The organism is Jiangella alkaliphila (assembly GCF_900105925.1).
GTDB lineage: Bacteria > Actinomycetota > Actinomycetes > Jiangellales > Jiangellaceae > Jiangella > Jiangella alkaliphila.
This window is the reverse complement of record NZ_LT629791.1, coordinates 5,238,805-5,296,475: the sequence shown is the minus strand read 5'-3', so window position 1 is coordinate 5,296,475 and position 57,671 is coordinate 5,238,805. Positions and strand designations below refer to the sequence as shown.

General features: G+C 73.1%; 35 protein-coding genes (2 of these 35 only partly in view). 23 read left to right on the top strand and 12 right to left on the bottom strand.

Going from position 1 to position 57,671, the window contains the following annotated elements:
* The 5 genes from BLV05_RS24225 to BLV05_RS24205 all read right to left on the bottom strand — a co-directional run.
* Window positions 1-155: the start of an ABC transporter ATP-binding protein gene (locus BLV05_RS24225; protein WP_046772659.1), read on the bottom strand. It extends 829 nt beyond the left edge of the window; the window shows 155 of its 984 coding nt (coding positions 1-155); its start codon is at window positions 153-155; its stop codon lies off the left edge, out of view.
* Complete coding sequence (locus BLV05_RS24220) at window positions 145-1,134, bottom strand: branched-chain amino acid ABC transporter permease (RefSeq protein ID WP_046772660.1); 990 nt, start codon at window positions 1,132-1,134, stop codon at window positions 145-147. The genes BLV05_RS24225 and BLV05_RS24220 overlap by 11 nt, the downstream gene beginning before the upstream one ends.
* A 19-nt stretch (window positions 1,135-1,153) precedes the next feature.
* The gene (locus BLV05_RS24215) at window positions 1,154-2,518 is read right to left on the bottom strand and encodes a branched-chain amino acid ABC transporter permease (RefSeq protein ID WP_052763146.1); all 1,365 of its coding nucleotides are present in this window, start codon (window positions 2,516-2,518) and stop codon (window positions 1,154-1,156) included.
* A 179-nt stretch (window positions 2,519-2,697) separates the two neighbouring features.
* Window positions 2,698-3,471 (bottom strand): DUF554 domain-containing protein, encoded by a 774-nt coding sequence (locus BLV05_RS24210; RefSeq protein WP_046772661.1) that lies wholly within the window; start codon window positions 3,469-3,471, stop codon window positions 2,698-2,700.
* 6 nt (window positions 3,472-3,477) lie between these two features.
* Window positions 3,478-3,900 carry a PaaI family thioesterase gene (locus tag BLV05_RS24205; protein WP_046772662.1) on the bottom strand — a complete coding sequence of 141 codons (423 nt, stop codon included), beginning with the start codon at window positions 3,898-3,900 and terminating at the stop codon, window positions 3,478-3,480.
* 62 nt (window positions 3,901-3,962) lie between these two features.
* Here BLV05_RS24205 and polA point away from each other — a divergent pair, with 62 nt between their 5' ends.
* Both polA and BLV05_RS24195 read left to right on the top strand, forming a co-directional pair.
* Window positions 3,963-6,653, top strand: coding sequence for a DNA polymerase I (gene polA, locus BLV05_RS24200; RefSeq protein WP_046772663.1), 2,691 nt, complete (start codon window positions 3,963-3,965; stop codon window positions 6,651-6,653).
* A 204-nt stretch (window positions 6,654-6,857) separates the two neighbouring features.
* Window positions 6,858-8,507, top strand: a complete 1,650-nt coding sequence (locus BLV05_RS24195) for a lytic transglycosylase domain-containing protein (RefSeq protein ID WP_052763147.1) — start codon at window positions 6,858-6,860, stop codon at window positions 8,505-8,507.
* 43 nt (window positions 8,508-8,550) lie between these two features.
* Here the strand turns inward: BLV05_RS24195 and BLV05_RS24190 are convergent, their stop codons facing one another.
* Window positions 8,551-9,747, bottom strand: a complete 1,197-nt coding sequence (locus BLV05_RS24190; protein WP_046772664.1) for a lipopolysaccharide biosynthesis protein — start codon at window positions 9,745-9,747, stop codon at window positions 8,551-8,553.
* A 217-nt stretch (window positions 9,748-9,964) separates the two neighbouring features.
* Between BLV05_RS24190 and BLV05_RS24185 the strand changes: the two genes are divergently transcribed.
* The 8 genes from BLV05_RS24185 to BLV05_RS24155 all read left to right on the top strand — a co-directional run bounded on the left by BLV05_RS24185 (window position 9,965) and on the right by BLV05_RS24155 (window position 23,454).
* Window positions 9,965-10,585, top strand: a complete 621-nt coding sequence (locus tag BLV05_RS24185; protein WP_152691107.1) for a hypothetical protein — start codon at window positions 9,965-9,967, stop codon at window positions 10,583-10,585.
* Window positions 10,582-13,380, top strand: a complete 2,799-nt coding sequence (locus BLV05_RS24180; protein ID WP_046772665.1) for a YhgE/Pip domain-containing protein — start codon at window positions 10,582-10,584, stop codon at window positions 13,378-13,380. The genes BLV05_RS24185 and BLV05_RS24180 overlap by 4 nt, the downstream gene beginning before the upstream one ends.
* Window positions 13,381-13,602: 222 nt before the next feature.
* Window positions 13,603-14,775: a hypothetical protein gene (locus tag BLV05_RS24175; protein WP_157524296.1), complete on the top strand. Its 1,173-nt coding sequence runs from the start codon at window positions 13,603-13,605 to the stop codon at window positions 14,773-14,775.
* A gap of 78 nt (window positions 14,776-14,853) precedes the next feature.
* Window positions 14,854-16,644, top strand: a complete 1,791-nt coding sequence (locus tag BLV05_RS24170; RefSeq protein ID WP_152691109.1) for a hypothetical protein — start codon at window positions 14,854-14,856, stop codon at window positions 16,642-16,644.
* 31 nt (window positions 16,645-16,675) lie between these two features.
* Entirely contained in the window at window positions 16,676-16,819 is a 144-nt protein-coding gene (locus BLV05_RS35995; protein ID WP_157524295.1) for a hypothetical protein, read from the top strand.
* A gap of 176 nt (window positions 16,820-16,995) precedes the next feature.
* Entirely contained in the window at window positions 16,996-18,198 is a 1,203-nt protein-coding gene (locus BLV05_RS24165) for a glycosyltransferase family 4 protein (protein ID WP_046772683.1), read from the top strand.
* A 43-nt stretch (window positions 18,199-18,241) separates the two neighbouring features.
* Window positions 18,242-18,994 (top strand): class I SAM-dependent methyltransferase, encoded by a 753-nt coding sequence (locus BLV05_RS24160; RefSeq protein ID WP_169790520.1) that lies wholly within the window; start codon window positions 18,242-18,244, stop codon window positions 18,992-18,994.
* Window positions 18,991-23,454 (top strand): alpha-(1->3)-arabinofuranosyltransferase, encoded by a 4,464-nt coding sequence (locus tag BLV05_RS24155; RefSeq protein ID WP_052763151.1) that lies wholly within the window; start codon window positions 18,991-18,993, stop codon window positions 23,452-23,454. Before BLV05_RS24160 ends, BLV05_RS24155 begins: the two co-directional genes overlap by 4 nt.
* A gap of 57 nt (window positions 23,455-23,511) precedes the next feature.
* On the opposite strand, the gene BLV05_RS24150 is transcribed toward BLV05_RS24155, so the two are convergent.
* Complete coding sequence (locus BLV05_RS24150; protein ID WP_082155819.1) at window positions 23,512-24,576, bottom strand: type IV toxin-antitoxin system AbiEi family antitoxin domain-containing protein; 1,065 nt, start codon at window positions 24,574-24,576, stop codon at window positions 23,512-23,514.
* A gap of 245 nt (window positions 24,577-24,821) precedes the next feature.
* On the opposite strand from BLV05_RS24150, the gene BLV05_RS24145 reads away from it, so the two are divergent.
* From BLV05_RS24145 to BLV05_RS24125, 5 genes are all read left to right on the top strand, one after another.
* Window positions 24,822-27,098 (top strand): DUF3068 domain-containing protein, encoded by a 2,277-nt coding sequence (locus BLV05_RS24145; protein WP_046772666.1) that lies wholly within the window; start codon window positions 24,822-24,824, stop codon window positions 27,096-27,098.
* 383 nt (window positions 27,099-27,481) lie between these two features.
* Complete coding sequence (gene rpsA / locus BLV05_RS24140) at window positions 27,482-28,972, top strand: 30S ribosomal protein S1 (RefSeq protein ID WP_046772667.1); 1,491 nt, start codon at window positions 27,482-27,484, stop codon at window positions 28,970-28,972.
* A gap of 204 nt (window positions 28,973-29,176) precedes the next feature.
* Window positions 29,177-32,080 (top strand): ATP-binding protein, encoded by a 2,904-nt coding sequence (locus tag BLV05_RS24135; RefSeq protein WP_052763153.1) that lies wholly within the window; start codon window positions 29,177-29,179, stop codon window positions 32,078-32,080.
* 192 nt (window positions 32,081-32,272) lie between these two features.
* The gene (locus BLV05_RS24130; RefSeq protein WP_046772669.1) at window positions 32,273-37,519 is read left to right on the top strand and encodes a S8 family serine peptidase; all 5,247 of its coding nucleotides are present in this window, start codon (window positions 32,273-32,275) and stop codon (window positions 37,517-37,519) included.
* Between the two features lie 94 nt (window positions 37,520-37,613).
* The gene (locus tag BLV05_RS24125; protein WP_152691110.1) at window positions 37,614-38,354 is read left to right on the top strand and encodes a hypothetical protein; all 741 of its coding nucleotides are present in this window, start codon (window positions 37,614-37,616) and stop codon (window positions 38,352-38,354) included.
* Here BLV05_RS24125 and BLV05_RS24120 read toward each other — a convergent pair.
* Window positions 38,351-39,022: a GOLPH3/VPS74 family protein gene (locus BLV05_RS24120; RefSeq protein ID WP_046772671.1), complete on the bottom strand. Its 672-nt coding sequence runs from the start codon at window positions 39,020-39,022 to the stop codon at window positions 38,351-38,353. The genes BLV05_RS24125 and BLV05_RS24120 overlap by 4 nt on opposite strands.
* A 78-nt stretch (window positions 39,023-39,100) precedes the next feature.
* Between BLV05_RS24120 and BLV05_RS24115 the strand changes: the two genes are divergently transcribed.
* Window positions 39,101-39,688 carry a TetR family transcriptional regulator gene (locus tag BLV05_RS24115; protein WP_046772672.1) on the top strand — a complete coding sequence of 196 codons (588 nt, stop codon included), beginning with the start codon at window positions 39,101-39,103 and terminating at the stop codon, window positions 39,686-39,688.
* Between the two features lie 235 nt (window positions 39,689-39,923).
* Window positions 39,924-41,102 carry a dephospho-CoA kinase gene (gene coaE, locus BLV05_RS24110; protein ID WP_046772673.1) on the top strand — a complete coding sequence of 393 codons (1,179 nt, stop codon included), beginning with the start codon at window positions 39,924-39,926 and terminating at the stop codon, window positions 41,100-41,102.
* 99 nt (window positions 41,103-41,201) lie between these two features.
* On the opposite strand, the gene BLV05_RS24105 is transcribed toward coaE, so the two are convergent.
* Window positions 41,202-42,647: an AAA family ATPase gene (locus BLV05_RS24105; RefSeq protein WP_046772674.1), complete on the bottom strand. Its 1,446-nt coding sequence runs from the start codon at window positions 42,645-42,647 to the stop codon at window positions 41,202-41,204.
* 117 nt (window positions 42,648-42,764) lie between these two features.
* Here BLV05_RS24105 and uvrB point away from each other — a divergent pair, with 117 nt between their 5' ends.
* Window positions 42,765-44,876 (top strand): excinuclease ABC subunit UvrB, encoded by a 2,112-nt coding sequence (gene uvrB, locus BLV05_RS24100; protein ID WP_046772675.1) that lies wholly within the window; start codon window positions 42,765-42,767, stop codon window positions 44,874-44,876.
* A gap of 107 nt (window positions 44,877-44,983) precedes the next feature.
* On the opposite strand, the gene BLV05_RS24095 is transcribed toward uvrB, so the two are convergent.
* Window positions 44,984-48,766, bottom strand: coding sequence for a S8 family serine peptidase (locus tag BLV05_RS24095; RefSeq protein WP_046772676.1), 3,783 nt, complete (start codon window positions 48,764-48,766; stop codon window positions 44,984-44,986).
* Window positions 48,767-48,919: 153 nt separating this feature from the next.
* Between BLV05_RS24095 and BLV05_RS24090 the strand changes: the two genes are divergently transcribed.
* From BLV05_RS24090 to BLV05_RS24075, 4 genes are all read left to right on the top strand, one after another.
* Window positions 48,920-49,888 (top strand): helix-turn-helix domain-containing protein, encoded by a 969-nt coding sequence (locus BLV05_RS24090; protein WP_046772677.1) that lies wholly within the window; start codon window positions 48,920-48,922, stop codon window positions 49,886-49,888.
* Between the two features lie 237 nt (window positions 49,889-50,125).
* Window positions 50,126-51,226 carry a TerC family protein gene (locus BLV05_RS24085; protein ID WP_082155821.1) on the top strand — a complete coding sequence of 367 codons (1,101 nt, stop codon included), beginning with the start codon at window positions 50,126-50,128 and terminating at the stop codon, window positions 51,224-51,226.
* 270 nt (window positions 51,227-51,496) lie between these two features.
* Window positions 51,497-52,903 (top strand): IS1380 family transposase, encoded by a 1,407-nt coding sequence (locus BLV05_RS24080; RefSeq protein WP_172860593.1) that lies wholly within the window; start codon window positions 51,497-51,499, stop codon window positions 52,901-52,903.
* A gap of 806 nt (window positions 52,904-53,709) precedes the next feature.
* A complete protein-coding gene (locus tag BLV05_RS24075; protein WP_172860593.1) occupies window positions 53,710-55,116 on the top strand; it encodes an IS1380 family transposase in 1,407 nt (468 codons plus the stop codon).
* A 199-nt stretch (window positions 55,117-55,315) separates the two neighbouring features.
* Here BLV05_RS24075 and BLV05_RS24070 read toward each other — a convergent pair whose 3' ends face one another.
* Window positions 55,316-55,975: an MBL fold metallo-hydrolase gene (locus tag BLV05_RS24070; RefSeq protein ID WP_046772528.1), complete on the bottom strand. Its 660-nt coding sequence runs from the start codon at window positions 55,973-55,975 to the stop codon at window positions 55,316-55,318.
* Window positions 55,972-56,700, bottom strand: coding sequence for a maleylpyruvate isomerase family mycothiol-dependent enzyme (locus BLV05_RS24065; protein ID WP_046772540.1), 729 nt, complete (start codon window positions 56,698-56,700; stop codon window positions 55,972-55,974). Before BLV05_RS24065 ends, BLV05_RS24070 begins: the two co-directional genes overlap by 4 nt.
* 178 nt (window positions 56,701-56,878) lie before the next feature.
* Here BLV05_RS24065 and uvrA point away from each other — a divergent pair, with 178 nt between their 5' ends.
* Window positions 56,879-57,671 carry the beginning of an excinuclease ABC subunit UvrA gene (gene uvrA, locus BLV05_RS24060; RefSeq protein WP_046772527.1) on the top strand. 2,072 nt of this gene lie beyond the right edge of the window, so only the first 793 of its 2,865 coding nucleotides appear in the window; its start codon is at window positions 56,879-56,881; its stop codon lies off the right edge, out of view.

Sequence of the window (57,671 nt, the reverse complement as noted above, 5' to 3'; positions counted from 1 at the left end):
TCGACGGCGAGCAGGCCGCCGAAGTGCCGCTTGACGTCGTCGGCGACGAGGATGGGGTCGGGCTTCTTCGAGCCGGGCTCGCGCGGCACGTCGGCGAGGGCGGCGACCGCCGCCTCGCGCTTGGCCGTCAGGGGCGTCAGGTTGTCATCGGGCATCGAGCGCGATCTCCCTCCGGTCGCCGAGAATGCCTTGCGGGCGGAACACCAGCAGGAGCACCAGGACGATGCCGGTCAACATGAATCGTACGGCTCCCGTGTCGGTGGAATCCATGAGCCAGTCGGGGATGTACCCCTCGGTGATGGCGCCACGCAGGGCCAGGTCGATGAACTGGAAGGCGAACCAGACGATCGCGGCGCCCAGCACCGGGCCGAACACCGTCGCGGCGCCGCCGAGGATGAGGATGGCGTAGGCGAAGAAGGTGAAGTTGGTGGCATAGACGTCCGGCTGCATCGCGCCCTGGAACAGGGAGTAGACGATGCCGGCGAACGCCCCGATGACGCCGCCGAGGACCAGCGACTGCATCTTGTAGGCGTAGACGTTCTTGCCGAGGCTGCGCACGGCGTCCTCGTCCTCGCGGATGCCCTTGAGCACGCGCCCCCACGGGCTGCGCATGAGCAGCCAGACGACCAGCGTGCAGACGGCCACCAGCGCCCAGCCGACCACGAGCACCCAGAGCACCCGCTCGCGGAACTCGAACGGGCCGAGCTGGAACGGTTCGGTGAACGGGTTGAGATCGTAGAACGTGTTGCTGAACCCGGTGATGCCGTCGGAGCCGCCGAACACGTCGCGGCCCCACGCGGACCGGCCGACCAGGCGGACGATCTCGGACGCCGCGATGGTGACGATGGCGAGGTAGTCGGCCCGTAGCCGCAGCGTCGGGATGCCGAGCAGCAGCGCCAACACAACGGCTGCGCTGATGCTGACCAAGATGCCGAGCCAGAACGACCCGTCGTAGGTGGTGACGATGACGGCGACGCCGTAGCCGCCGACCGCGGCGAACGCCGCCTGGCCGAAGTTCAGCAGGCCCGTGTAGCCGAACTGCACGTTGATGCCGATGGCGGCGAGGGCGAAGACGATCGCCTGGACGCCGATGAGCTCGCGCAGCGAGAGCTCGAAGATGCTTCCCCAGTCCATGGTCGTTGCTCCTTCCGCCTCAGCCGACCCGCTCGCGGCGGCCGAGGATGCCCTGCGGCCGGACCAGGAGGATCAGGATGAGCACGACCAGCACACCGGCCGTCTTGAGTTCCGATGGGACCACGTACGCCGACATCTCGATGAAGAGGCCCACGACCAGTGCGCCGACCATGGCACCCCAGGCGGTGCCGAGCCCGCCGAGCACCGTCGCGGCGAACACCAGCAGCAGGATCCGCATGCCCATGAGGTAGTCGACTCCCTGGATCATGCCGAAGAAGACGCCGGAGAGGCCGGCCAGCGCGGTGCCGACGGTCCACACGACGGTGATGACGCGGTCGACGTTGATGCCGGAGGCGGCGGCCAGGGCCGGGTTGTCGGCGACCGCGCGGGTGGCCTTGCCCATGCGGGTGCGGGTCAGGGCCAGCGCCACGGCGGCCAGCAGCACCGCGCAGATGCCCATGATGATGAGGTCGCGCGGCGTGATGCTGACCGGCCCGATCTCGACGGGGTCCTGGTAGGTGTACTGGTCGTAGGTCTCGCGGCCGCCGCCGATGATGAACTGCGTCAGGTAGCGCAGGAACAGCGACACGCCGATCGAGATGATCATCAGCGCGATCAGCCCGGTGGGTTTCTTCCGCAGCGGTCTCCAGAAGCCGCGGTCCTGGCCCCAGCCGAACACGCCGCTGAGGACGGTCGCCAGCAGCGCCGCCATCAGCACCGGCATGCCGGCCTGGTTGAGCAGCAGCGCCGCGACCGCGCCGAAGACGATCAGCTCGCCGTGCGCGAAGTTGGTGAGGCCGGTGGTCCCGAAGACCAGCGACAGCCCCAGGCCGGCGAGACCGAGGATCAACCCGAACCGCAGGCCGCTGATGAACAGCTGCAGCAACTCGTTGTTGCCGCCGGTGGCGGTGACGTCCTCGCCGGCCTCCGCCTCGGCGTTGTCGCCGCCCGGCGCCTCACCCTCGTCCTCACCGCCCTCTGACGGCTCGGACTCCGACGGTGACGGCTGCTCGCCGCCGTCCTCGGGCGCGCCGACGCGGAACAGCACGACCTTGCGCTGCTGCGGGGCGACGTTGGTCTCGACGGTGTCGCGGGCGATGCCGGGCGCCGTCGAGGGGAGGGTGGCCGCGTCGAGGACGACCGTGTAGTCGCCCGGTCCGGGGACCGGCACCTCCCAGGTGCCGTCGGCCGCGGTCTGCACGACGCCGATCTCGTCGCCCTCGGCAGAGGTGACGGTGATGGTGACGCCGGCGACCGGCGCGTCCTGGAACTCGAGCGTGCCGTGGATCGTCTCGCCGCTGCCCTGGGCTACCGCCGGGCTGGCGAGCAGGACGGCGGCCAGGACAGCGAGCAGCGCTCCCAGACATCTGGTCAGCTTCTGCACGTGTGGTTAACCTCCCGCTCCCAGGACCGGCCGTACGTGTGGCAGGCACACGTCAGTTCGGTCGTCCGTACGTCAGACGTTCGTGCCGGAGCATAACTCGCTTCCTGGACGACTCCGCTGCTCCGGGGCGGCCGAGTCCGGACCGATACCACATGGTGACGTTCGTGCATTCCCGCACGTCAGGACCGAATGGCGGCGACAATACTGACAAGTAGCGGTGCCACGAGTAGAGCGGGCAGCAGGTCACCGACCGGAAGCGGCTTCATCCGCAGCAGCCGCAGCGCGACGCCGACGAGCAGCAGGCCGCCGGTCGCCGTGATGGCCGACACATACGCGTCGCCCAGCAGGCTCCCGGCGGCCACTCCGACCACCGTCAGCAGTCCCTGGATGACGGCGACGGCCAGCGCGGAGGCCATGACGCCCCACCCGAACGACGCCGCGAACGCGATGGCCGCGAAGCCGTCCATCGTCGCCTTGAGCGCCAGCTGGTCGTAGCCCAGGCCCATGCCGTCGGAGAGCGCGCCCAGGATCGTCAGCGGGCCGACGCAGAACAGCAGCGACGTGGTGAGGAAGCCCTCGACGAACCGCCGCCGGGCCTCGCCGCCGCCGGTGCCGTCCCCGTCGCCGTCACCGGCGCGCGACAGCCGCCGCTGCAGGCCGGCCCCGACGCCCTCCAGCCGGGCCTCGATCCGCAGCAGCGAGCCGGCGACGCCGCCGATCAGCAGCGCGCCCAGCACGATCAGGACCGTCGCGGACTCGCCCACCTCGGCCGCGTACCCGGCGTCCAGGACGGCGGCCGCGGAGAGCGCCGCGATGAGCAGCGTGACCAGCCCGAGCGCGTCGGTGACGACGTCGCGGGTGCGTTGCGGCAGCCGGTGCCCGACGAGCAGGCCGGCGGCCGAGCCGGCGACGACGGTGACGACGTTGAGGACGGTGCCGAACCCCGGGAACATCCGGCGTCAGGCGCCCGTCTCGGTCGGGATCAGGAAGCAGGTCAGCCGCGCGGTGCAGATGCGGCGGCCGTCGTCGTCGGAGATGACGACCTCGTAGCTGGCCGAGCTGCGGCCCAGGTGCGCCGGCGTGGCGACCGCGGTGACGTGGCCGGACCGGACGCCGCGGTGGTGGGTGGCGTTGAGGTCGACGCCGACGGCGTACTTGTCCGGCGCACCGTGCAGGTTGGCCGCGACCGAGCCCACGCTCTCGGCCAGCACGGCCGACGCGCCGCCGTGCAGCAGCCCGAACGGCTGGGTGTTGCCCTCGACCGGCATGCGGGCGACGACGCGCTCGGCGGTCGCCTCGACGTACTCGATGCCCATGCGCTCGTCCAGCGGGGCGGACGGGAATCCGGGCTGCCGGTTGTCTGCGGCGACGGAGTCGGTCATGGCCGGACGATATCTCTCCGGAGGGCTGCGACAATGTCGGAGGCGGCTACTACTGTTGCCGCGTGGTCGCTGCATCCGATTCTCCCCGCCTCCTGCTCCTCGACGGTCATTCGCTGGCTTACCGGGCGTTCTACGCGCTCAAGGACGCCAATCTCGTCACGACGACGGGCCAGCACACCGAGGGGGTGTACGGCTTCACGTCCATGCTCATCAACGTGCTGCGCGACGAGGCGCCCACGCACGTGGCGGTGGCCTTCGACGTCTCCCGCAAGACGTTCCGCAGCGAGGCCTTCCCGGAGTACAAGGCCAACCGCAGCAAGTCGCCCGAGGAGTTCAGCGGCCAGCTCGACCTCGTCAAGGAGGTGCTGACGGCACTGCGCATCCCGTACGTCGAGAAGGACAACTACGAGGCCGACGACGTCATCGCCACGCTGGCCACCATGGCCGAGAAGGACGGGCTCGACGTCTCCATCTGCACCGGCGACCGCGACGCCTTCCAGCTGGTCACCGACCGCGTGACGGTGCTCTACCCGCGTCGCGGCGTGTCCGACCTCTCCCGCATGACGCCCGACTCGGTGTTCGAGAAGTACGGCCTCACGCCGGCGCAGTACCCCGACTTCGCGGCGCTGCGCGGCGACCCGTCCGACAACCTCCCGAACATCCCGGGCGTGGGCGAGAAGACCGCCGTCAAGTGGGTGGTCGAGTTCGGCGACCTCGACCAGCTGGTGGCCCGGGCCGACGAGGTCAAGGGCAAGGCCGGCGACGCGCTGCGGGCCCACCTCGGCCAGGTCATGACCAACCGGCAGCTCACCGAGCTGGTCCGCGACGTCCCCATCGACGTCCGCATCGACGACCTCCTCCGGCAGACGTGGGACCGCGAAGAGGTGCACCAGCTCTTCGACACCCTGCAGTTCCGGGTGCTGCGCGACCGGCTGTACGAGTACCTCGAGCCCGACACCGCGCCCGAGGCCGACGAGGGCTTCGAGATCGACGCGGTCCACCTGCAGCCGGGCGAGGTTGCCGGCTGGCTGGCCGAGCACCTCGGCGACGGCCGCGCCGGGCTGTCGGTGCGCGGCCACTGGGCCCGCGGCACCGGCGAGGTCACCGAGCTGGCGGTCGCCACGCGCGACGGCGCCGGCGCCTGGTTCGAGCCGGCCGACCTCACGCCCGACGACGACGCGGCGGTCGCCGCCTGGCTGGCCGACCCCGCGCGCGGCAAGGTCATGCACGACGCCAAGGGCCCCATGCACGCGCTGGCCGCCCGCGGCTGGCCGCTGCGGGGGCTGGCCGCCGACACCGAGCTGACCGCGTTCCTCGCGCTGCCCGGCCAGCGTTCCTACAACCTCGCCGACCTCGTGCTGCGCTTCCTCAGTCGCGAGCTGCGCGCCGAGGACGCCGGCGGCGCCGTCCAGCTCTCCCTCGACGGCGGCGACGAGGAGCAGCTGGGCGCCGACGAGACCGTCCGCGCCCGCGCCGTCCTCGACCTCGCCGAGGCGCTCGAGGCCGAGCTCGACAAGAAGGGCGGCCACACGCTGCTCGAGCAGGTCGAGCTGCCGCTGGTCGGCGTGCTGGCCGGCATGGAACGCGCCGGCATCGCCGTCGACCTCGACCACCTGCACGCCCTGGAGTCCGAGTTCGCCGGCAACGTCGCCAAGGCCACCGACGACGCCTACGACGCCATCGGCCGCCGCGACGTCAACCTCGGCTCGCCGAAACAGCTGCAGGCCATCCTCTTCGACGACCTCGGCATGCCGAAGACCAAGCGGACGAAGACCGGCTACACCACCGACGCCGAGTCGCTGGCCGAGCTGTACGCGAAGACCGAGCACCCGTTCCTCGCCGCACTGCTGCGCCACCGCGACGCGTCCAAGCTGCGGGTCACCGTCGAGGGACTGCTCTCCTCGGTCTCCGACGACGGCCGCATCCACACCACGTTCGTGCAGACCATCGCGGCCACCGGGCGGCTGTCGTCCACCGACCCGAACCTGCAGAACATCCCCATCCGCACCGACGAGGGCCGGCGCATCCGCGAGGCGTTCGTCGTCGGGGCCGGGTGCGAGGCGCTCCTCAGCGCCGACTACAGCCAGATCGAGATGCGCATCATGGCGCACCTCTCCGACGACCAAGCGCTCATCGAGGCGTTCGCGTCGGGCATGGACTTCCACTCCGTCACCGCGTCGCGGGTGTTCGACGTCCCGGCCGACGAGGTCAGCCCGGCGCAGCGGGCGAAGATCAAGGCGATGAACTACGGCCTGGCCTACGGACTGTCGTCGTACGGGCTGTCGCGGCAGCTGAACATCCCGGGCGCCGAGGCACAGGGCCTCATGGACGAGTACTTCGAGACGTTCGGCGGCGTACGCGACTACCTCAGCGAGGTGGTCGAGCGGGCCCGCATGGTCGGCTGGACCGAGACCATGCTCGGCCGGCGGCGCTACCTGCCCGACCTCACCAGCGAGAACCGCCAGCGCCGCGAGATGGCCGAGCGCATGGCCCTCAACGCGCCCATCCAAGGGTCGGCGGCCGACATCGTCAAGGTGGCCATGCTCAAGGTCGACCAGGCGCTGGCGGCGGAGAAGCTGGAGTCGCGCATGCTGTTGCAGGTGCACGACGAGCTGGTGCTCGACGTCGCCGAGGGCGAGCGCGAGCAGGTCGACGAACTGGTCCGGCGCGAGATGGGCGCGGCCTACCCGCTGCGGGTTCCCCTCGACGTCTCGGTCGGTATCGGGCGCACCTGGCACGAAGCGGCCCACTGACTCCCTCCGTGTAAACCACACGTTGGTCATCTGTTTGCATTGTGGGGTAGACCGAACGGACGATCGCATGCGAGGCTCGTACGGACGTCGTGAGAACGGGAGTCCGCTTTGCGACCTGTGTTCCGAGCCGCTGGGGCCGTCGTTGCGACCTCGGGGGTTCTCTGCCTGGGTGGTGCGGCAGGACTTCCTGGACCGACCCAGCTCGTGTCCTCGTCCGAGTATCCCGACGACTCCGAGTCCGACGGCATCTTCCAGGGCCGCGGCGACGCGATCATCTCCAGCGATCCGACTGACGGTCAAGCCTCGGTCACGGTAGTCGCCGACAACGCGGCCGCGGTGGCTGCCGGGTTCATCGTCGGGGCTACCCCGTCACCGAGCGTCGTCACGCAGACGCTGGCCAGCGGCCTGGGCATCCCCGGGCTGGTGCTCGAGGCGTACCAGAACGCCGCGGCGCAGATGACGCTCGAGAACCCCGGCTGCGGCATCCGCTGGGAGATCCTCGCCGGCATCGGCAAGATCGAGTCCGGGCACGCGAACGGCGGCCAGGTCACCGCCGCCGGCGACGTCCAGCCGCGCATCGTCGGCCCCGCGCTGAACGGCAACGGCTTCGCGTCCATCGGCGACAGCGACGGCGGCCGCTGGGACGGCGACACCGTCTGGGACCGCGCCGTCGGCCCGATGCAGTTCATCCCGGGCACCTGGAAGACCTTCGGCGCCGACGGTAACGGCGACAGCATCGTCGACCCCCACAACGTCTTCGACGCCACGCTCGCGTCCGCGCAGTATCTGTGCGCCGGCGGCGGCAACCTCGCCAACGAGGCCGACCTGCGGGCCGCACTGTTCCGCTACAACCCGTCCACCACGTACGTCGACAACGTGATGGCGTGGATCCGGGCCTACGACAACGGCAGCGGCTACATCACCGAGACCCCTGGCCCCGGCCCGGCCGGTCCGCCGCTGCCCCCGCCGTCGAGCGACGCGCCCAACCCCGACGGCACCCCGACGCCCACTCCGCCCGGCACCACCCCGCCCGACCCGGAGCCCACGACCCCGCCCAACACTCCGCCCCCCGGTGGTGACGAGAACGGCGGCGGCGACGTCTCCGGCGGTGACGTCTCGGGCGGCGACGTCAGCGGTGGTGACGTGTCCGGTGGTGACGTCAGCGGTGGTGACGTGTCCGGTGGTGACGTCTCGGGCGGTGACGTCTCCGGTGGGGACGTGTCCGGCGGTGACGTCAGCGGTGGCGACGAGTCCGGCGGTGACGAGTCCGGCGGCGACGAGTCCGGCGGCGACGTCAGCGGTGGCGACACCGGCACCGACGTCGGCACGGACACCGGCACCGACACGGGCGCCGAGACCGGGACGGACACGGGCGCTGAGACGGGTGCCGAGACCGGCGCGGAGACCGGCACCGAGACGGGGACCGAGACCGGCACTGAGACGGGAACGGAGACCGGTACCGAGACGGGGACCGAGACCGGCACTGAAACGGGAACGGAGACCGGTACCGAGACGGGGACCGAGACCGGCACTGAAACTGGGACCGAGACGGGTGCGGAGACCGGCGCCGAGGCTGGGGCCGAGAACGGCGCTGACGGTGCGGAGCCCGGCACCGAGTCGCCCACCACGCCGCCCAACGAGGAGTGCCCGGACGACGGGACCGATACGACCTCCGAGGGCACCGACGTCACCAACCCGGACTGCGAGCCCGAGACCGAGCCGCCGACTATGACGGACTCGCCGGCGCCGACCGAGGAGTCGCCGTCGCCGACGGCGGCCGAGACGCCGAACACGGCCACGCCGACGCCCCGGACGACCAGCCGGCGTCGCTGGTTCGCCCGCGTTCTGCCTTGATCATGTCCCCTCGCGGTCGCTGAGGCGCCGCGAGGGAACATGATCAGCGCAGGCGGTTGCTGGTCCGTTCGCGGGCCAGGCCCCACAGCACGATGATCCCGGCGGCGACCAGCCCCGGCACCAGCACGCCGGCCAGCGTCGACGCCCACAGCTCGACGGCCAGGACGTAGCCGGCCAGGACGACCCACAGCACGCCGGTCGTCCACCGGTCGCGCTGCGCCAGGTGCGCGTACACCAGCAGGTGCGCCAGCGCGTACAGCGCGCCGAGTCCGGCGAACCCGGGCACCCACGACACGACGTCGTCGTAGGACGGGCCGGCGACGACGTCGACGGCGGGCCCGGCGACCAGCCAGCAGAGCACCGTCAGCGCCGCCCCGCAGCCGGCCACCGCCGCCAAGCCGAGCGTGACCGCGGCCCGCCGCCGCGCCGGGTCGGCGAGCGCCGGGAAGGCCAGCATCGGCACGAACTGCGGCAGCCAGAACGCGATCTTGGTGAAGATCGACCCGGCCGCGTACAGCCCGCTGGCCTCGGGGGACAGCACGTGCCGGGCGAGGATCACGTCGATGTTGGTGAGCACGACGAAGCCCAGCAGCATCGCGCCCGACGACAGCGTCGCCCGGACGGCGAACCCGCCGCGCGGCGACAGCAGCGACGACGGCCGCGCGACCAGCCAGGCCACGACGCCGGCGGCGACGAAGCCCAGCGCGATGCCGATCAGCGCGCTGGTCGCGGTCGGCTCCACCGCCATACCGATCAGCCCGCCGCCGACCCGCAGTGCCGCCTGGATCGTCACCAGCGCCGCCAGCAGCCCGAACCGCTCGCGGCCCTGGACGATCCCGAGCGACGGCGCCGTTGCGGCGAGCGCCGCGATCGCCACCGCGGCCGCGATGGCCGGCACCGCCGACGGCAGCTGCAGCACCGACTCGGCGACCGGGCTGAGCGCCGTCAGCCCCAGGCCGATGACCACCGCCAGGACCAGCCCGGACCGGACCGCCGGCGCGACCGGCCGCTCGGTGGCCGCCGCGCGCGCCGTCGTCGCCTGAACCGCCAGTGCGGCGACGTTGCCGACGATGATCAGCGCGAGCAGCGCGCTGAACGCCCCGAACTCGTGCGGCCCGAGCCGCCGCGCACCGGCCACCGTCAGCACGTATCCGAGGAGGTTCCCGACGCTGGTGCCGAGCGCGAGCAGCCCCGCTGAGCTGCGCCCGGCACCGAGCAGACGTCTGGCGAGCTGCGGCACGCGCCCTATCGTGCCAGCCCGCCGCTGCAGCCGGTCCCGGTTGCCGCGTTGTGCCTGCCGCCCTGGAGCCGGGCGGGTGCGCCGGCGTCCGGATCATCACGGTTGTGCTTGCATGACCAAGTTTCTTGCCGAAAGTACTGGCGCGTCTTGTTACTGACTGGTAAGAAGACTCCTCATTGACTGACGGCGGCCGCGGACGTCCGCCGGAGAGGAAGCGATGAGGGGCTATTTCCTGCCAGGACTGTTCCTGGCTGTGGCGACCGGCGTGTTGGTCTGGGGCGGCGAGTGGCTCGGCCTGGAACTGGAGCACGTCGCCCTGCTCGGTGCCGCGCTGGGTGGCGCGACCGGAGTGGTGCCGGACCGCGCGCCATGGGAGCGGGCCGCCGGCCTGCTGTCGGGTGCGCTGCTGGCGTGGCTCGGCTACGCGCTGCGGGCAGCCTGGTTGCCGGACACGTCGGCGGGCCGGGGCGTCGCCGCCATGATCGTCGTGCTCGCCTGCCTGCTCATCGCGTTCCTGACCTCCGGCCGGCTGCCGCTGTGGTCGTTCCTCATCGGGGCGGCCGCGGTGGTCGGCGCGTACGAGGTCGCCTACACCGCGGCGCCGCCGGAGTTCTTCCAGACCTCGCCGAGTGCCCTCACGACGGTGCTGCTGGCGGCCGCCTTCGGCTTCCTCGCCACCGTGTTCCTCGGCAACACCATCGAGGACGAGCGGGCCCGTGAGCGCGGCCGGTACGCCTCCGACGACGAGCCGGACGCCGTCCAGGCCGAGCCGGACGACAAGGGCGACAAGGCCGGCGACACCGCGCGCGGCCCGTTCTGGGAAGGAGCGCTGCGATGAGCCGCCGGATCGCCATGGCCGCCGCGGGCGCCGTCGCCCTCGCCCTCGTGGCCGCGCCCACCGCGGCCGCCGACGTCGACGTCACGAACACCGAGACCGTGCGGGTCGACCTGCATGCCGACGGCGAGGTGAACCAGGCCCGCGTCTACGACCAGCTCGACCTCACCGGCAGCGGCTCGGTCGACCTGCGCAACCCCGTCACCACCGAGGGCCTGCGCAACCTGGACGGCTTCGGCGGCACCGACACCGAGGACGGCGAGGCGGTGCTGGAGACCGACGTCGACGGCGAGCAGCGCCGGCGCACCGTCTCCGACTTCGCCGGTGACCTGCCGCTGTCGGTGTCGGTGGAGTACCGGCTCGACGGCGAGGTCGTCGACGCCGAGGACGTCGTGGGGGAGTCCGGCGAGCTGGAGGTGCGCTACCGGGTCGTCAACGAGACCGGTGAGCCGCGCGAGGTCGAGTACGACGACGGCACCGGCACCATCGTGACCGCCGAGGAGGAGGTCTACGTCCCGATGGTCGGGACCATGACCACCACGCTGCCGTCGGAGTTCACCAGCGTCGCCTCGGGCGAGGCCAACATGGCCGGCGACGGCCGCGGCGGCACCCGGCTCACGTACGCGCTGACGCTGTTCCCGCCGATCGGCTCGGCCGAGCAGGAGTTCGGCTACACCGCCGTCATCGAGGACGGCGTCATCCCACGGGCGACGCTGTCCGCCCTGCCGGTGTCGCCGCTGGACAGCCCCACGTACGCGACCGGCGTCGCCGGGTACGAGGGCGGCATCGAGTCCGGCGTCGCGCTCACTGAGGGCGCTCTGACCATCGACGAGAACCTGCTGCGGCTGCGCGACGGCGCGTCGGACCTGCTCGGCGGGCTGATCCAGCTGCGCGACGGCGCGCAGGAGCTGAGCACCGGGCTGTCCGGCCAGGCCGCACCGGGCGCCCGCGAGCTGGCCGACGGGCTCGGCGAGCAGCTGGCGCCGGGAGCGCAGGAGCTCCAGGCCGGCGCCGACGAGTTCTACCAGGGCGTCAACGGTGAGCTGGCGCCTGGCGCGGCCCAGCTGGCCGACGGCGCCGGCGTGCTGGCCGACGGGCTGGCGTCGCAGCTGGTGCCGGGTGCCGGCCAACTGGCCGACGGGGGCGAGGAGCTCGCCGCCGGCCTGCAGGGTCAGCTCGCGCCGGGCGCGTCGCAGCTGGCCGAGGGCGCGTCCGACGCCGCCGACGGCGCCGGGCAGCTGGCCGAGGGCCTGGAGACCGCGGGCGACCGCGCGCCGGAACTGATCGGCGGACTGGAGCAGGTCGGGTCCGGCCTGGACCGCGTTGACGCCGGCCTCACCCAGCTGTACGACGGCATCGGCGGGCTGCCCGAGCAGGCCCAGCCCCTGGCCGACGGCATCGACCGGCTGCGTGCCGGCATCGGCGACGTCGACGAGGACGGGACACTGCTCGGCGGCCTCCAGCAGATCCGCGTCGGCCTCGAGCGAGACGCCGTGACCGGGCTCCAAGTGATGGCCGACGGCGTCTACAACGAAGATCCCGCGCACCCCGGCGCCTACCAGCGCCTCGGCTGCGCCGTTGTCGTTCTCCAGGACATCGTCGATCGCCGGACCAGTGGATTCGGTCCGCCTTGTTATGACACCGAGCAGGCGTTGCTGCTGAACGGAGCACGACCCGTCCTCGGCTACTCCGTCGATCCGATCACGCACGACATTCTGAACACCCTGCGGGGTGAACTTGCGGACGGTCGCTCGGCGCTGGCGAACCCGGATGATCCGATGGACCAGGAGACGTTGTACGGCGGGCTGAACTCCTTGGAGCACGCGCTGACCAGCGGCGACGGCGTCCTCCGCGGCCTCCTGCGGCTGCAGTGCGGGCTCTCCAGCGGAGCGCTCGAAGCGTGTGCCGACGAGCCCGGCCTGCTGGAGGGCCTCAACCTGCTCGACGAAGGCGTCGGAGAGCTGGTCAGCGGCGTGGTCGGGTCGGTGCAGGGCGGCGTCGGCGAGCCTGATGACACCCCGGCCGACGAGACGCTGCGCGGCGGCGTCAACGGCCTCAGCGATGGCGTCGACCAGATCATCGACGGCGGCAACGCGCTGGTCTCCGGGCTGATGCAGCTCACCGACGGCGCGCACCAGCTGCACGACGGCAACCTGCGGATCTCCGACGGCGCCGGCACGCTGGCCGCGGGCGCCGAGGAGGCCGCCGACGGCGCGGGCCGGATCGCCGACGGCGCCGGTCAGCTCGAGGACGGCGCCCGCGACGCCGCCGACGGTGCCGGGCAGATCGAGGACGGTGCCGGCCAGCTGGCCGACGGCGCGGAGGCGGCGGCGGACGGCGCGGGGCAGATCTCCGACGGCGCCGGGCAACTGGCCGACGGCGCCGACGAGGCTGCCGTCGGGGCCGGCGTGCTGGCCACCGGCCTGGAGGACGCCGCCGACGGCTCCACCCAGATCTACGACGGCCTGCTCCAGGCCGCCCAGGGCGCACCCCAGCTCGTCGACGGCGCTCAGCGGCTGTCCACCGAGGGCGCGTCGGAACTGGCCAGCGCCGGGCAGGAGACCGCCGCCGACTTCGGCACCCGGTACGCCCTGCTCGAGGCCGGCGCCGACCGGGCCAAGAACGAGCCGCTGGTCAACGGCGCACCGGATGGCGCCATGCTGAAGACGGCGTTCACGTACGAGATCCCCGAAGTGAGCGGCGAGGGCGGCCGCAACGTCGCCCGCGGCGTGGTCGCGCTCGGCGTGTTCGCGGCCGCGGCCGCCGCGGCGTCGTTCCTGCGCAGCCGCCGCACCTGACCGGCTCAGAGCGGCCGCCAGCCCCCCGGCGGCCGCCCTGCCAGCCACCCCCGCCCCACCCCCGTCCGCCCACCCCGCCGTCCGCTCAGCCCCCGCCCCGGCAGAGGTTGATCATGGAGAACGTCGGGCCTACCGCGCCTGGGGACCCGACGTTCTCCATGATCAACGGGGCTGGCGGGGCGGAGTTGCCGCGTCCGCCGGCGGTCTGCTCTGATGGCGGCCATGGCGGACTCGGGGACCGGCACAGCGATCTGGGTGAGCGTCCGCACGAGCCGGGCCGTGCAGTGGTTCGTCTCGGCAGCCGTGACCGCCTCGTTCGGCTTCTCCGCATGGTTGCTGGCGGGCTTGGCGCTCGTGCCGGCGGCGCTGGCCGGCGCCGCCGTCCTGGTGCTGACGGGCTGGCTGATCGTGGCGCTGCCGAGGCAGTGGACCGGCCAGGGCGTCTCGGTGAGCGCCGACGGGCTCGTGCTGACGGCGCGCCGGCTGGCCTGGTTCCGGGACAGCGAGGCGGTCGTCGGCTGGGACGAGGTCCACGCCGTCCGCCGCGGCACCCGCACCGCCGGCCGAAGGCCCGGGGTCCCGCGCGGCCCCGCGGCGTTCTTCGACCGGCTGTCGAGCCTGGGCGACGAGGTGACGCTGGAGTTCCACCTCGTCGCGCCGCGCCCCCTCGATCTGCCGCACTGGGCGGTGGAGGAGGGCGCGCGGCTCGTGCTCACCGTGGCCGACGCGCCCCGGCAGGCCGTCGAGCGGGCGGTGCGCGTCGTCCGGGCCGACCTGCTCGACCCGCGGCCGACCTCGGCGCCGTCGACCCGTCAACCCAGCGCACCCGGCAGAACAGGCTGGGTGAGCCTGCGCGGCGCCGGGTTCCTGCCGCTGTGGCAGGGCACGCTCGGGCCGACGCTGTACGTCATCGGGCTGGTGTGCGCGGCCTTCCTCGGCTACGCCGGCGTCAGGGCGGCCGTCCACGGGCTCGGCGACGACGACCTCGCCGTGGTCGCCCTGCTGTTCCCGTTCGGGGCCGCCGCGGCCGGCTGGACGCTGCGCCGCCTCCCGCGCCTGCTCACCCGGCAGGGTGTCGCCGCGGACGACGCCGGCGTGGCGCTGGTCCAGGAGCCGCGGTGGTGGTTCGCCGGTGCGACGACCCAGCTGCCGTGGCCGGAGGTGCGGTCGGTATCCGAGGGCGTGCTGGTGACCGGGGACCACAAGAACCGCAGGTCGCATCGGGTCGTGGAGCTCCGCCTGCACCATGACCACGCCGGCCCGCTGCCGAGCTGGGTCGAGGTCAAGTCCCGCCGCCGGCAGACGACCGGACTGGTCATCGCGCCGGGCCGGCGCCGCCACGCCCGCGTCCTGGCCGTGCTGCGCGCCGCCGGACCGGAGTACTTCCCGGACTGACCGGCCGATTCGCCCCATGCGCGACGGCCGTGCCGGTTATGCTCCCCACAAGGTCGATCTTGCGGGGAGGAGCTGGTGTTGACCGCCCCGCAGGCCGCGGCCGGCGCCGACGCGCCGCCCGACAGCGGCGCCAAGCACCGCCGGGCGCACCGCGGCGACTGGATCCTGCTGACGTGGTGCGTCCTGCTCACCGTCGTCATGCTCGGGCCGCTGGCCGCGCCGGGCTACGTCCTGTCCTACGACATGGTGGCGGTGCCCGACCAGACGCTGCTGCCGTCGTCCGTCGGGCTGAGCAGCGCGGTGCCGCGGGCCGTCCCGCTGGACGCCGCCGTGGCGCTGGGCGACTCCGTACTCACCGGGCAGCTGCTGCAGAAGCTGGCGCTGGCCGGCATCGTGCTCGGCGGGGCGCTCGGAGCCGGGCTGGCGCTGCCGAAGGTCCGGACGGGGACGCGGCTGGTCGCGGCGTCGGTCTACAGCTGGAACGCGTACGTGTTCGAGCGGCTGGTCATCGGGCACTGGCCGACGCTGATCGCGTACGCCGCGCTGCCGTGGCTGCTGATCCTCGGCCGGCGGGTGCGCAGCGGCCGCTCGTCGGCGCTCGCGCCGGGGCTGCTGCTCGTCGGGGTGTCCGCACTGACGCCCACCGGCGGGCTGATCGCGGCGGCGCTGTTCGGCGCGCTGGTGCTCGCGCCCGGCGGCAAGCACACGACCCGCGTCCGCGTCATGGGCGGCGCCGCCGTCCTCGCGCTCCAGGCGCCCTGGGTCGTCCCGTCCGTCCTGAGGCCCGACCCGGCCGTCTCCGACCCGGCCGGCGTGGCCGCGTTCGCCGCCGCCCCCGACTCGCCGCTCGGCCTGCTCGGCAGCCTGCTCACGCTCGGCGGCATCTGGAACGACGGCGCCGTCCCGGACAGCCGGGCGCTGCCGTCGGCGCTGGTCCTGACGGTGATCGTGCTGGCGCTCGCGGTGTTCGGCGCGACGGAGCTGCGCCGCCACCTGGGCCGTGCGGAGCTGACGGTGACGTGCACGCTGGCCGCCACCGGGCTCCTCGTCGCCGTGAGCAGCGCGCTGCCGGGCGGCGACACCGTCCTGGAGTGGCTGGTGTCCGAGGTCCCGGGCGGCGGGCTGATCCGCGACGGGCAGAAGTTCCTCGCCTGGTACGCGCTGCTGGTCGCGCTCGCCGCTGCCGCCGGCGCAGGTCGGCTGGCCCGCGCCGCCGCCAACCGCACCGACGCCGCCGTCGCGGTCGCGATCGCGTTGGTCCCCGCCCTTCTCCCCATCGCCGCACTGCCCGACCTCGTGTGGGGCGCGGCCGGCCGGCTGGAGCCGTCCACTTACCCGGCGGCGTGGTCCGACGTCCGCGCAGCGATCGACGGCGACCACGGCGACGTGGTCGTCGTCCCGTACCAGCCGTTCCGCCGGTTCCCGTGGGCCGGCGACCGGACGGTGCTCGACCCGGCCCCGCGCTACCTCGGCGTCGAGGCGGTCGTCCCCGACGCGCTGCCGGTCGGCGGCGACACCGTCGTGCCGGGGGAGGACCGCCGGGCCGCGGAGGTCGGCACCGCCCTCGACGGCGACGATCCGGCGCGCGACCTCGCCGCCCTCGGCGTCGGCTGGGTCGCCGTCGAGCAGGACACCCCCGGCGACGTTCCGGACGGACTCCTCGAATCGCTCGAATCAGTCGAAATCAACGGAACTCTCGACCTTTATCGCGTTCCCGGCCCGATCGGCACATGGTCCCGTATTCCGCCCGCTCCGCCAGTCATCGTCGCCGATATCGTCTTTTCGGTCATTCTCATCGGCGCATCGGCTGATGTTGCCCGGAACGCCTTCTCGCGGCGGCGGAGGTCGTTACGCTCCGAGGTGTCGTGATTTCCGCACCGCTCGAGGAGTACCAGAGTTCATGGGCAATTTCGGAGGCGTTGTCGCCGCCATTGTGGGAGTGGTGCTCGCCGGTCTGACCGTCGTCACCGCCGTGAACGTGAGTCAGCCGAGCGACGCCGACGACGTCAGCCACGAAGAGCTGATCAACTACGACGACAACTGAACCACGTCGTCACCGTGCATACCCCTGTGACATTCGGTCGGATCATGCAACGACGACTCACTCCCTCTAGTCCGGCTCAGGCCTGGACCGAGGGCTCAGGGGGACCTCCGGCCCCCCATCACCCGTCGGTGTTGCATGATCCTTCCGGGACCCTGATCGAGCCACGCCCTCTGAAGATCGTGCTGCTCAATTGGCGCGACACCACCCACCCGGAGGGCGGCGGCTCGGAACGCTACGTGGAGAACGTCGCCGCTGGCCTGGCCGCCGCCGGGCACGACGTGACGTTCTTCTGTGCGGCCCATCCGGGCGCGCCGAAGGTGGAGCGGCGCGACGGCTACCGGATCGTCCGGCGCGGCGGGAAGTTCACCGTCTACGCCCACGCGATCCGGATGCTGGCCAGCGGGGCACTCGGACGGCCCGACGTCATCGTCGACGTGCAGAACGGCGTTCCGTTCTGGAGCCGCCTGGCCGTCCGGTGCCCCGTGGTCGTCCTCGTCCACCACGTCCACCGTGAGCAGTGGGGGGTCGTCTACGGCCCCGCCACCGCGCGGCTGGGCTGGTGGCTGGAGTCCCGGGTCGCGCCCCGCGTGTACCGGCGCTCCCGTTACGTCACCGTCTCGGGCATCACCCGGACGGAGCTCGCCGAGCTCGGGGTCGGTCCCGAGCGAGTGGACGTCGTCCACAACGGCACCGCGCCGGCACCGGCGACGACGACGCAGCGGGCCGACCAGCCCCGCATCAGCGTCCTCGGCCGCCTGGTGCCGCACAAGCGGGTCGAACACGCCCTGCAGGTCGCGGCCCGGCTCCGCGCGAGCCGGCCCGGCCTGCGGGTGAGCGTCATCGGCGACGGCTGGTGGTCCGACCGGCTGACGGCCGAGGCGAAGCGGTTGGGCGTCGACGACATCACCGACTTCCTGGGCTTCGTCGACGAGCGGGCCAAGCACGAGGAGCTGGCCCGCAGCTGGCTCATGCTGGCGCCGTCGGTGAAGGAGGGCTGGGGGCTCACCGTCGTCGAGGCGGCGCAGCACCAGGTGCCCACCATCGGCTACCGCAGCGCCGGCGGCCTGGCCGAGTCGATCGTCGACGGCGCCACCGGCCTGCTCGCCGACGACCTCGACGGCCTCACCGCCGCCACCGAGGAACTGCTCGCCGACGACGTCCGCCGCACCGCGCTGGGCCGGGCGGCCGCCGCCCGCGCCGCCACGTTCACCTGGGACCAGACGGTGCGCTCGTGGGACGCGCTGCTGCGCCGCACCGTCGCCGAGGAGTCGGCCGACCGGTCCGCCCGGCGAGTCGCCGCGGCCACCGAAGGCGTGCCCCTGGACCCGTTCCGAGTGCCCGTTCCGGCCCACGACGGGCTGTTCTTCCGCCAGTCGTGACGAATCGACGCAAGCGCCACGGTAATTGGCGTAATGTGCCGACGTGCTCCTGAATGATTCCCCGCGGTCGAGGGCTAACAGTGCGACACTGAGCCGTTCGGTCCGGCTATTCCGGGCATTCCTCGCCGAGCAGCGTGACCCCGACCATTTCTATGGTGTGCTCGCTGCTGACTCCGTCAGCCAATTGTCCGATTATGCCGATTTGCGGGACTCGCTGGTCCTCGACGTCGGCGGCGGGCCGGGGTATTTCCGCGCCGCGTTCGGCCGGGCCGGCGCCCGCTACGTCGCCGTCGACAGCGACCTCGGCGAGCTGTCCGCCCGCGGCCGCCCCGAGCCCGGCACCGTCATGGGCAGCGGCATGGCGCTGCCCATCCGCGACGGCGCCGCCGACGTCTGCTACTCGTCGAACGTCCTCGAGCACGTGCCCGACCCGTGGACGATGGCCGAGGAGATGCTGCGGGTGACGCGTCCCGGCGGCGTCGTGTTCCTCTCGTTCACCGTCTGGCTTTCGCCATGGGGCGGGCACGAGACCGCGCCGTGGCACTACCTCGGCGGCGAGTCCGCGGCCCGCCGGTACGCGCGGCGGCACGGGCACGACCCGAAGAACCGGTACGGCGTCAGCCTGTTCCCGGTCTCCGTCTCCGACGCGCTGCTGTGGGCGCGGCACACGCCGGACGGCGAGCTGCTCGACGCGTTCCCGCGCTACCACCCGTGGTGGGCGCGCGGCGTCGTCCGGGTGCCCGGCCTGCGTGAGCTGGCGACGTGGAACCTCGCGGTGGTGCTGCGCCGCCGATGACCCTCCACCGCGCAGCGCCACGCCGCCGCCTGCCGGCGTGGCGATTACAATTCGTCCGTGGCGCTTCGCGCCGTCGCCCGGCGGCGTGGCCACTGTCCGTAACCCTCTGCTGCCTAGGCCTGGTCGCCCTCACGTTCCGGCAGGCGCCCGGGCAGATCGTCCCGGACACCAAGCTCGACCTCAGTGCCGACCCGGGCGGGTTCCTGGAGCGCGCGCTGCACCTGTGGGAGCCGGCCGCCGCGTTCGGGCAGCTGCAGAACCAGGCCTACGGCTACCTGTGGCCGATGGGTCCGCTGCACCTCGCCGGCGACCTCGCCGGGCTGCCCGCGTGGATGGTGCAGCGGCTGTGGTGGTCGCTGATCCTGGTCGCTGCGTTCCTCGGCGTGGTGCGGCTGGCCGGCGAGATGGGCATCGGCCGGACGTGGACCCGGCTGCTCGGCGGCCTGGTGTACGCGCTGGCGCCGCGGATCCTGGTGTCGCTCGGTGCGGTGTCGGTCGAGGCGTGGCCGACGGCGCTGGCTCCGTGGGCGCTGATCCCGCTGGTCCGGGCCTGGCGCGGCGGACCGGTCGTGCGCAACGCGGCGCTGTCCGCGCTGGCCGTCCTGTGCATGGGCGGCGTCAACGCGGCCGCGACCGCGGCCGCCGTCGTCCCCGCCGGGTTGTGGCTGCTGCTGGCGCCGCACTGGCCCGGCCGGTGGCGGTTCGCGGCGTGGTGGGTGGGCTGCTGCGCCGCGGTGACGGTGTGGTGGTGGGTGCCGCTGCTGCTGCTCGGGTCGCACAGCCCGCCGTTCCTGGACTGGATCGAGACGGCCGGCAACACCACCCAGCACACGTCGCTAATCGAGGTGCTGCGCGGCAACGACCACTGGCTGTCGTACCTGTCGGTGGCCGGCGGCCCGCAGTGGCCGGCCGGCTGGCTGCTGGCCAGCGAGCCGGTGCTGATCCTGCATACGGTGCTGATCGCGGCGCTCGGGCTGGGCGGGCTGGCCCGCCGGGACATGCCGGGGCGACGGGTCTTCCTGACGGCGGCCGTGCTGGGGCTGGCGCTGGTGTCGGCCGGGTACGTCGGCGCCGCCGCCGGACCGCTGGCGGCGACGGTGCGCGAGCTGCTCGACGGGCCGCTCGCGCCGTTCCGCAACGTGCACAAGTTCGACGTCGTGCTGCGGCTGCCGCTGGCGCTCGGGCTGGCGCACGCGCTGGCGATGCTGCGGGTGCCGGCCATCTCGGTGCGCCGCTTCCGGGTGCTCGTCGTCGGGCTCGCGGCGGTGGTGATCGCCGGGGTGGCGACGCCGGCGCTGGCCGGGCGGCTGCCGCAGGAGGGCTCGTACGACGCGATCCCGGACTACTGGCACGAGGCGTCGGACTGGCTGGACGACAACGCCGGCACCGGGCGGGCCCTGCTGCTGCCGGGCACGGCGTTCGCCGAGTACACGTGGGGGGCGCCGCGCGACGAGCCGCTGCAGGCGCTGGGCGACACCCCGTGGGCCGTGCGCGACTCCGTCCCGCTCTCGTCGGCGGGCAACATCCGGCTGCTGGACGCCGTCGAGGCCCGCATCGCGGCCGGCGAGGGCGGCGCCGGCGTCGTCGACACGCTGCGCCGCGCGGGCGTCACCCACCTCGTCGTCCGCAACGACCTCGACCGGTCCCGCACCGACGCGCCGCGCGCCGCGCTGGTCCACCAGGCCATCGCCGACCTGCCCGGCGCGGAGCGGGTCGCGACGTTCGGGCCGCAGGTCGGCGCCGTCGACGACCCCTCGTCCGCGACGGACTCCCGGCTCGACGTCGACTACCCGGCCGTCGAGGTCTTCACGATCGCCGACCCCGAGGTCGAGGAGTACCGCGTCCAGGCATACCCGCTGAACGGCACGGTGCGGATGTCCGGCGGCCCGGAGTCGCTGCTGACGGCGGGCGACGCCGGGCTACTGGACGGGCGGGCGGCGTTCGTGGCCGGCGACGGCGCCGGGATCGCCGACCCGAACCCGGTCCCCGTCGTCACCGACGGGCTGCGCCGCCGGGCCGTCTGGTTCGGCGCCAGCCGCGACAACACCACCGAGGTGCTGGCCGCCGGCGAGGGCGGGGGACTGGGCCGGGTGGTGCGCGACTTCCTGCCGGTCGACGACCCCGCGCGCGAGACCGTCGCCGTCGTCTCCGGGGTCGAGTCGGTGACGGCGTCGTCGTCAGGCTCGGACCCGCGGGCGACGATGGCGCGCGGCGCGGAGAACTCGCCGTGGGCCGCCGTCGACGGCGACCTCGGGACCAGCTGGGTGTCGGGGGAGTACGGCAGCGCCGTCGGGCAGTGGCTGGAGCTGACCTTCGACGAGCCGCGCCGGGTCTCGTCGGTCGAGCTGACGCCGCTGGTGGGCGGGCCGGTCAGCGCGCCGCTGCAGCGCGTCGCCGTCCAGACCGACACCGGCATCCTGGAGAGCGACCTGCAACCCGACGGCGGCGCGCAGGTGCTCGCCGTCCCGTCCGGCGAGACGACCACCTTGCGGGTGACCGTCGTCGGCGTCGGCGAGGGGACCGTCAGCGGCGTCGGGATCCGCGAGCTGGCCGTCCCCGACCTGACCGTGACCCGCACGCTCGAGGTGCCGCCCGTGACGCCGGCCGACCTCGGCGGATCCGGCTCCGGCGAGCCCGCGCCGGCCACGCTGGTCTTCGCCGTCGCCGACGGCCGCCGCGGCGAGTGCGTCGCGACGACGTCGGGCGACACCCGGGTCGCACGGTGCGCCCGGCAGCTGGCCCGTCCTGGCGAGGAGAACCGCGACCTGCGGCGCAGCGCCGAACTGGCGGCCGCGGCGGAGTACGAGGCGGAGCTGACGGCGCGGCCTCGGCCCGGCCGGTCGCTGGAGGAGCTGATCGCGCCGGACCCGGACGCGATCGTCGCGACGGCCAGCTCGCGCGCCGTGACCGACCCGCTCGGGCGCCCGCAGGCGGCCGTCGACCACGACCCCGGCACCGGCTGGGTGGCCGCGCCCGACGACGAGGCGCCGGCGCTGACGCTGAGCTGGGGGCCGCGGCGGACCGTCGAAGGACTGCGGCTGGAGGTGCAGCCGTGGCTGTCGGCGTCGCGGCCGAGCATGGTCGAGGTGCGGGCCGGCGACGCGCGGTTCCAGGCCGGCGTCGCCGACGACGGCACCGTCACGTTCCCGGAGCCGGTACGCACCGACGAGCTGACCATCGAGATCGTCGAGGTCGCCGAGGTCGAGGACCGCGACCCGTCGTTCGGGCTGCGCTCGGTGCTGCCGGCCGGGGTGTCCGAGGTCGAGGTGCTGGGTGCGGACGACCTGCGGCTGCCGGTCGACGAGTCGCGCGAGGTGACGATCGCCTGTGGCGACGGGCCGCCGCTGACGATCGACGGGTCGGTCGTGACGACGCGGATCGAGACGACCGTCGGCGACCTGCTGCGCGGGCGGCGGCTGGACGTCCTGCCGTGCGGCGACGGCGCTCGTCCGGTGCCGCTGGACGAGGGCGCGCACGACGTCGTCGTCCGGTCCACCGGCGCCGTGCGGCCGGAGTCGGTGGCCCTGCGGCCGGTCGACGAGGCCCCGGAGCCGCCGCCGTCGCTGGACGTCACCGTGCAGACGTGGGGCGCGGCTTCCCGCGAGGTCGTCGTCCCCGCCCGCGACGAGCCAGCCGTCCTCACCGTCACGGAGAACCTCAACACCGGGTGGTCGGCGACGCTGAACGGGCAGACGCTCGAGCCGGTGCGGCTGGACGGCTGGGCGCAGGGCTTCGTGCTGCCGGTGGGCCAGGCCGGCGTCGTGCGGCTGACGTACGGGCCGGACCAGCCGTATCGGTGGGCGTTGCTGGCTGGCCTCGGCGCCGTGCTGGTGGTCGGCGTGCTGGCCTGGCGCGGGACGAAGGTGCCGGCGGCGCCGTCGCCGGTGCCCGCGCAGCGCGTGCCGCGCGAGACCGTCGCCGCCGGTGGACGGCGTGCGCGGCGGACGGTGCCGCTCGGGTCGGACGAGGTCCAGCCGTTGCGGCCACCGGTCACGGCCCGGCCGCTGGCCCGGCACCGCCGGCAGCGGGCGGCGCCGGTCATCCTGCTCGGCGCGGTGGTGCTGACGCTGCTCGGCGGGGCGGCCGGCCTCGCCGCTGCCGCCGTCGGCGCCGTCGTCCTCCTCGCCGGTCCCGGGCGTCCGTGGCTGACCCGGTTGGCGCCCGCGCTGGCCGCCGGCGCCGTCCTGCTGGCCGGCATCGTCGTCGCGCTGAACCCGTGGCCGGGGCCTGACCCGGGCGCCCACTCGGCTGTCGCGCAGGGGCTCGTGCTGATCGCCATCGCGCTCGCCGTCATCGGCTCGGTCGCCTGGCAGCGTCCCGGCACTGCGCCCGAGGACGACGAGTACGTGCGGATCGACGCCATGCTCGACCCGACGGCGACCGGCCCCGTGCCCGCCGGGTCACGCCGTCGCCGCGCGATGTCCGCGGATCCGGTGGATACCCGAATTTCCGGCGAGTGACCGGCCGTTCGACCTCCCACGCGCCGGAAAATCGAGCATCCACCGGTTGAGCGGGTGTCAGCGGTTCCAGCCGGCGGGCAGGACCACCCCGCTCGGTTGCCGCGACGGCCAGTCGGCCGGTTGGGGCTCGACGGCGCCGATCCCGGGCAGGTGCTTCCACCAGCGCACCGGCCGATCCCGGCCGGCGTTGTCGCGCAGGACGGCGGCGAACCGGGCGGCCAGCTCGTCCCGGTTCCGCCATGCGACGTCCCAGCCGAACCGGACGACGTCCAGGCCGAGACGCCGGAGCCGCCACTCGCGTTCGCCCTGCCGGGCGACGATCAGCGACGCGTCGGGCCGGTTGTCGTACTTCAGTGCGCCGTCGGCTTCGAACGCGACGCCGTGGTGTGGCCACAGCCCGTCGACGCGATACTCCGGCCCGACCGCCCCGACCCACGCGTTGGCGACCGGAAGCGGCAGGTCGAACTGCAGGCACGTGAACCGCCCGAGCGTCTCCAGGGGCGACTCCGCCAGCGGGTCGGCGTGCTCGGCGACCCATCGCGCGCGCCCGACCCCCGGCCACCGGGCCATGGCGAGCACCGTCGCCGCCAGGTCATCACCCGACGCGGTCGCGGCGTCGTCCGCGACGAGGGCGGGCACGATCGCCCCCGACCGCGCGGCGTCGAGCACGGCCCAGGCCGGACTCACGAGGTCGATGTCCTGAGCTCGCCGCAGCTGGCCGGGCGGGACCGTGACGATCCGGACGTCGGCGTAGCGGCCGTGCCGGACGCTGCCGGCGCCATGCGGCCGGATCGCCGTCACCCGCGCCGGTGGCGGCCCGACCGTCGGCAGGTGCCACATCACCGCCGCGGACCATCCGGTCAGGACGGTGGAACCGTCGCTGAAGAGGGCGAACGCTCGCGACCTGAGCCGATGACGTTCCCAGGACGACGCCGCGGACAGTACTGCGGCCGAGGCGTAGCAGCCGGGGGCGAGCCGGACCAACAGCTCGGCGGCGGCCAAGCGGCGCAGCCGGCCCTCCTCCACGCCTGCCCGCGCCGCGGTCGCGAGGTCGACCACGCCGTGGCGGCGGACGAGCAGCTCCGCCACGTCGGGTGGGAGGGTGCGCAACCGAGCGGTCATGCGACCACTTTCAGCGGGCCGGGCGGCCGTCGCCAGGCCCGATCACCAATCTGTGGACAGCAGGCTTTCCGCCGGCGGGTTGTGGACGAGGAGGGCCCTGATCGGGTGCGATGTTGCGGAGTGGCATGCACGGGCTCGGATCGGAGGGTAGGTTCACGAAGAGCCCCTGTGCCGCCCCGGGGCCGCGCCCGGCGGTGGTCTCACGCGGGCCGCGCGGAGACCCCGATCCGAGGAGAGGCTTGTCCATGCGGCGCAGTATCGGCCTGGTCCTGGTGGGACTGGGCGTGTTGATGTTGGTGCTCGCGCCGCTGTCTCGCTGGTACGCCTATCCGCGGCTGGCGGTCGTCTCCAACGACGTCGCGGAGCGGGTGTCCACGGGTACTGACGTCACCGTCCTCGACCTCGGCGCCGTCGTGCGTCAGGAGGGCGAGGTCGAGCGCGTCACCGACATCCGCAACGTGCGCCGCATCATTCCGGACCAGGGCGACAGCACCGGCGACACCGCCGTGTGGGACACCAGCGTCACGACGTTCGACGAGCTCGGCGCGGGCGCTACGCCCGAGGAGAACGTCCTCTCGTACTACGAGGAGCGGGTCGCGTTCGACCGGCACACCGCCGAGGCCGTCGACGGCTACGACCAGTACTACACGCCCACCGGCGAGCCCGCCGACCGCGACGACGTCGAGCACGAGGGCTACTACTTCAAGCTGCCGTTCGGTACCGAGCAGCGGTCGTACCCGTTCTGGGACTCCACCATCCAGGACACCCGGCCCATGGAGTTCCAGAGCGAGACGACGCTCGAGGGCCTCCCGGTCTACGTCTTCGAGCAGGTCGTCGAGCCGACGCCGGTGTCGGCGCTGGAGATCCCCGGCGCCCTGTTCGGCGCGGCCGGGTCGATCGTCGCCGACCGCATCTACAGCAACACCCGCACCATCTGGGTCGAGCCGCACACCGGCGCGATCATCAAGGGCCAGGAGGTGCAGGACTCCTACCTCGACTTCGAGGGCACCCGCGGCCCGACGATCGTCCAGGGCACGCTCGCCTACACCGACGACCAGGTCGCCGCCAACGTCGACGAGTTCGCCTCGAGCGCCGACCGCCTCGCCCTCGTCCGCGACACCGTCCCGATCGCCGCGGCGGCCGGTGGCCTGCTCTTCGTGATCGTCGGGCTGTTGCTGGCTCGCCGGGGCAACTATCCCGGCAAACGGCGGGCGCCGCTTCCCGACGACGACGGTGCCGGCGCGCGGCCGGTGGAGGAGCGGGCGCCGGTGCGGCCGCGGACCCGCAGCGCCGCGTCCGCCGATGCCGCCCTGGCCGGCCAGACCCGGGTCCAGGAGCCGGTCGGCTACCAGCCGCCGCGCGTCGCGCGCTACGACGAGCCCCGGTACGAGTCCGCCCCGTACCAGGACGCCCAGCACGGCGGCGGCCGAGCCGACAGCGTCCGCTACGGCGACGGCCGGGCCGAGGAGCCGTCGCGCTATGACGACCCGCCGGCCGAGGCGGCGACGTACGCCGAGGAGCCGCGGCTGCACGTCGAGACCGCACCCAGTGCCACGACCGGCCACTTCGCCGCGCCCGACCAGTCCGCGACGGGCGAGTCGGCGGCTCTCCGTGAACCGGCGGCGGAGTCCGCCCAGGCCGCACCGTCCCCATGGGCGAGCCAGGCCGACCTCGCCGCGCGGGGCGGCCACGTCACCCGCGCCGACCGCATCGCGGCGGCGGACCCGTCCGCCTGGGCGAACCAGACCGACCCCACCACGTCGGCCGATCACGCCGTCGGGGCCGATCCCGCCGCGTCTGCCGATCAGGCCGGCCAGACCCCGCCGGCCGGCCCGACGCCGGGGGAGCGGCCGTTGCCACGCCGCCGCCCGCAGCCGGGAGCCGTCCGGCCGCCGGTGGGCCGGGCGCAGTCGCAGGCGCCGTCGGCCCAGTCGCTGCTCGGCGAGTCGCCGGCCGGGGAGTCGCTGACCGGCCCGCTCGCTCCGGAGCAGCCCGCCGACCCCGGCCCCTCGCCGGACGACCGCTTGCCGGCCGCCGACCCGGCGGGTGCTCACACCGACTTCGACCACTCGCTGGACGACCGGTCGCCGTCGGCGCAGCCGTCGGGCGCCTACACCGATCCCGGCCACTCGCTGGACGACCCCGCACCCGCACCCGCAGCACAGCCGTCAGGCGGTCACGAGTCCGCCGAGCTGGACCGCGCCCGCACCGACCTCGCCCGCCTCGACCAGGCCCGCGCCGAGCTGGACCGGTTCGCCCAGGAGCACCCCGACCTCGCCGGCGGGGCGCAGCCCGCCGCGCAGCCGTCCGCCCCCGACCGGGCGCCCGCCGGGCAGGCCTCTACGGCGCCCGAACCACAGCCCGCGAGCCCGGCGTCCCGGCCCGAGTCCACGCCCGACGCCGACGCGGCGTCCAAGGCCCAGGCGCCCGCCAAGGGCCGCCGCCGCGCCCGCGACGACGACGGGCTGTTCGACGAGTTCGACGAGGACGGCCAGTCCGCGGGCAGCCTGCACCGCTACTGACCGCGCCACGGCGCGACGGTCACCGGCGCTGCCCGCCGCCGGCAAACCCGTCCCCGCCTGCAGCGATACCGACCTCCGCCGACCGGGCCGGAGGGGAGTATTCTGACCCGAACCGACGAACGGGGGCCTGCCCTCCAGTGAGCCCATAGCTGAATCCGCTGCCGTGATCAACTCGCGACCTTGCGCCGATTGACCCTGGTCGTCGCGGGCAGGTAATCTGTGTCTGCGCTGTGGGCCTGTGTGAACCTCGGACGGAGCAGGCTCGCGCTCGTTATTGTCGGTTGGCGGCACAGGGGATCCAGAACCTGGTCGGTGATGGCACAGCGATCCAAGGGTCCTGGCGCGCAAGCTACCACCGAACCTTGTCCGGAGTCCCCTTCCACATGACGAGCAGCATCGAGGCCGAGGCGCCTACCTCGACGGCCCCCAGGACGACCACGCAGGTCGCGGTCAACGACATCGGGTCCGAGGAAGACTTCCTCGCCGCGATCGACGAGACCATCAAGTACTTCAATGACGGCGATATCGTCTCCGGTACCGTCGTCAAGGTCGACCGGGACGAAGTCCTGCTCGACATCGGCTACAAGACCGAGGGCGTCATCCCCTCGCGTGAGCTGTCCATCAAGCACGATGTCGACCCGTCTGAGGTCGTGACCGTCGGGGACGACGTCGAGGCCCTCGTCCTTCAGAAGGAGGACAAGGAAGGCCGCCTGATCCTGTCCAAGAAGCGCGCTCAGTACGAGCGCGCCTGGGGCAAGATCGAGGAGATCAAAGAGGCCGACGGCGTCGTTTCGGGCACCGTCATCGAGGTTGTCAAGGGCGGACTCATCCTCGACATCGGTCTCCGTGGCTTCCTGCCGGCATCGCTGGTCGAGATGCGCCGGGTCCGCGACCTCCAGCCGTACGTCGGCAAGGAGATCGAGGCCAAGATCATCGAGCTGGACAAGAACCGTAACAACGTGGTCCTGTCCCGCCGGGCGTGGCTCGAGCAGACCCAGTCCGAGGTCCGGTCGACCTTCCTGCAGACGCTGCAGAAGGGGCAGATCCGCTCCGGCGTGGTCTCCTCGATCGTCAACTTCGGCGCGTTCGTCGATCTCGGCGGCGTCGACGGCCTGGTGCACGTCTCGGAGCTCTCCTGGAAGCACATCGACCACCCCTCCGAGGTGGTCGAGGTCGGCCAGGAGGTCACCGTCGAGGTGCTCGACGTCGACATGGACCGCGAGCGCGTGTCCCTGTCGCTCAAGGCCACCCTCGAGGACCCGTGGCAGCAGTTCGCCCGGATCCACCAGATCGGCCAGATCGTGCCCGGCAAGGTCACCAAGCTCGTCCCGTTCGGCGCGTTCGTTCGCGTCGAGGACGGCATCGAGGGCCTCGTGCACATCTCCGAGCTGGCCGAGCGCCACGTCGAGGTGCCCGAGCAGGTCGTCACCGTCGGCAAGGACGTCATGGTCAAGGTCATCGACATCGACCTCGAGCGTCGACGCATCTCGCTGTCGCTGAAGCAGGCCAACGAGGGCGACACCGCCGCGCACGTCAGCGAGCACTTCGACCCGACGCTGTACGGCATGGCCGCCGACTACGACGCCGAGGGGAACTACAAGTACCCCGAGGGCTTCGACCCCGAGACCAACGACTGGCTCGAGGGCTACGAGAAGCAGCGTGAGGAGTGGGAGCGGCAGTACGCCGAGGCCCACGCTCGCTGGGAAGCGCACAAGTCCCAGATCGAGAGCGCGCAGGAGGCCGACGCCGAGGCGAAGGCCGACAGCCCGTCCACCTACTCCTCCGGCGGCGCGAGCGAGGACGAAGAGGGCGCCGGCACGCTGGCGTCCGACGAAGCGCTCCAGGCGCTTCGCGAGAAGCTCACCGGCAACTGATCCAGCCGGTCAGCACCTGACCGAAGCCCCGGCCCCGCGCACCCAAGTGGTGTGCGGGCCGGGGCTTCGGCGCGTCCAGGGTCGATCCGGCCGCGACGGCTGGTGCGCACGCGGCGCCGCCGTATACGTTGTCACTACTGTCGAGACACGTAGTCAGGCCGGTTGAGCATGGGGGCTCGTCGTCCATTCCCCGGAGGCGGTCGCGTGGGTGAGAGCACGGTGGACGACGGGCGCGGACGGGTCGTCGCGCCGGCCATGGTCGGCCGGTCGAGGGAGTTGTCGCAGCTCGCCGCCGCCGGGTCGGCGCCGCCGGCGGTCGTGTCGATCGAGGGCGAGGCCGGGGTCGGCAAGACCCGGCTGGTGACGGAGTGGCTGGCCGGCCCCGGGACCGCCGGCCGGTGGATCATGGTCGGCCGTTGTCACCCCATTCGGGAGTCGTTCCCGCTCGGTCCGGTGCTCGAGGCGCTGCGGGGTGTGGGCGAGGAACTGCGCGGACGCCCGGTGAGCACCGTGGCCGGAGCCCTCCGCCCGCTGCTGCCGGAGCTCGCCGCGTGGCTGCCGCCGGCGCCGGAGCCGCTGGACGACCGGGTCGCGCAGCGGCACCTGGTGTTCCGCGGCCTGGCCGCGCTGCTGACCGCGGTCTCGCCCGCGGTGCTGGTGCTCGAGGACCTGCACTGGGTGGACGAGCAGACGGCCGACTTCGTCGCCTATCTGCTGGCCGATATGCCGGCGGACCTGACGCTGGTGCTGACCTACCGCGGCGAGGACGCCGACGCCGGCGTGCGGGCGTTGACGGCGAAGCCACCGGCCGGCACGGCGCGGGCGCACGTCGTGCTCGCCCCGCTGGACGAGGCCCGGACCGGCCTGCTGGCCGGCGCCATCCTCGACGCCGACCAGGTGTCGGAGGAGTTCACCCGCTACCTGTGGGAGGGCACGTCCGGCCTCCCGTTCGCCGTCGAGGAGGTGCTCGCGCTGTTCCGCGAGCGCGGCGAGGTGATGCACCGGGGCGATCGGTGGGCGCGCCGGACGCTGGCCCGGCTGGAGGTCCCGCGCAGCATCCGCGACTCCACCGTCGAGCGGGTGGACCGGCTGCCGGCCGGGGCACGGCGCCTGGTCGACGCCGTCGCGGTGCTGCGCACCCCCGCTGTCCCGGCCGTCCTCGCCGCGATGACCGCGCCGGGCGACGGCGGCGACGACGGCAGCGGCGACCGCCTGCTCGATGCGCTGGCCCAGGCCGTCGCCCACGGCGTGCTGGCCGAGACGGACGGACGGTTCGGGTTCCGGCACGCGCTGGCCGCGCAGGCGGTGTACGACGACCTCAACGCCGCCCGCCGCATCGCGCTGCACAGCCGGGCGGCCGACGCGCTGGGCGAGCAGTCGCCGGTCCCGCTGGGTCAGGTCGCCCACCACCTGCGCAGCGCCGGCCGGTTCACCGAGTGGGCCGACGCCGCCGTGCGGGCGGCCGCTCAGGCCGCCCGGCTGGGCGACGAGGACGAGGCGGTCCGGCTGCTGGCCGACGTGCTACGCCAGGCCGACCTGCCGCCGTCGCGGCGGGCCGCCGTCGCCGTCGACCTGGGCTGGGCCGCGCTGGACACTCTGCACGCCCGCGACGTGATCGAGCCGCTGCGCGCGGTGCTCGACCTGGACGTCCCCGGGACGGCACGGGGCGAGCTGCGGTTCCTGCTCGCCGTCATCCTCGGCCAGGCCGGCGAGGATCCGGCCGGCCAGCGACAGCTCTTCCCCGACGCACTGCCCGAGCTGGAGCACCGTCCGGACCTGCGGACCTGGGCGATGGTGGGGCTGGGCGTCACCATCCCGTCGGACGTCCCGACGTCGGAGTCGGTGTACTGGATGACGCGGGCGGTCGAGCTGGTCGAGGGGGTCGACGACCGGCTCCTGAAGATCTTCGTGCTGGGCAAGGCCGGCGCCAGCCTGATGGAGGGCGGCGACCGATCCTGGCGCGCCGTCGCCGAGCGGGTCGAGGCGCTGACCGGCGGCCGGCCGCGGCAGCGACGGGAGGCCAGCGCCTACTGCTCGCTCGGCGTCGCCGCGAGCTACCTCGGCCACCTCACGACCGCGGACCGCATGCTCGCCGCGGGTCTGCGCAGCGAGGCCGCCCAGCAGAACCGCCGGCTGGAGGTCATGCTGCGCGGTGGGCTGGCGGTCCTGAGCTACGGCGCCGGGCGGTGGGACGGTCTGGCCGGCGAGGTCGACGCGGCGCTGGCCGACGTCGCCGACTACGCGACCAGCCGGCTCGACCTCGAGCTGGTGGCCGGCGCCCTGGCCGTCGCGGGCGGCGACGTCGACGGGGGAGAGGCGCTGCTGCGGCGGGTCACCGAGCTGGCCGTCGAGATCGGCGCCTACGAGATCGTGCCGTTGGCCGCCACCGCGTGGGCCCGGGCCGGGCTGGCCCGCGGCGACGTACCCGCGGCGCTGACCCGCATCCGCACCCTGCTCGGCGTGCTGGACGCCAAGGGATTGTGGGCGCCGGCCGGCTGGGCCGTGCCCGTCGCCGTCGAGACGCTGCTCGCCGCGGACCTGCGTGCCGAGGCGGAGCGGTTCGCCGATCGGGCCGCCGCGGAACTGCGCGAGCTGGACGCCCCGCTGGCCGATCCCGCGCTGGCCCACGCCCGCGGCCTGCTGGCCGGCAGCGCGGACGACCTCGTCGCGGCCGCCGAGCAGTACGACACGCTGCCCGCGCCGTACGAGGCGGCCCGGGCTCGCGAGGCCGCCGCCGCTGCCCGGCTCGCCGCCGGTGACGTCCACCGTGGCGGGCCGCTGCTGCGCGAGGCCGCCGCGGCGTACCAGCGGCTCGGCGCGGCGGGCGACGCCGACCGCGCGGCCGGCCTGGCCCGACGGCACGACGTGGCGCTGCCCGCCCGCCACCGCGGCGGCCGTCGCGGCTACGGAACGGAGCTCTCCCCGCGGGAGCGGCAGGTGGCGGAACTGGCCGCGAGCGGGCGGACGAACAAGGAGATCGCCGCCGCGCTGTTCGTCTCCGCGTTCACCGTCGACAAACACATGGCGGCGATCAAGCGCAAGCTGCGGGTGCGTTCGCGCACCGACCTGGTACGGCTGCTGGGCAAAGAGTACGGCGTTCTGCCATAGCTATCACCGGGCGCGCGTCGGCAGGGTGTGGCCCATGGACGAGACGACCCCGCCGCCGGAACCGGCCGATGAGGTGCCGGACGACGACGAGGCGCAGCCCGACGAGGAGCCGGCGGGACCCGCCGACCCCGACGACTGGGTGCCGTTGTGAGTCTCGTCGCCGGGTAACCCCCCTGACCTGGAGGTCCTCCGATGAGGCTACGGTTCGTCGCGGCGGTGCCAGCCGTCGCGCTGCTGACATCCCTGGTGTCCTGGACGGCGCCACAGGCCGCCGAGGTCCCACCCGAGCCGGACGTTGCCGCGGAGGTGCGCTCGACGATCGCGTCCGGCCACACCGCGGACTTCGTCGTCGAGTTCGAGGAGCAGGCCGACCTCCGCGAGGCGGAGTCGATCGACGACTGGGCCGAGCGCGGCGCGTTCGTGGTGGACGCCCTGCAGAGCACGGCCGAGGACACCCAGGCGGAGGTCGTCGAGGCCCTGACCGGCCAGGGCGCGACGTTCACGTCGTACTGGATCAGCAACTCGATCGTCGTGCACGACGGCGGTGACGAAGCGCTCGCGGCCGTGACGGACCGGCCCGAGGTCGCCGCCGTCACGGCGCTGGAGACCGTGCCGCTGCCCGAGCTCGAGCCCGAGGCGGCGGCCGCCGCCGTCGCCGCGGTGGAGTGGGGCGTGGCCGACATCGGCGCGGACCAGGTGTGGTCGCAGGCGGGCGTGCGCGGCGAGGGCGTCGTGATCGGGTCCATCGACTCCGGCGTGCAGTTCGACCACCCGGCGCTGGCGGCCGCCTACCGCGGCCGTGCACCGGACGGCTCGGTCAGCCACGACCACAACTTCTTCGACCCGACCGGTGTGTGCGGTGCGGCGACGCCCTGCGACAACACCGGCCACGGCACCCACACCATGGGCACCATGGTCGGCACCGGCAGCGGCAACCAGATCGGGGTGGCGCCGGGCGCGACGTGGATCAGCGCCAAGGGCTGCGCGTCCGACTTCTGCTCGGAGGCCGACCTGCTCGCGTCGGGCCAGTGGCTGCTCGCCCCGACCGACCTGGCCGGCGAGAACGCCGACCCCGCGCTCCGGCCGCACATCGTGAACAACTCGTGGAGCGGCGGCGGCACCGACACCTTCTTCCGCCCCGTGGTCGACGCCTGGCGCGCGGCCGGGATCTTCCCGGTGTTCTCCAACGGGAACGACGGCCCGGCCTGCGAGACGGTGGGCGCGCCGGGCAGCTTCGGGAACACCCTGGGCGTCGGCGCCTACGACCGGGACGGGGTCATCGCGTCGTTCTCCAGCCGCGGCCCGAGCCCGCTCGACGGCGGGATCAAGCCGGACGTCTCGGCACCCGGCGTCGCGGTGCGCTCCTCGGTGCCCGGCGGGACGTACGCGACCGCCGACGGCACGTCGATGGCGGCGCCGCACGTCGCGGGCGCCATCGCGCTGGTGTGGTCGGCGTCCGAGGCGCTGCGCGGCAACGTCGACGACACCGCGCGCCTGCTCGAGGACACCGCCCGCGACGTCGAGGACACGACCTGCGGCGGCGACGCCGACGACAACAACGTGTGGGGCGAGGGCAAGCTGGACGCCCTCGCCGCCGTCCTCGGCGCGCCCCTGGGCGACGCCGGCCGCGTCCGCGGCGTCGTCACCGACGAGGCGTCCGGCGACCCGCTGCCGGGGGCCACGCTCGCGGTCGGCGAGCGGAGCACGCAGACCGACGACGAGGGCCGGTACTCGATGCTGGTCGACGCCGGTGACGTGACGCTGACCGCGACCGCGTACGGCTACGGCGACGTCACCCGGGCGATGACAGTGCCGGCCGGCGGCGAGGTGACCGCCGACGTCGCGCTGGCGCCGCTGCCGGTGCACACGGTGACCGGGACGGTGCGCGACGGCGGCGTGCACGGCTGGCCGCTCTACGCACAGCTGGAGGTGGCCGGCCTGCCCGAGACGCGCGTCAACACCGATCCGGTCACCGGCCGGTTCGAGCTGCGGCTGCCGGAGGGCGACGAGACGCTGCTGGTGTCGTCGGAGCTGTACGGCTACGCGCCGGTGGAGCGGCAGGTCACGTCCGAGGCCGGCGCCGAGCCGGTCGACCTGACACTCGACGGCGGGTGTCAGGCGGTCGGCTATGACCCGTACGGCTGCCAGCCGCCACCGCCGTACGGGCTGGTCGTGGGGCACGTGCGGTCCGCGGCCGACGGCGCCGCGATCGACGGCGCGGAGGTCGTGGCCGGCGACGGCGGGCCCTGGGAGTACACCGACAGCCGGCCGACCCCCGGCGACGATGCGCTGGACGACGGGTTCTTCCGGCTGGTCGCGCCGCCGGGCGCGCAGCAGCTCACCGTGACGATCGCGGGCTACCCGACGGCGACGGTGCCGGTGGACGTCGTCGACGGCGGGGTCGTGCGGGCCGACGTCGACCTCGACGCGGCGAAGATCGAGGTGGCCGCCGACGGCCTGGACGCCACGACGCCGTTCGGCGAGTCGGCGGAGGGGTCGCTCACGCTGACCAACTCCGGCACGCTCGCCACCACGGTCACGCTGACCGAGCGGGCCCGGCTGGACTCGTCGGAGGACACGCCCGACGTCACCCGCGTGCCGGTGGAGCTGACCCCGTCGCCGACCGGCCGCCTGATGCCCGACCCCGCGTCGAGCGGTGGCACGGCCGCCGTCACCCCCTCGTCCGGCTGGGAGCCCATCGCCCCGTTCTTCACCCTCGGCGGGAGCGATCAGCGCGGGCTCGACTACCTCGGGGCGGCGGCGATCGACGGCGTCGTCTACAGCGTCGGCGGCATGCAGGAGATCTACACGGGCGCCGGCAACTACTTCGAGGTCAACTACCTGCTCGCCTACGACCCGGCCACGGACACCTGGACCCGCAAGCGGCCGATGACCTACGGCCGGGGCGCCCCGGCGGTGGCGGCGATGGACGGACGGATCTTCGCCGCGGGCGGCCTCGACTGGTGGGTGGTCGACGGCGCCACGACCGACGGCGAGCTGACGCACGACAACGAGATGGCGCCGGGGCTGGAGATCTACGACCCGGCCACCGACCGGTGGGAGCTGCGCGACGGCCCGCCGCGGCTGCGGGCGTTCGGCGCCGGCGTCGCGCTGGACGGGCAGTTCTACCAGATCGGCGGCTGTGACCTCAGCCCGAGCTGCGACAACACGGTGTTCCGCTACGACCCCGGCGCCGATACCTGGACGGAGGTGGCTCCGTACCCGACCGCACGGATCAGCATGCCGGTGTGCGGCGCGATCGACGGCGCCATCTACTGCGCCGGCGGGACGGCCGGCGCGCCGACCAGCCAGACGTTCCGGTACGACCCGGACGCGGACCGGTGGACCGAGGTGGCCGCGATGCCGGTCGCCACGACGGACGCCGCGGGCACCGTCGCGAACGGAAACCTTCTGGTCAGCGGCGGCATCATCCAGATCGACGGGGTCAACTACGGCACCAATGAGGGGTACGCCTACGACCCGGGCACGAACACGTGGTCGTCGCTCCCGCCCGCCCCGCGGACGTCCTACGGGTCGGCCGCGGCCTGCGGTCTCTTCCGGTTCGGCGGGCGGTCGGCCGAGCGCGGCTGGCGGACGGACCCGTCCGGCGAGGCGCTGCCCGGGCTCGACTCCTGCGGCACCGGCGACCTGCCCTGGATGACGCTGGACCGCACGGAGGTCGACCTCGCTGTGGGGGAGACGGTGACTGTGCCGGTGCGGCTGGACGGTACCCCGCTGGCCGGGCCGGGCACCGAGCTGGGCTCCATCGCCGTCGTCGAGAACACTCCTGGCACGGTCGCGCCGGTACCGGTGACGCTGGACGTCACCGCGTCGCGGCGGGCCGCGGAGCTCGCCGTCGACGTCGACGCGATCGGCCGGTGCGGCACCGAGGGGCAGGCGCTGACCGGCGCCCGCGTCACCGTCGAGACCCGGTCGCACACCCGCACGGCGACGGCCGACGCCGACGGGCTCGCCCGGGTGTGGGTGCTGCCGAACGAGGGCAGGGCGACGGTGACCGCCACCGCCCCGGGCCACCAGCCGGACGCGGCGAGCGGACTGCGGCCGCGGCCGGGCGACGTCACGTCCGTAGAGCTCGACCCGGTCCAGTCGGTGGCGTGCGCGTCGGTCGAGCCCGGCGAGCTGGCCGCGACCGTGGCCGCGGGCGACAGCGTCACCGTGCCGGTCACGCTGGGCAACACCGGGGCCACCGGCTTCGCGGCGGAGGTCCTCGAGACGCCCGCACAGCTGCGGGCCCGGCCGGCGGGCACGGACGCCGCGCCCGGCGTGAGCTCGACCCCCGCCGTCAGCGCGGCCGCGACGGAGCTGGCCCTGCCGCCGCAGTGGTACCGCATGGCGGTCGACTACCCGGACACCGGCCAGCACACCGGCATCCGCATGGTCGGCTGCGACGGCCGCGCGGACCGGCTGGTCGCGCTGGACTACGTCCGCGGGTTCGTGTTCGACCCGGCCACGAGCGGGTGGGACGAGCAGCCGCGGTTCCCGTCCGGACCGGCGGGAGGCACGGTGGCGGTCTGTGACGTGGACGAGGTCCACCTCCTCGGCGGCGGCAACTACTTCGGCCCGGGGTTCCAGCACGAGGTCTACGACCTGAACACCGGCCAGCGGCGGTCGGCGGCGGGCCTGCCGGTGCGGGTCAACAACGCGGCGGTGGGAATCTGGGACGGCCGGATCTACCTCGCGGGCGGTTACGGCGAGGGCTACCGGGCCACCGACGCGGTCCAGGTCTATGACACCGCCACGAACACCTGGGAGCAGCTCGAGCCGATGCCGCACGCCGTGCAGCAGGCCGGGTTCGCCCAGCAGGGCCACCATCTCTACGTGGTCGGCGGGTCCCCGGCCGCGGCCGGGTCGGCATCGCTGCGGCTCGACATGATGACCGGCGAGTGGGAGCGCGGACCCGACCTCGGGCAGGCTCGGTACAACCTCGGGCTGGTCGCGACCGACACGGCGATCTACGCGCTCGGCGGCGGCATTCCGGGCGACACCGCCCGGTACTCCGATGCCGCCGAACGGCTGCCGCTCGCGAGCTGGCCGGACGGCGCCTGGCAGCCGCTCCAGTCGTTGCCGCAGCGCGGGGCGGGGCTCGGCGCGGGCTGCACGGAGTCGCTGACCGGCGGGGAGATCTGGGCGGTCGGCGGCAGTATCTGGAACGGCTCGCAGGTCGTCACCAACCGCGGGGTGTACTTCCGGCCGGTCGAGGGCGAGCGCTGCGACACGGTCGTCGCGGACGTGCCGTGGCTGTCCGCGGCGGAGTCCGGCGTGAGCGTCGAGCCGGACAGCACGGCGTCGGTCGAGCTGACCGTCGACGCGAGCGCCCTGGAACCCGGCACGCACCACGCCACCGTGCTGGTGCGGACCGACGACCCGGGGGCGGCGGAGGTGCGGGTGCCGGTCACCGTCACCGTCACCGCGCCTTAGGGACAGCCCGCGGCGAGCCCCGTCCCCGGAGTGGGGGCGGGGCTCGCCGCATGTCCGTCGCCCGTGCGGCGGTGCCGGGCGTTACCGTGTGCACGTGACGAGCAGAGACCGCTGCCGAGCCGCGGCGCTGATCCTGCCGCTGCTCCTCGTGCTGGCCGGCTGCTCGAACGGCGACGAGCCCGAGGTGCCGGTCGTGCCCACGTCGGGGGAGCCGACGGAGGGCGACGGCACCGAGGCCGCGGAGGACCCGACCGCGTCGCCCACCTCGACGACCGGCGTGCCGGAGGAGTGCGGCGACCTTGCCAGCGCCGGCGACGTCGCGCAGATCCTGCAGGTGCCCATGCAGGGCGAGACGATCCGCGTCTACAACGACGAGTTCCTGCCCGACTCCGGCCGCACCGGGCGCCTGACCTGCAGCTACGGCGTCCCCGAGGCCCCGGAGGGTCAGACGCCGCCGCCCACGCCGCCGCCGGTGCCGTTGGAGATCGCCGTCAGCGGCTACACCGACGCCGAGACCGCCGCCGGCCGCATCGACCCCACCGTCGACGACGCGCAGGCCGCGGGCGCCCTCGTCACCGCTCAGACGGTCGCCGGCCGCGACGGCTTCCTGTTGTCCGACGCCGAGGACGTGTCGTTCGTGGTCGCCGACGACGTCCGCACGTACGTCATCACGCTGCGCCACGGCGTGGTCGCGGCCGCGGCGGAGCCGGTCGTGCTGGTGAACCTGGCGGCGCACGTGCTCGGCGACGACGGGACGGGCACGGCGACGGATCCGGCGACGCCGGGGCCGACGGACACCGGGACGGCGACTGAGACTCCGGCCGCGACGCCCTAGGAGTTCGCCACGCCGGTCGCGGCGGCGACGGCCACCGCGCTGGCGGTCGCCGCGACGATGCCGGCGTTGGTCGTCATGACCGCTTGGGTCGCCGGGTCGCCGGCCCAGTCGCCCTGCTGGATCTCGTAGGCCCGCTTGGCGACGACCCGCCAGGGGAAGTCCGGGCCGCTGACCACGATGTACAACACGTTGATGGAGTTCAGCAGCGCGATGATCGCCGCCGTCCGGGCGTCCGGGTCGTCGCCGTGGACGAGCACGCGCTCGAGCCCGGCGCGCAGCTCGGCCTCGTGCCGGGCGTCGTCGGCGGGCCAGGTGGTGGTGCGGAACAGGCCGAGGAACTTGCGCTGCTCGCGGCGGATCAGGCCGCGCTCGAGGAGGCGTTCGGTGACCTTGTCGCTGAGCCCCTGGCCGAGCACGAACAGCAGCGAGTGGGTGCTCCGGCGCTTCTCGCCGATCTTCTCCAGCGCGTCCGCGAGCAGCGGGTCGTCCGGCGGCGGCCCGGGGAGGACCGTCACACCCTTGGACTCGATCTCGATGCGCCCCTGAAGCGCCAGGTCGACGAGCAGGGCACCGCCGAGCGAGTAGTGCAGCGTGCCGGCGCCGGCCGGGCTGCCGCTGTCGTCGTCGAGCAGGAGCAGCATGAAGTCCTCGACGATGAGCAGATCCATCCCCACACCCCGTTAGTACACTGTGCCAACCCTGGATTCGACCGTAGCACGGTGTGCCATCGGCGGGAGGTGGAACGGATGCCGAGCGAGCGACGTGAGCAGATCGTCCGCGCCGCGCGCGAGCTGGTCGCCGAGAAGGGCGCGACCGGCCTCAGCGTGCGCGCCGTGGCCGCGCGGGCCGGCGTCGGCGCCAGCACGCTGCGCTACTACTTCCCGTCGCAGCGCGAGCTCTACGAGGCCGTCTTCGCCGCCGCCTTCGACGACACGCTGCTCGACCTGCGCATCCACGACACCGCCGTCCCGCCCGGCGAGCGGCTGGCCGAGTGCCTGATGCAGCTGCTGCCGGCGGCGCCGCCGCCCGAGCAGGCGGTGGAGCGCTGGATGGACACGCTCAGCGCCACGTTCGGCCCCGGCGCCGCGCCTGAGCCGCGGCTCGCGTGGTCGGCGATCTCCCGCCGGGCGCGGGCGCGCGTGCTGGCCTGGCTCGAGGTGCTCGCCGCCGAAGGTGCCGTCGCCGCCGACCGGCCCACGATGGAGCGCAACGCCCTGCTCCTCCTCACGGTGGTCGACGGCCTCGCGCTGGGCCGGCTGGTCCCGATCGAGCGGGTCGAACAGGCCCAGGAGCGTGGCGTCCTCGCCGACGCCGTCGCCGCCGTCCTGCTCTGACCCCCGCTCGCCCGGACGTCCGCCCGCTGGCGCCCGCCCCCGCCCGCCCCGTTGATCATGGAGAAGGTCGGCCTCCGACGGCCGATGGACCCTCGTTTCTCCATGATCAACGGCGGGGTGGGCTCACTTGTCCAGCGCGACGTACGCCGCCCGCAGCCGGTTCATCCCCATGACCATCGACATGATCCTCCAGGGGGATCCCTCGTCGAGCCCCGGCGGACGTTAGGGTCGTCGGGTGCTGAGAGTCGGGCTGACGGGCGGGATCGGGGCCGGCAAGTCGGTGGTGGCGCGCCGCCTGGCGGAGCGGGGCGCGACGGTCGTCGACGCGGACCTGATCGCCCGCGAAGTGGTCGAGCCGGGGACGCCGGGACTGGCCGCCGTCGTCGACGAGTTCGGGCCCGGCGTCCTGACCCCCGATGGCGCCCTGGACCGGCCCGCCCTCGGGAAGATCGTCTTCGCCGACGAGGACCGGCGGCGCGCGCTGAACGCGATCGTGCACCCGCTGGTCGGACGGCGCCGGCAGGAGCTGGTCGACGCGGCCGGGCCGGACGCCGTCGTCGTCGAGGACATCCCGCTGCTGGTCGAGAACGGGCTGACCGCCGGATTCCCGCTGGTCATCGTCGTGCACGCGCCCGAGCACGAGCGGCTGCGCCGGCTGGTCGAGGACCGCGGGATGACGGAGGCCGACGCGCTGGCCCGCATCCGCGCGCAGGCGACGGACGACCAGCGGCGCGCCGCGGCGGACGTCAGGCTGGACAACTCCGGCCCGCTTGTGGATATCCAGGCCGCCGTCGACGCCCTGTGGACGCAGCGGCTGGCGCCGTTCGAGGCGCACCTGCGGACCCGGACCCGTGCGGCGCGTCCGCCGCACGCCGTCATCGCCGAACCCGACCCGAGCTGGGCCGTGCAGGGCGAGCGGCTGCTGGCGCGGATCCGGCGGATCGCGGGGGAGCGGCTGATCCGCTCGGACCACCATGGCTCGACGTCGGTGCCCGGGCTGCCGGCGAAGGACGTGATCGACGTGCAACTGGTCGTCGCGGACCTCGACACGGCGACGGCGCTCGCCGGCGACCTCGCCGACGCCGGGCTGGTCCGGCTGCCGGACCGCTGGTGGGACGTCGACCGCGATGGCGTCGAGCACGACAAGGCGATCGCCGCCAACGCCGACCCCGGCCGCCCCGTCAACTGCCACATCCGCCCCGTGACGTCGCCGACCTGGCGCGACGCGCTGCTGCTGCGCGACTGGCTGCGGGCGCATTCTGAGGGTGTCGCCGAGTATGCGGCGCTGAAGCGAGATTTGGCCGCCCGGCCGCACGAGTCGGTGGACGAGTACGCCATGCGGAAGACGCCGTGGGTCAATGGAGCGCTGGCTAGGGCTGAGCAGTGGGCGGTGGAGGTCGGCTGGGAGCCCTGACGGGGTCCGCCTCCTCTGGCCGCTGCCATGATCATCGGCGACCGACCACGTCATGGTGGGGGCGATCGTGGATGAAACCTGGGGATGCCGGTCGTGAGGTCAGAGCGGCGCCAGGCCCGGCTGCGGCCCACCCGCGCCGAACCCGCCCGGCCCGCCGCCGGGATCGTCCGTCGCGCCGCCGAAGAGGCTGCGGCTGAGCGCTTCGGTGTCGCTCAGCATCTCGTCGAGCGCGGCGGACAGGTCGGCGTCGCCCGGAGGGTGGCCGGCGTCGGCTGCGCCGAGGACGGCCCGGCGCATGAGCTCCTTCGCGAACGAGGCCGTCGTCCCCTCGGCCCGCTCGGCCGTCTCGTCCAGGGCTGACGCCGAGAACGGCAGGTCGCGCGCGTACAGCCGGTTCAGCCGCCGCCGGGAAGCACCGTCGGGCAGCGGGATCTCGGCGGCGAGGTCGACCCGGCCGGGCCGTTGGGCGAGGGCGGGCTCGAGCAGGTCGGCGCGGTTGGTGGTGAGGACGAACGCGACGTCGGCGTCGTCGGCGAGGCCGTCGAGGGCGTCGAGCGCCTCGAAGAGCAGCGGCTGCGGCCCGTCGGAGAGGCTGCGGTCCTCGGCGATCAGGTCGCAGTCTTCCAGCACGACGACGGCCGGTTCGAGCGCGCGGGCGGTCTCGGCGGCGACCTGGACGAGCCGTAGCGACCGCCCGGACAGCACGATCACCGTCGTGCCGGGGCTCACGGCCATGAAGTAGCGGACGGTGTGCGTCTTGCCGGTGCCGGGCGGGCCGAAGAGGAGGACTCCGCGCTTCAGGTGCTGGCCGGCCGCCCGCAGCGCGTCGCGGTGCCGGGCGACGCCGGTGAGGTGCCGCTCGACGCGGGCGAGCAGGCCGTCGGGCAGGACGACGTCGTCGGCGGTGAGTTCGGGGCGGCGCAGGAACGTGACCTCGCCGTTGCTGGCGCCGAAGACGGCCGGGGCGAATGTGACGACCTGGCCGCGCAGCACGCTGTGCTCGGCCATGAGCCGGTGCAACTCGTCCAGGAACGCGGGCACGACGGCGTCAGAGGCGGCCAGCACCTCCAGTTCGGGCAGCTCGCGGCCCAGCTGGGGCTGCGCGCTGCGCTGCAGGACGACCAGTGGGACGCCGTCGTACGAGAACAGGTGCAGGCCGAACGCGACGACCTGCCGGCTGGAGTCGGGGCCGGTGGGGACGCGGGCGTAGTCGACCGGGCCGACGGGGAACATGCCGTGCAGGCCCGCGTTCTCGATGATCTCGGCCAGCGACGCGTGCCGCCGGGTCATGCCGCCGCCGACGCCGATCAGCCGGCGTCCGCCCTGCCGCGCCGCCAGCGCCTCCAGCGCGACGTCGGCGTCGGCGAACCGGAGCGGCGACACCTGCTCGACGACGACGGGCACGGACCGCGGCGGGACGCCGAGGTGCTCCTCGAGTACGGGCAGCAGCGGCTGGACGTCGCCGGACTCGGCGCGGACCTGGTTGACGACCTCGGTCATGAACTCGCGGAAGGTGGTCACGAACCTGCGGGTTTCGTCGTCCATCGCTGCGAGCCTACTGGGCACCGACCGCGAGGTACCGGCGGCCAGTAGTCCCGCAAGGGAAGGGAAGAACAGCCGTAGCCCCGGACCTTGTCGGTGGGAGCGCATACCCTCGATGTCATGCGTGCGGCAGGTGAGATCACCCGAACGGTGGCGCCCTTCGAGGTCGTCTCAGAGTGGGACCCGTCCGGCGACCAGCCGGCGGCCATCGACGAGCTCGAGCGGCGGGTCCGTCAGGGCGACAAGAACACCGTCCTGCTCGGCGCCACCGGCACGGGCAAGAGCGCCACCACGGCCTGGCTGGTCGAACGGCTGCAGCGGCCCACGCTGGTCATGGTGCCGAACAAGACGCTGGCCGCCCAGTTCGCCAACGAGCTGCGCGAGATGTTCCCGAACAACGCGGTCGAGTACTTCGTGTCGTACTACGACTACTACCAGCCCGAGGCGTACGTCCCGCAGAGCGACACCTACATCGAGAAGGACTCCTCCATCAACGAGGAGGTCGAGCGGCTGCGGCACTCGGCCACGTGGTCGCTGCTGACCCGCCGCGACGTCATCGTGGTGGCGACGGTGTCGTGCATCTACGGTCTGGGCTCGGCCGACGAGTACCTCCACCGCATGGTGCACCTCAAGGTCGGCGACGAGAAGAACCGCGAGGGCCTGCTGCGCGAGCTGGTCGACGTCCAGTACACGCGCAACGACCAGAACCTCACCCGCGGCACGTTCCGGGTCCGTGGCGACACCCTCGAGATCATCCCGATGTACGACGAGCTGGCCGTCCGGGTCGAGTTCTTCGGCGACGAGATCGAGCGCATCATGACCATGCACCCGCTCACCGGCGAGGTCATGCGCGAGGAGCGCGAGACGTACGTCGCGCCGGCCACCCACTACGTGTCCGGGCGCGAGCGCATGGAGCGGGCCATCCACAGCATCGAGACCGAGCTCGAGGAGCGGCTGGCCGAGTTCGAGCGTCAGGGCAAGCTGCTCGAGGCGCAGCGGCTGCGCATGCGCACGACGTACGACATCGAGATGATGCGCGAGGTCGGGTTCACGTCGGGCATCGAGAACTACTCGCGCCACCTCGACGGCCGCGAGCCCGGGTCGGCGCCGAACTGCCTCATCGACTATTTCCCCGACGACTTCCTGCTGGTCATCGACGAGTCGCACGTCACCGTCCCGCAGATCGGCGGCATGTACGAGGGCGACATGAGCCGCAAGCGCACCCTCGTCGACCACGGGTTCCGGCTGCCCAGCGCCATGGACAACCGGCCGCTGCGGTTCGAGGAGTTCCTCGAGCGCATCGGCCAGACGGTGTACCTGTCGGCCACGCCCGGCCCGTACGAGCTCGACAAGGTCGACAGCGTCGTCGAGCAGATCATCCGCCCGACCGGCCTGATCGACCCCGAGGTCGTGGTGAAGTCCACGAAGGGCCAGATCGACGACCTCATCCACGAGATCCAGCTGCGGATCGGCCGCGACGAGCGGGTCCTCGTCACCACGCTGACCAAGAAGATGGCCGAAGACCTCACCGACTACCTGCTCGAACGCGGCATCCAGGTGCGCTACCTGCACAGCGAGGTCGACACCCTCCGCCGTATCGAGCTGCTGCGCGAGCTGCGCACGGGCGAGTTCGACGTCCTCGTCGGCATCAACCTGCTCCGCGAGGGCCTCGACCTCCCGGAGGTGTCGCTGGTCAGTATCCTCGACGCCGACAAGGAGGGCTTCCTCCGCTCCGGCACGTCGCTGATCCAGACCATCGGCCGGGCCGCCCGCAACGTGTCCGGCCAGGTGCACATGTACGCCGACACCATCACGCCGTCCATGCAGAACGCCATCGACGAGACCAACCGGCGGCGCGAGAAGCAGGTCGCCTACAACCGCGCCAACGGCATCGACCCCACGCCGCTGCGCAAGCGGATCAGCGACATCACCCAGCTGCTGGCCCGCGAGGACGCCGACACCGAGGCGCTCATCGGCGGGTCCGGTCGCGCCGCCAGCCGCGGCAAGTCGCCGGTGCCCGGGGTCCGCGCCAGCGTCGGCGGCGCCGGCAAGCACGCCGCCGACCTCGCCGGCATGCCCGCGGCCGACCTCGCCGACCTCATCCAGCAGCTCAGCGACCAGATGCACGCGGCCGCGACGGAGCTGCAGTTCGAGCTGGCGGCCCGGCTGCGCGACGAGATCTCGGAGCTGAAGAAGGAACTGCGCGGCATGCACGAAGCCGGCGTCGGCTGACCTCTCCCCGAAGTTGATCTTGGAGTTGTTCGGCAATTGCCGGGGGATATGTCCGATAGATGGCCGAAGTACTCCAAGATCAACTCGGCTGGGGCGGGGAGGTGTCGTCAGTCGAGGGCGTAGGCGCGCAGGACCTCCTGCTCGATCCGGTTGCCGTCCCGATCCCAGGCCTCGACCCGCAGCGACAGGTGCGTCGCCGAGGCGGGCACGCGGCTGACGACCGCGCGGAACGAGCCGTCGCCGCGCGGCAGCACCCGGGCCGGCGCCCAGTTGGCCCCGTCGTCGAACGAGACCGAGGCCGTCGCGCCGGCGACCGGGGCCGACGGGCCGGAGCCGGGCTGGTGACCGACCACGACGTCCACGAACTGGGCGCCCGGCTTGGCGGCGACGTTCAGGGGCGACACGTCGACGCCGTAGGAGAGGGTCAGCAGGGGGAGCGGCGTCGGCGCATCGACGGACGACGATCGGGCGACGGTCCAGGCGGTCGAGGTCGACGTCGAGGCCAGCCACCAGGGGGCCGACCGGGCGACGTCCAACTCCACCCGCAGCGTCGACGGCGACGACGGCACGGCGAACGTCCCGTTCGCCCGCCCACCCGACCCCACCAGCGCGCCATCCGCGAACAGCCGGAACGACGGCGTGTCCACGCCCGGCACCGCGCCGCCCCAGTGGCCGTACCCGTCGGTCCACTCCTGCAGCCGTAACGTCACGTCGTCACCCGACCGGTACGCCGCCGAGTCCACGGCGCCGAAGTCGACCGGCAGCACGCCCGGCGCCTGCACCTGCCGCAGCCAGGCGTCCTCCAGCTCGAGCCCGGCCTCGTACGTCCGCGGCGCCGACTGCAGTGGGAACCCGAACGGATCGGCGTCGGTCGATGCGCCGTAGAGATACTGCGCCCACGCCGTGTCGCCGCCCGAGACGTACTCCACCCGCGTCTGCGGCGCGACCGTCCGGCGCAGGAAACCGAACGAGAACGCGTCCCACGGCCGCCACTTGTGCCGCAGCTCGCCGATCCCGTGGTCGTCGACATGGCTGTGGTAGCCGACGTCGATCCGCGTGGTGTTGGACGAGTCGATCACGTAGTCCAAGGAAGGCGGCACGACGTCCGGCTCCACCAGCACGAGGTCGTAGAGGTAGGGACTGACCGGGATCGCATCGACGGCGGCCGTCACGGGCCCCTGGTCCAGCAGCGCGAGCAGCGCCTGCCCCTCCTCGCGGGTCATCGACATCGTCGGGACGGTCGACGGGTCGCCGGCGATCGGCAGCGGCCCGGCCACGTTGTTGAAGATCATGACGAGCGACGCGCCGGCCGCCGCCGCGTTGCGCATCTTCTCCACGAAGGTGATCTCGCCGCGCTGGATCAGCGCGATCGAACCCTCGACGTCCACGCCGGCGAAGTCGGCGGGTCGGCCCAGCCCGGCATACACCAGCGGCAGCTCGAACGACCCGTCCAGCAGCGCCGAGTTCGAGACGTACGACGCCTGGATCGGCCCCTCCACCGGGGTCAGCGTCCGCACCTGGATCAGCGGCGCGACCAGCGAGTACTGCGTGTAGTACTCGAAGTCGCCGACGCTGACCGCGTCGGTCGGCGACGCGAACGAGGGCTGCGCGCCGACGGAGAACGAGTGGGCGTACGACTTGCCCTCCGGGTCCGACCGCATCCACGCCAGCATCGTGTTGGTCGCCTCGACCGGGTCCGCGGTCTCGACCTCGATCGGCACCGTCGTGCGCGCGTCCAGCGTCACCGACGTCGGCCCGGACACAGTGAACTCCGGCGCGAACACCCCGGCCGTCTCCGTCGTGAACACGTGCGGCTCGTCGTAGGTGAACACGAAGCCCATCGCGGCGTACCGGCCCGGCGGCACCCGCAGCGTCGCCGCGCCGTCGACGAACCCGACGCTGGTCGCGGCGAACACCGACGTGTCGTCGACATTGACGACGTCGACCAGGCTGATCCCGCCGGCCGGGCGGCCGTCACGGGCGATGCCGTGAACGGTGAGGTCGTACCGCTCGGACTCCTTGTAGAAGCCCAGCGCCGTCCGCACGCCGACGCCGTCGGGGCCGGTCGCGACCAGCCAGCCGCCGTACAGGCCGTAGTCGCCGGCGGCGGGGTCGACGGTGACGGCGACCTCCGCGGTCCCGCCGGCCGGCACCACGACCGACGACGCGCCGAGCGTCACCATCCCGGCCGCGGGCGCCGTCCCGTCCTCGTCCGTGACCTCGGCGGCCAGCGCCAGCGTCACCGGCGCGGTCCCGGTGTTGCGATACGTGACGGTGCGCGTCACCGGCACCGCGTCGTCGTGCGGATACGGGAAGTAGCCGGCGTCGATCGGCCCGCTCGCCGCGAACACCTGCTGCGACGTCGCGCGGGCGAGGTCGACGCGGCCGGCGCCCTGCTCGTACACCGTCAGCGCCTCGGACGCCGACGACGTCGACGCGAGCGCCGCCTTGAGGTCCGCCCCGGCCCACTCCGGCCGCTGCTGCAGCAGCAGCGCGGCCGCGCCCGCGACGTGCGGCGTCGCCATCGAGGTGCCGTCCAGCGCGAGGTAGTCGTCGCCGACCGGGGTCCCGATGACGGCGTTCGCGGCCCGCGCCGCGATGATCCCGACGCCCGGCGCCGTCACGTCCGGCTTGAGCGCGAAGTCGCCCGCCCGCGGGCCGCGCGACGAGAACCCTGCCAGCCCGTCCTGCTTGTCGACGGCCCCGACGGTGAGCGCGGACGTCGCCGCGCCAGGCGTCGTGACGGTGCCCTCGCCCGGCCCGTCGTTGCCGGCCGCGATGACGAACAGGGCGTCCGACGACGCGCTGAGCCGGTCGACCGCCTGGCTGGCCGGGTCGGTGCCGTCGGTGTAGCCGCCGCGCACGCCCAGGCTGAGGTTGACGACGTCGGCGCCGTTCGCGACCGCCCACTCCATCCCGGCGATGACCTCGGACATCGGCCCGGAGCCGCCGTCGTCGAGCACCTTGACGTTCATCAGGTCGGCCTCGTAGGCGATGCCGCGCCGCTGCCCGTCAGACGCGGCCCCGGTGCCCGCGACGATCGACGCGACGTGGGTGCCGTGGCCGAAGCGGTCGGTCGTGCTGTCCGAGACGCTGAAGTTCGCCTCGGCGACGACCTTGCCGGTCAGGTCCGGGTGCGTGGTGTCGATACCGGTGTCCAGGACGGCGACGGTGACGCCCGCGCCGGTGAACCCGGCGGCCCACGCGTCCGGGGCGCCGATCTGCGGCGCGCTGTCCTCGTCGACCGTGCTCATCGGCTGGTCCAGCCAGATCTTCTCGACGCCGGCCAGCGGGGCGGCGGCCCGCGACCCGGCGGCCGCGCCCGCCCCGTCCAGGGCGACCGTGCCGGTCAGCGCGTCGGCCAGCGCCGCCGCCGCGTCCTTGTCGACGTCCGCCGCGACCGCGCCGATCGACTCCAGCGTGTCCGTCGTGGTGACCGAGGGCAGTGACGCCGCACGAGCCGCGCCCGCGCCCGCGCTCGTCGTCTCCACGATCACCGGCAGCACGTCGCTGCTCGCGTCGTCGTAGCCCTGCTCGATCAGCGCCGTGACGTCGAACAGTGCGGGGTCGAGCACGGCCGGGACCAGCAGTGCGACGTCGGCCGGGACGATGTGCAGGTGCCCGTCCAGCTCCTGCTCGTGGAAGCCGGGGACGGTGCCGTCGGCCCTCGTCGCGGGCTCGACGGTGGCCGCCTGCCGGCCGTCCGGCCCGGTCGAGACGTGCACGCGGTCGCCGGTGATCAGCGTGACGGTGACCGCGCCGGCCGGCCCGGCGAGGGGTGGGGAGTACCCCGCCGGGCCGGCAAGCTCGGCGGTCGCGGCAGGGATCCCCTGCGCGACCAGACCGGTGAGGACGACGGCGGCCGCGGCCGCTCTCCAGTACCTGCGCAACGCTCTGCCCTCCGGGGTGCGGGCTGCCGTGCCGTCAAGGGATGCGGTGACCGGATCGTCCCGGAGTTTCGGAGAACGTGACAAGGGTTATGCTTTGGCGAAAATCCGACAGTGGCGCGTTTTGGCCAGCGGTCTCGACCCCCGGAGCCGCTCATGCTGGAACAGCTCGGCCTCAGCGACGAGGAGCAGACCGTCTACCTCGCCCTGCTGGACCACGCCCGGCCGGCGACGGCGGCGGAGCTGGGGTCCGCCGCGGCGTCCGACCTGCCGCCCGACGCCGTCGAGAAGCTGCTGGACGGGCTCGAGCGGCGCGGCGTGGCCGACCGGCTGCCGGGGGAGCCGCCCACTTACCGCCTGGTCGACCCCGCGCTGGCGTTCGCCGAGACGCTGGCGGCCCGCGAGCGCGACCTGCAGCGCAGCCGCGTCCTCGTCGACGAGCTGGCCGTGCGGCACCGCCGCCGCCACGACGCCGTCGAGCCCGGCGACCTCGTCGAGATCGTCACCGGCTCCGACGCGACCGCCCGCCGCCTGGTCGACGTCTACAGCAGCGCCCGCACACAGGTCCGGGCCATGGAGCGGCCGCCGTACGGCGTCGTCAACAGCGAGGCGAACCCGATCGAGGTCGAGCTGCTGCGAGCCGGCGTCCGGCACCGCGTCCTCTACGAGCAGAGCGCCGTCGACCTGCCCGGCCGGCTCGCCGACCTGCTGGGTGGCATCGCCGCTGGTGAGGAGGCGCGGGTCGTGCCGACGCTGCCGGCCCGGATGCTGCTGATCGACGACCGGCTGGCGATGATCCCGGCCCGGGCCGGCGCGCTGATCACCGACCAGCTGCTGGTCGTCCACCCGAGCGGGCTGCTGGACGTGCTGGCCGAGCTGTTCGAGGAGACCTGGCTGCGGGCGATGCCGCTGCGGCTGGCCCCCAGCGACCAGGACGGCCAGGTCGACGACGACCGCGTCATCCTGAACCTGCTGGCCGCGGGGCTGACGGAGCAGTCGATCGCCCGGCACGTCGGCGCCAGCCAGCGCACCGTCCAGCGGCGGATCAAGGAGATCAGCGGCCGGCTGGGCGCCCGGACGCGGTTCCAGGCGGGGCTCCAGGCCGCCCGCAACGGCGTGCTCTAGACCGGCGGGAAACGTCGGGCGGGGCAACGAATTGCGCGTGCGGCCGTGGCTGTGAAATATACTGGGATCAGCGTGGAGGGGAGTAATCCCGACGCGGTGGCATCGTCATCACGGATGCTCCCTACACCGGGGAGTCTCCCGGTGCCTCCGGCCCGGTGATCCTGGGCGGACGAGACCTCCGGTCGCGCACAGCGCCCGCTGTGCGGTCAGCTCACCGGAGGGGACTCTGTCTTCGTGTTGAACCTGCCCGTGTGGTTCGAAGTCGGCACGTTCGTCGTGCTCGTCCTGCTACTCGTGCTCGACCTCCTCATCGTCACGCGCCGCCCGCATGCCCCGTCCATCCGCGAGGCCAGCCTGTGGGTGGCGTTCTACGTCGGGCTCGCGGTGGTGTTCGGCATCGTCCTGGGGTTCGTCGGCCACGGCCAGGCGTCCGGCGAGTTCTTCGCCGGCTGGCTCACCGAGTACAGCCTCAGTGTCGACAACCTGTTCATCTTCGTCATCATCATGGCCCAGTTCAGGGTGCCCAGGAAGTACCAGCAATCGGTACTGATGTTCGGCATCCTCACGGCCATCGTGCTGCGCGGTGTGTTCATCCTGCTCGGCGCGGCGCTGATCAACGAGTTCGCCTGGGTGTTCTACATCTTCGGCGCGTTCCTCGTGTACACCGCGGTCCGGCTGGCCAACCAGCAGGTCCACCACGAGGAGCACGACGACGAGTACGAGAACGCGTTCGTCCGCCGCGCCCAGAAGGTGCTGCCGATGACCAAGGAGTACCACGGCGTCAAGCTGCGCATCACCGAGAACGGCAAGCGCCTCTACACGCCGATGGTCATCGTGTTCCTGTCCATCGCCTCGGCCGACCTGCTGTTCGCCGTCGACTCCATCCCGGCCATCTTCGGGCTCACGCAAGAGGCGTTCATCGTCTTCACCGCGAACATCTTCGCGCTGATGGGGCTGCGGCAGCTGTACTTCCTCATCGGCGGGCTGCTGGAGAAGCTGGTCTACCTCTCCGCCGGCCTGGCCGTCATCCTCGCGTTCATCGGCGTGAAGCTCGTCATGCACGCCCTGCACGAGAACAACCTGCCGTTCGTCAACGGCGGCGAGCCGTTCCACAGCGTGCCCGAGGTGCCCATCTGGCTGTCGCTGACGGTCATCATCGGGACCTTGCTGGTCACGACGGTGCTGAGCCTGCTCAAATCCCGGCGGGACCTCCGCAACGGCGTCGCGGAGGGTGGCTCGGCCGGTGCTGACCGCGACGAGGTCGAGGACGGCTCGGCCGACGCGGACCTGGTGGACGAGGCGAACGAGGCCACCGCGGCCGACCACGACCGCCGCTGACAGCAGGGTTGGCGGGGGGATTGCCGAGTTGGCCGTCCCCTGCTGCCCATGGTCTTAGCCGTGAACGCGCGCCTCAAGTCCGCGGCCTCTGACTGTTTGCTGTTCCCTGTGGTGGGGGCCTTGGACTTGACCCGCGCGTCCCCGGTCTAAGCCTCGATCCGTGGACTGGCTGGCTGGTCGTTCGGTGTGGTGACGAAGAAAGTGCCTTCTGTGCAGGGAGGATCTGGATTGTCTAGGTCCTGATCGCCACTGCTGCGGAAGGCACTCTCGGTGCGACTATCTCACGTCTGGTCGAAGGCGATGCCGAGGTTCGATGACGAGAATCTCGTGTCGTGCGCGGGGCTGGTGCCGGTGATGGCCTTGGCCGAGCAGGCTGGCCTGTCCGAGCTGATCTCGTCCAAGGTCGCGGTCGGCTCGGTGAGGGTGAAGTCGGCCGGCGTGAACCCGGCGGGCAAGATCACCTCGATCGTGGCGGGGATGGCTGCCGGCGCGGACTGCATCGACGATCTGGACGTGGTCCGTTCCGGCGGGATGGGCCGGTTGTTCGGCGGCGTGTATGCGCCGGCCACGCTGGGGCAGTTCCTGCGGGAGTTCACCCATGGCCATGCCCTGCAGTTGGCCTCGGTCGCGCGGGCGCATCTGGTCGGCCTCGTCACGACGACGGGGCTGTTGCCCGGGATCGGGACTCGGGCGTTCGTCGACATCGATTCGCTGCTGCGCCCGGTCTACGGGCACGCCAAGCAGGGCGCCAGCTTCGGGCACACCAAGATCGCCGGGCGGCAGGTGCTCCGCAAGGGCCTGTCGCCGCTGGCCACCAGCATCAGTACCGAGCACGGTGCGCCGGTGGTGGCCGGGATCCGGCTACGGGCCGGGCGGGCCGGTTCCGGGAAGGGCGCGGCGACGATGGTCGCCGAGGCGATCCGGACCGCCCGCGCCGCCGGCGCGGCGGGTGAGATCCTGGTCCGCGGTGATTCGGCCTACGGCAACAGCGTCGTCGTCGGCGCCTGCGTGAGGGCGGGGGCCCGGTTCTCCGTGGCGCTGACCAAGAACCGTGCGGTGAGCAGGGCGATCGCGACCATCCCCGCCGACGCGTGGACACCGGTGCACTACCCCGGCGCGGTCGTCGACCCGGACACCGGGCAGTTGATCTCCGACGCCCACGTCGCCGAAGTACCGTTCACCGCGTTCGGCTCCAAGGCCAAGAAGCACCAGGTCACCGCCCGGCTGATCGTGCGCCGGGTCCGCGACCGCGCCAAGACCGATGAACTGTTCCCGGTCTGGCGGCACCACCCGTTCTTCACCGACAACACCGAACCGACCGCCGACGCGGACATCACCCACCGCGCGCACGCGATCATCGAGACCGTGTTCGCCGACCTCATCGACGGGCCGCTGGCCCACCTGCCGTCTGGCCGGTTCGCCGCGAACGCCGCCTGGGCGACCTGCGCCGCGATGACCCACAACCTGCTCCGCGCCGCCGGCACCCTGACCAGTCCGCGGCATGCCGTCGCGCGCGGCGCGACACTGCGCCGACAGATCGTCACCGTGCCCGCCCGGCTGGCCCGCCCGCAACGCCGCCGCGTGTTGCACCTGCCCACGCACTGGCCCTGGGCCCAGCAGTGGACCCGCCTCTGGAACCACGTGCTCGCCACCGGGCCACCCGCCGCGGCGGCCTGACCGTCGACCACCGCCCGCACCGGGCCCCGACCGGACACCGACACGTGGAAGAGCTGGGCAGACCAGCCGACCAGCCCTGCCCACGACCCCGATCAAGATCAACAGTCAGGAGCGAAGATCACCCGATAGCCCTTCCACGGATCGAGGCTAAGTACGGGCAGCTATCAGGGGGACGGGGGAGGTGTGGCGACGGGTCGGGCGTCGATGTCGGCTGTCGTCTTCGATAGTGGTGATCGTCCTCGATGGGGCGCGAGGACGGTTTCTGCCATCGAGGACGACTTTCGCTGGTGAGGACGACGGCGCGGGTCCTGGTCTGGTGTTACGTCGTGGTCTGCCGTCACGCGAAATGGTGGATTCGGGGCTCGTGGCGTGACTGGGAACCAGGACGTGACGGCAGACCAGGACGCCGGGCGCTCACCAACCTGGGTCTGACGCGCGTCCTGGGTGTGAGGCGCGCTTCCGGGCCCGTTTCGCCGTTTCAGCGCGACTCAGACCCAGGACGCGCCTCACACCCAGGAAGCCAGCGGCGCAAAGTCGGGCGAACTGCACGAATCCGACGGGCTGTGCCCGGTTCTTCCCCGTCCCCCTGATAGCTGCCAGTTCTCAGGCCGCGGGCCCGCGGGTCAAGCGGTCATCGACGGCGCGAAGCGCCCAATTGTCCGCTTGAGGCGCGGGTGCGCGGCTTAGCCTCGATCCGTGGACTGGCTGGCTGGTCGTTCGGTGTGGTGACGAAGAAAGTGCCTTCTGTGCAGGGAGGATCTGGATTGTCTAGGTCCTGATCGCCACTGCTGCGGAAGGCACTCTCGGTGCGACTATCTCACGTCTGGTCGAAGGCGATGCCGAGGTTCGATGACGAGAATCTCGTGTCGTGCGCGGGGCTGGTGCCGGTGATGGCCTTGGCCGAGCAGGCTGGCCTGTCCGAGCTGATCTCGTCCAAGGTCGCGGTCGGCTCGGTGAGGGTGAAGTCGGCCGGCGTGAACCCGGCGGGCAAGATCACCTCGATCGTGGCGGGGATGGCTGCCGGCGCGGACTGCATCGACGATCTGGACGTGGTCCGTTCCGGCGGGATGGGCCGGTTGTTCGGCGGCGTGTATGCGCCGGCCACGCTGGGGCAGTTCCTGCGGGAGTTCACCCATGGCCATGCCCTGCAGTTGGCCTCGGTCGCGCGGGCGCATCTGGTCGGCCTCGTCACGACGACGGGGCTGTTGCCCGGGATCGGGACTCGGGCGTTCGTCGACATCGATTCGCTGCTGCGCCCGGTCTACGGGCACGCCAAGCAGGGCGCCAGCTTCGGGCACACCAAGATCGCCGGGCGGCAGGTGCTCCGCAAGGGCCTGTCGCCGCTGGCCACCAGCATCAGTACCGAGCACGGTGCGCCGGTGGTGGCCGGGATCCGGCTACGGGCCGGGCGGGCCGGTTCCGGGAAGGGCGCGGCGACGATGGTCGCCGAGGCGATCCGGACCGCCCGCGCCGCCGGCGCGGCGGGTGAGATCCTGGTCCGCGGTGATTCGGCCTACGGCAACAGCGTCGTCGTCGGCGCCTGCGTGAGGGCGGGGGCCCGGTTCTCCGTGGCGCTGACCAAGAACCGTGCGGTGAGCAGGGCGATCGCGACCATCCCCGCCGACGCGTGGACACCGGTGCACTACCCCGGCGCGGTCGTCGACCCGGACACCGGGCAGTTGATCTCCGACGCCCACGTCGCCGAAGTACCGTTCACCGCGTTCGGCTCCAAGGCCAAGAAGCACCAGGTCACCGCCCGGCTGATCGTGCGCCGGGTCCGCGACCGCGCCAAGACCGATGAACTGTTCCCGGTCTGGCGGCACCACCCGTTCTTCACCGACAACACCGAACCGACCGCCGACGCGGACATCACCCACCGCGCGCACGCGATCATCGAGACCGTGTTCGCCGACCTCATCGACGGGCCGCTGGCCCACCTGCCGTCTGGCCGGTTCGCCGCGAACGCCGCCTGGGCGACCTGCGCCGCGATGACCCACAACCTGCTCCGCGCCGCCGGCACCCTGACCAGTCCGCGGCATGCCGTCGCGCGCGGCGCGACACTGCGCCGACAGATCGTCACCGTGCCCGCCCGGCTGGCCCGCCCGCAACGCCGCCGCGTGTTGCACCTGCCCACGCACTGGCCCTGGGCCCAGCAGTGGACCCGCCTCTGGAACCACGTGCTCGCCACCGGGCCACCCGCCGCGGCGGCCTGACCGTCGACCACCGCCCGCACCGGGCCCCGACCGGACACCGACACGTGGAAGAGCTGGGCAGACCAGCCGACCAGCCCTGCCCACGACCCCGATCAAGATCAACAGTCAGGAGCGAAGATCACCCGATAGCCCTTCCACGGATCGAGGCTTAGAGAATGGGCAGCAGGGGACGCCCAACTCGGCAAACGTCCCGGCCGAACTACCAGCCCCGATCACGCCACTCGGCCAGCTGAGGACGCTCGGCGCCGAGGGTGGTGTCGTCGCCGTGGCCGGGGTAGACCCAGGTCTCGTCGGGCAGCCGGTCGAACAGCTTGCGCTCCACATCGTCCAGCAGGGACGCGAAGTCGTCAGCCGACCGCGTCCGGCCGAGGCCGCCGGGGAACAGGGAGTCGCCGGTCCAGAGGTGCGGCGGGCCGGTCGGGTCGTCGTACAGGACGGCGAGGCCGCCGGGCGTGTGGCCGGCCAGGTGGATCAGCTCCACGGTAACGGAGCCGAACGCCAGCCGGTCGCCGTCGCCCGCCACCAGCGTCGTCGGCACCGGGATCGCCGGCGCGTCGGCCGCGTGCGCCACCGTCACGGCACCGGTCGCGGCCGCCACCTCGGCCAGGGCGCCCCAGTGGTCGGGGTGGCGGTGGGTCGTGACGACGTAGCGCAGCGGGCCCTCGCCGCACAGCGCCAGCACCCGCGCCGGCTCGGCGGCGGCGTCGACCAGCAGCTCGTCGCCGCTGAAGCGGTCGCGCAGCACGTAGACGTTGTTGTCCCAGCTTCCGCCGACGGACGCCTTCATGACGACCAGCCGGGCCAGCTCGTGGACGTCCGGCACGCCGCCGGGCGTCACGTGGCCGGAGTACGTGCTCACAGCCAGGACGGCAGCGCCGGCAGCCGGCCGGCCGGCTCGACCCGCAGGCCGTCGCCGCCGGACCGGCCGGTCAGCCAGCTCAGCAGCTCGGCCGGCTCGCCGCCGACCGTGACGGGCGCCTCGGCGCCCAGGTGCTCGACGCCGGCGCCGTCGATCTCGAGCGTGAGGGCGGGGACGTCGTCGCGGCGGCCGAACGCGCGCACCGTCTCGTCGAGCGCGCGGCGGACGAACGCGGGCGGCCAGTCGGCGGGGGAGTAGCCGGTCGAGAGGTCGACGTGGTGGATCTCGAGCTCGCGCAGCCGCAGCCACAGCACCCGCCGCCCGGGCAGCGGGTCGCCGGTGGCGGCCGGGCCGCGGCGCACCTGCCGCTCCCAGCCGTCGTCGGGCATCTCCATGACGGCGCGGACGAAGCGGTCGGCGGAAACCCGCAGGTCGTCGACGATCTCGGCGGCGGGACGGCCGGCGCCGGCCTCGATGTCGGCGTTGCGCGCCTCGGTGCTCGGGTACATCGGGTTCTCGCGCCCGGTGCGCGCCCAGGCCAGCAGGTTGGACAGCCCGTCGGCATTGCGGGCCACATGCGTGAGCACGTGGGCGCGGGTCCAGCCGGGACATAGACTGGACGCGGCCAGGTCAGCGTCGTCCAGCGTGGCGGCCGTCGCGATGAGGCGCTCGGTCGCGGCGGTCACCGGCCCGGCGGCGGGCACGTCACCGGAATCAGAGGACATCGGTTCGGCGTTCACGGTGGGCACCATTCGAACCTAGTCGTCATCGGCCGTCGCGGCGACTGGGTTGGGCGTCCCGGGTCGTTCGTCCGGCAGACCTTGTCGGACCCGCCCCCTACGATGCAACGAACCGTACGTCTGTCCGCCACACCACCACCGATACCGGAGTCCACGGGGTCCCATGACCGAACGAACCGCCGCCCGAGCCAGCGACCGCCTGGTGGTCCGCGGCGCACGGGAGCACAACCTCAAAGACGTCTCCCTCGACCTGCCGCGCGACGCGCTCATCGTGTTCACCGGGCTGTCCGGGTCGGGGAAGTCCAGCCTGGCCTTCGACACCATCTTCGCCGAGGGCCAGCGCCGCTACGTCGAGTCGCTGTCGGCGTACGCCCGGCAGTTCCTGGGGCAGATGGACAAACCCGACGTCGACTTCATCGAAGGGCTGTCGCCGGCGGTCTCCATCGACCAGAAGTCGACCTCGCGCAACCCGCGGTCGACCGTCGGCACCATCACCGAGGTCTACGACTACCTGCGCCTGCTGTACGCCCGGGCCGGGCACCCGCACTGTCCCGTGTGCGGCCGGCCGATCGGGCGGCAGACGCCGCAGTCCATCGTCGACCAGGTGCTCGAGCTCGAGGACGGCGCCCGGTTCCAGGTGCTGGCGCCGGTCATCCGCGAGCGCAAGGGCGAGTACGCCGACCTCTTCCGCACGCTGCAGTCGCAGGGCTATTCCCGCGCCCGCGTCGACGGCACGGTGTACCAGCTCACCGACGTCCCGAAGCTGAAGAAACAGGAGAAGCACACCATCGAGGTGGTGGTCGACCGGCTGGCGGTGAAGGAGTCCGCGAAGCGGCGGCTCACCGACTCCGTCGAGACGGCGCTGCGGCTGTCCGGCGGCCTGGTCACGCTCGACTTCGTCGACCTGCCCGAGGACGACGACCACCGCGAGCGGGTCTACTCCGAGCACCTGTACT

What these genes read in the sequence shown, in the direction of transcription:
- BLV05_RS24220 (WP_046772660.1), bottom strand. Translation starts at nt 1,134, where the DNA reads ATGGACTGGGGAAGCATCTTCGAGCTCTCGCTGCGCGAGCTCATCGGC.
- BLV05_RS24210 (WP_046772661.1), bottom strand. Translation starts at nt 3,471, where the DNA reads ATGTTCCCGGGGTTCGGCACCGTCCTCAACGTCGTCACCGTCGTCGCC.
- BLV05_RS24205 (WP_046772662.1), bottom strand. Translation starts at nt 3,900, where the DNA reads ATGACCGACTCCGTCGCCGCAGACAACCGGCAGCCCGGATTCCCGTCC.
- BLV05_RS24185 (WP_152691107.1), top strand. Translation starts at nt 9,965, where the DNA reads ATGAGGGGCTATTTCCTGCCAGGACTGTTCCTGGCTGTGGCGACCGGC.
- BLV05_RS24180 (WP_046772665.1), top strand. Translation starts at nt 10,582, where the DNA reads ATGAGCCGCCGGATCGCCATGGCCGCCGCGGGCGCCGTCGCCCTCGCC.
- BLV05_RS24175 (WP_157524296.1), top strand. Translation starts at nt 13,603, where the DNA reads ATGGCGGACTCGGGGACCGGCACAGCGATCTGGGTGAGCGTCCGCACG.
- BLV05_RS35995 (WP_157524295.1), top strand. Translation starts at nt 16,676, where the DNA reads ATGGGCAATTTCGGAGGCGTTGTCGCCGCCATTGTGGGAGTGGTGCTC.
- BLV05_RS24155 (WP_052763151.1), top strand. Translation starts at nt 18,991, where the DNA reads ATGACCCTCCACCGCGCAGCGCCACGCCGCCGCCTGCCGGCGTGGCGA.
- BLV05_RS24150 (WP_082155819.1), bottom strand. Translation starts at nt 24,576, where the DNA reads ATGACCGCTCGGTTGCGCACCCTCCCACCCGACGTGGCGGAGCTGCTC.
- BLV05_RS24145 (WP_046772666.1), top strand. Translation starts at nt 24,822, where the DNA reads ATGCGGCGCAGTATCGGCCTGGTCCTGGTGGGACTGGGCGTGTTGATG.
- rpsA (WP_046772667.1), top strand. Translation starts at nt 27,482, where the DNA reads ATGACGAGCAGCATCGAGGCCGAGGCGCCTACCTCGACGGCCCCCAGG.
- BLV05_RS24130 (WP_046772669.1), top strand. Translation starts at nt 32,273, where the DNA reads ATGAGGCTACGGTTCGTCGCGGCGGTGCCAGCCGTCGCGCTGCTGACA.
- BLV05_RS24120 (WP_046772671.1), bottom strand. Translation starts at nt 39,022, where the DNA reads ATGGATCTGCTCATCGTCGAGGACTTCATGCTGCTCCTGCTCGACGAC.
- BLV05_RS24115 (WP_046772672.1), top strand. Translation starts at nt 39,101, where the DNA reads ATGCCGAGCGAGCGACGTGAGCAGATCGTCCGCGCCGCGCGCGAGCTG.
- BLV05_RS24105 (WP_046772674.1), bottom strand. Translation starts at nt 42,647, where the DNA reads ATGGACGACGAAACCCGCAGGTTCGTGACCACCTTCCGCGAGTTCATG.
- uvrB (WP_046772675.1), top strand. Translation starts at nt 42,765, where the DNA reads ATGCGTGCGGCAGGTGAGATCACCCGAACGGTGGCGCCCTTCGAGGTC.
- BLV05_RS24090 (WP_046772677.1), top strand. Translation starts at nt 48,920, where the DNA reads ATGCTGGAACAGCTCGGCCTCAGCGACGAGGAGCAGACCGTCTACCTC.
- BLV05_RS24065 (WP_046772540.1), bottom strand. Translation starts at nt 56,700, where the DNA reads ATGTCCTCTGATTCCGGTGACGTGCCCGCCGCCGGGCCGGTGACCGCC.